This window comes from Aeromonas sp. QDB20, assembly GCF_027707805.1.
GTDB lineage: Bacteria > Pseudomonadota > Gammaproteobacteria > Enterobacterales > Aeromonadaceae > Aeromonas > Aeromonas dhakensis.
On the sequence record NZ_JAPCJC010000029.1, the window covers coordinates 1 to 45840 of the forward strand.

General features: G+C 63.0%; 49 protein-coding genes. 28 read left to right on the top strand and 21 right to left on the bottom strand.

All coding sequences use genetic code 11. The features are described from left to right. Positions 1–313: hypothetical protein (locus tag PG897_RS22590; RefSeq protein WP_442866316.1), on the top strand; the 313-nt coding region annotated here is incomplete at its 5' end. Here PG897_RS22590 and PG897_RS20800 read toward each other — a convergent pair. Both PG897_RS20800 and PG897_RS20805 read right to left on the bottom strand, forming a co-directional pair. After that, positions 300–1040, bottom strand: coding sequence for a PhzF family phenazine biosynthesis protein (locus tag PG897_RS20800; RefSeq protein WP_201882846.1), 741 nt, complete (start codon positions 1038–1040; stop codon positions 300–302). The genes PG897_RS22590 and PG897_RS20800 overlap by 14 nt on opposite strands. Before the next feature lie 96 nt (positions 1041–1136). Next, on the bottom strand, positions 1137–1364 hold the full coding sequence (locus PG897_RS20805) for a hypothetical protein (RefSeq protein ID WP_201882840.1): 228 nt from the start codon (positions 1362–1364) through the stop codon (positions 1137–1139). A gap of 488 nt (positions 1365–1852) precedes the next feature. Between PG897_RS20805 and PG897_RS20810 the strand changes: the two genes are divergently transcribed. The 6 genes from PG897_RS20810 (at position 1853) to PG897_RS20835 (ending at position 5836) form a co-directional block, all read left to right on the top strand. Further along, the gene (locus PG897_RS20810) at positions 1853–1981 is read left to right on the top strand and encodes a hypothetical protein (protein ID WP_265342976.1); all 129 of its coding nucleotides are present in this window, start codon (positions 1853–1855) and stop codon (positions 1979–1981) included. Next, a complete protein-coding gene (gene rlmB, locus PG897_RS20815; RefSeq protein WP_201882830.1) occupies positions 1971–2720 on the top strand; it encodes a 23S rRNA (guanosine(2251)-2'-O)-methyltransferase RlmB in 750 nt (249 codons plus the stop codon). The genes PG897_RS20810 and rlmB overlap by 11 nt, the downstream gene beginning before the upstream one ends. 10 nt (positions 2721–2730) lie before the next feature. Beyond that, a complete protein-coding gene (locus PG897_RS20820; RefSeq protein ID WP_201882828.1) occupies positions 2731–3297 on the top strand; it encodes a Crp/Fnr family transcriptional regulator in 567 nt (188 codons plus the stop codon). 57 nt (positions 3298–3354) lie between these two features. After that, the gene (locus tag PG897_RS20825) at positions 3355–3804 is read left to right on the top strand and encodes a GNAT family N-acetyltransferase (RefSeq protein ID WP_005308863.1); all 450 of its coding nucleotides are present in this window, start codon (positions 3355–3357) and stop codon (positions 3802–3804) included. Positions 3805–4022: 218 nt separating this feature from the next. Then, positions 4023–4883 carry a DMT family transporter gene (locus PG897_RS20830; protein ID WP_010635120.1) on the top strand — a complete coding sequence of 287 codons (861 nt, stop codon included), beginning with the start codon at positions 4023–4025 and terminating at the stop codon, positions 4881–4883. Positions 4884–4999: 116 nt separating this feature from the next. Next, positions 5000–5836 carry a DMT family transporter gene (locus PG897_RS20835; RefSeq protein ID WP_201882826.1) on the top strand — a complete coding sequence of 279 codons (837 nt, stop codon included), beginning with the start codon at positions 5000–5002 and terminating at the stop codon, positions 5834–5836. Positions 5837–5894: 58 nt separating this feature from the next. On the opposite strand, the gene PG897_RS20840 is transcribed toward PG897_RS20835, so the two are convergent. The 4 genes from PG897_RS20840 to PG897_RS20855 are packed head-to-tail and all read right to left on the bottom strand — an operon-like array spanning position 5895 to position 9128. Then, entirely contained in the window at positions 5895–6746 is an 852-nt protein-coding gene (locus tag PG897_RS20840) for a glycine betaine ABC transporter substrate-binding protein (protein ID WP_201882844.1), read from the bottom strand. A gap of 31 nt (positions 6747–6777) precedes the next feature. Beyond that, a complete protein-coding gene (locus PG897_RS20845) occupies positions 6778–7227 on the bottom strand; it encodes a VOC family protein (RefSeq protein ID WP_201882824.1) in 450 nt (149 codons plus the stop codon). A 43-nt stretch (positions 7228–7270) separates the two neighbouring features. Then, positions 7271–8446, bottom strand: a complete 1176-nt coding sequence (locus PG897_RS20850; RefSeq protein WP_201882822.1) for an MFS transporter — start codon at positions 8444–8446, stop codon at positions 7271–7273. A gap of 10 nt (positions 8447–8456) precedes the next feature. Beyond that, entirely contained in the window at positions 8457–9128 is a 672-nt protein-coding gene (locus tag PG897_RS20855) for an SDR family oxidoreductase (RefSeq protein ID WP_017764020.1), read from the bottom strand. A gap of 124 nt (positions 9129–9252) precedes the next feature. Between PG897_RS20855 and PG897_RS20860 the strand changes: the two genes are divergently transcribed. Next, entirely contained in the window at positions 9253–10143 is an 891-nt protein-coding gene (locus PG897_RS20860; protein WP_201882820.1) for a LysR family transcriptional regulator, read from the top strand. On the opposite strand, the gene PG897_RS20865 is transcribed toward PG897_RS20860, so the two are convergent. After that, positions 10134–11024 carry a hypothetical protein gene (locus PG897_RS20865; RefSeq protein WP_201882818.1) on the bottom strand — a complete coding sequence of 297 codons (891 nt, stop codon included), beginning with the start codon at positions 11022–11024 and terminating at the stop codon, positions 10134–10136. The genes PG897_RS20860 and PG897_RS20865 overlap by 10 nt on opposite strands. A 66-nt stretch (positions 11025–11090) precedes the next feature. After that, positions 11091–12314 carry an Nramp family divalent metal transporter gene (locus PG897_RS20870; protein ID WP_270829358.1) on the bottom strand — a complete coding sequence of 408 codons (1224 nt, stop codon included), beginning with the start codon at positions 12312–12314 and terminating at the stop codon, positions 11091–11093. 237 nt (positions 12315–12551) lie between these two features. Between PG897_RS20870 and rpsF the strand changes: the two genes are divergently transcribed. From rpsF to PG897_RS20890, 4 genes are all read left to right on the top strand, one after another. Next, positions 12552–12938, top strand: a complete 387-nt coding sequence (gene rpsF, locus PG897_RS20875) for a 30S ribosomal protein S6 (RefSeq protein WP_005308887.1) — start codon at positions 12552–12554, stop codon at positions 12936–12938. Positions 12939–12968: 30 nt separating this feature from the next. Beyond that, positions 12969–13199 (top strand): 30S ribosomal protein S18, encoded by a 231-nt coding sequence (gene rpsR / locus PG897_RS20880; protein WP_005308890.1) that lies wholly within the window; start codon positions 12969–12971, stop codon positions 13197–13199. A 52-nt stretch (positions 13200–13251) separates the two neighbouring features. Next, complete coding sequence (gene rplI, locus PG897_RS20885; protein WP_005308892.1) at positions 13252–13698, top strand: 50S ribosomal protein L9; 447 nt, start codon at positions 13252–13254, stop codon at positions 13696–13698. A 101-nt stretch (positions 13699–13799) separates the two neighbouring features. Next, positions 13800–14540 carry a ferredoxin--NADP reductase gene (locus tag PG897_RS20890; protein WP_201882808.1) on the top strand — a complete coding sequence of 247 codons (741 nt, stop codon included), beginning with the start codon at positions 13800–13802 and terminating at the stop codon, positions 14538–14540. 53 nt (positions 14541–14593) lie between these two features. Here PG897_RS20890 and PG897_RS20895 read toward each other — a convergent pair whose 3' ends face one another. Next, complete coding sequence (locus PG897_RS20895; RefSeq protein WP_378003515.1) at positions 14594–14926, bottom strand: hypothetical protein; 333 nt, start codon at positions 14924–14926, stop codon at positions 14594–14596. A 33-nt stretch (positions 14927–14959) separates the two neighbouring features. Beyond that, positions 14960–15238 carry a hypothetical protein gene (locus PG897_RS20900; RefSeq protein ID WP_017780241.1) on the bottom strand — a complete coding sequence of 93 codons (279 nt, stop codon included), beginning with the start codon at positions 15236–15238 and terminating at the stop codon, positions 14960–14962. A 274-nt stretch (positions 15239–15512) separates the two neighbouring features. On the opposite strand from PG897_RS20900, the gene PG897_RS20905 reads away from it, so the two are divergent. Further along, complete coding sequence (locus PG897_RS20905; RefSeq protein WP_162518947.1) at positions 15513–16517, top strand: Preprotein translocase subunit SecY; 1005 nt, start codon at positions 15513–15515, stop codon at positions 16515–16517. A gap of 49 nt (positions 16518–16566) precedes the next feature. Here PG897_RS20905 and PG897_RS20910 read toward each other — a convergent pair whose 3' ends face one another. Next, complete coding sequence (locus PG897_RS20910; RefSeq protein ID WP_005308905.1) at positions 16567–16734, bottom strand: hypothetical protein; 168 nt, start codon at positions 16732–16734, stop codon at positions 16567–16569. Between the two features lie 56 nt (positions 16735–16790). Between PG897_RS20910 and PG897_RS20915 the strand changes: the two genes are divergently transcribed. The 4 genes from PG897_RS20915 to gshA are packed head-to-tail and all read left to right on the top strand — an operon-like array spanning position 16791 to position 22690. Continuing rightward, a complete protein-coding gene (locus tag PG897_RS20915) occupies positions 16791–17765 on the top strand; it encodes an NADP-dependent oxidoreductase (RefSeq protein ID WP_201882805.1) in 975 nt (324 codons plus the stop codon). Continuing rightward, complete coding sequence (locus PG897_RS20920; protein ID WP_017785611.1) at positions 17762–18199, top strand: YqaA family protein; 438 nt, start codon at positions 17762–17764, stop codon at positions 18197–18199. Before PG897_RS20915 ends, PG897_RS20920 begins: the two co-directional genes overlap by 4 nt. 19 nt (positions 18200–18218) lie before the next feature. Then, positions 18219–21032, top strand: coding sequence for a M16 family metallopeptidase (locus PG897_RS20925; RefSeq protein ID WP_042051407.1), 2814 nt, complete (start codon positions 18219–18221; stop codon positions 21030–21032). Positions 21033–21091: 59 nt separating this feature from the next. Next, positions 21092–22690: a glutamate--cysteine ligase gene (gene gshA / locus PG897_RS20930; RefSeq protein ID WP_201882804.1), complete on the top strand. Its 1599-nt coding sequence runs from the start codon at positions 21092–21094 to the stop codon at positions 22688–22690. Positions 22691–22768: 78 nt separating this feature from the next. On the opposite strand, the gene PG897_RS20935 is transcribed toward gshA, so the two are convergent. After that, complete coding sequence (locus PG897_RS20935; protein ID WP_043169209.1) at positions 22769–24559, bottom strand: AMP-dependent synthetase/ligase; 1791 nt, start codon at positions 24557–24559, stop codon at positions 22769–22771. A gap of 185 nt (positions 24560–24744) precedes the next feature. On the opposite strand from PG897_RS20935, the gene PG897_RS20940 reads away from it, so the two are divergent. Beyond that, a complete protein-coding gene (locus tag PG897_RS20940; RefSeq protein WP_043169207.1) occupies positions 24745–25290 on the top strand; it encodes a hypothetical protein in 546 nt (181 codons plus the stop codon). A 23-nt stretch (positions 25291–25313) separates the two neighbouring features. On the opposite strand, the gene rimI is transcribed toward PG897_RS20940, so the two are convergent. Together rimI and PG897_RS20950 are read right to left on the bottom strand one after the other, a co-directional pair. Next, the gene (rimI, locus tag PG897_RS20945; protein WP_043169204.1) at positions 25314–25763 is read right to left on the bottom strand and encodes a ribosomal protein S18-alanine N-acetyltransferase; all 450 of its coding nucleotides are present in this window, start codon (positions 25761–25763) and stop codon (positions 25314–25316) included. 54 nt (positions 25764–25817) lie between these two features. Further along, positions 25818–26297 (bottom strand): DNA polymerase III subunit psi, encoded by a 480-nt coding sequence (locus PG897_RS20950; protein ID WP_043169201.1) that lies wholly within the window; start codon positions 26295–26297, stop codon positions 25818–25820. Between the two features lie 238 nt (positions 26298–26535). Between PG897_RS20950 and PG897_RS20955 the strand changes: the two genes are divergently transcribed. Beyond that, positions 26536–28143: an ATPase RavA domain-containing protein gene (locus PG897_RS20955; protein ID WP_026140972.1), complete on the top strand. Its 1608-nt coding sequence runs from the start codon at positions 26536–26538 to the stop codon at positions 28141–28143. Between the two features lie 52 nt (positions 28144–28195). Further along, positions 28196–29650, top strand: coding sequence for an ATPase RavA stimulator ViaA (viaA, locus tag PG897_RS20960; RefSeq protein ID WP_043169198.1), 1455 nt, complete (start codon positions 28196–28198; stop codon positions 29648–29650). Here viaA and PG897_RS20965 read toward each other — a convergent pair. Then, positions 29597–30520 carry a DMT family transporter gene (locus PG897_RS20965; RefSeq protein ID WP_017787534.1) on the bottom strand — a complete coding sequence of 308 codons (924 nt, stop codon included), beginning with the start codon at positions 30518–30520 and terminating at the stop codon, positions 29597–29599. The genes viaA and PG897_RS20965 overlap by 54 nt on opposite strands. Before the next feature lie 137 nt (positions 30521–30657). On the opposite strand from PG897_RS20965, the gene PG897_RS20970 reads away from it, so the two are divergent. Beyond that, positions 30658–31110, top strand: a complete 453-nt coding sequence (locus tag PG897_RS20970; RefSeq protein WP_043169196.1) for an Lrp/AsnC family transcriptional regulator — start codon at positions 30658–30660, stop codon at positions 31108–31110. Between the two features lie 6 nt (positions 31111–31116). Here PG897_RS20970 and PG897_RS20975 read toward each other — a convergent pair whose 3' ends face one another. Next, positions 31117–32121 (bottom strand): sensor domain-containing diguanylate cyclase, encoded by a 1005-nt coding sequence (locus PG897_RS20975; protein WP_043169195.1) that lies wholly within the window; start codon positions 32119–32121, stop codon positions 31117–31119. Positions 32122–32344: 223 nt separating this feature from the next. Here PG897_RS20975 and PG897_RS20980 point away from each other — a divergent pair, with 223 nt between their 5' ends. The 4 genes from PG897_RS20980 (at position 32345) to PG897_RS20995 (ending at position 37078) form a co-directional block, all read left to right on the top strand. Then, positions 32345–34207 carry a diguanylate cyclase gene (locus tag PG897_RS20980; RefSeq protein WP_043169193.1) on the top strand — a complete coding sequence of 621 codons (1863 nt, stop codon included), beginning with the start codon at positions 32345–32347 and terminating at the stop codon, positions 34205–34207. Between the two features lie 241 nt (positions 34208–34448). Further along, positions 34449–36038: a peptide chain release factor 3 gene (gene prfC / locus PG897_RS20985; protein ID WP_085947086.1), complete on the top strand. Its 1590-nt coding sequence runs from the start codon at positions 34449–34451 to the stop codon at positions 36036–36038. Positions 36039–36205: 167 nt separating this feature from the next. Further along, positions 36206–36544: a nuclear transport factor 2 family protein gene (locus PG897_RS20990; RefSeq protein ID WP_005308945.1), complete on the top strand. Its 339-nt coding sequence runs from the start codon at positions 36206–36208 to the stop codon at positions 36542–36544. 90 nt (positions 36545–36634) lie between these two features. Continuing rightward, entirely contained in the window at positions 36635–37078 is a 444-nt protein-coding gene (locus tag PG897_RS20995; protein WP_043169191.1) for a GNAT family N-acetyltransferase, read from the top strand. 94 nt (positions 37079–37172) lie between these two features. Here PG897_RS20995 and PG897_RS21000 read toward each other — a convergent pair whose 3' ends face one another. Beyond that, the gene (locus tag PG897_RS21000; RefSeq protein WP_043169190.1) at positions 37173–38096 is read right to left on the bottom strand and encodes a bifunctional helix-turn-helix transcriptional regulator/GNAT family N-acetyltransferase; all 924 of its coding nucleotides are present in this window, start codon (positions 38094–38096) and stop codon (positions 37173–37175) included. Between the two features lie 204 nt (positions 38097–38300). Then, positions 38301–39338 (bottom strand): alkene reductase, encoded by a 1038-nt coding sequence (locus PG897_RS21005; protein ID WP_043169189.1) that lies wholly within the window; start codon positions 39336–39338, stop codon positions 38301–38303. 188 nt (positions 39339–39526) lie between these two features. Here PG897_RS21005 and PG897_RS21010 point away from each other — a divergent pair, with 188 nt between their 5' ends. After that, complete coding sequence (locus tag PG897_RS21010) at positions 39527–40093, top strand: TetR/AcrR family transcriptional regulator (protein ID WP_005308958.1); 567 nt, start codon at positions 39527–39529, stop codon at positions 40091–40093. Between the two features lie 131 nt (positions 40094–40224). On the opposite strand, the gene PG897_RS21015 is transcribed toward PG897_RS21010, so the two are convergent. Next, on the bottom strand, positions 40225–40560 hold the full coding sequence (locus tag PG897_RS21015; protein WP_201882802.1) for an endonuclease domain-containing protein: 336 nt from the start codon (positions 40558–40560) through the stop codon (positions 40225–40227). Between the two features lie 432 nt (positions 40561–40992). Further along, positions 40993–41946, bottom strand: a complete 954-nt coding sequence (locus PG897_RS21020; protein WP_043172077.1) for a LysR family transcriptional regulator — start codon at positions 41944–41946, stop codon at positions 40993–40995. Positions 41947–42099: 153 nt separating this feature from the next. Here PG897_RS21020 and aguA point away from each other — a divergent pair, with 153 nt between their 5' ends. After that, on the top strand, positions 42100–43197 hold the full coding sequence (gene aguA, locus PG897_RS21025) for an agmatine deiminase (RefSeq protein ID WP_043172079.1): 1098 nt from the start codon (positions 42100–42102) through the stop codon (positions 43195–43197). 269 nt (positions 43198–43466) lie between these two features. Beyond that, positions 43467–45170 (top strand): amidase, encoded by a 1704-nt coding sequence (locus PG897_RS21030; RefSeq protein ID WP_043172081.1) that lies wholly within the window; start codon positions 43467–43469, stop codon positions 45168–45170. Between the two features lie 265 nt (positions 45171–45435). Here the strand turns inward: PG897_RS21030 and yecR are convergent, their stop codons facing one another. Beyond that, a complete protein-coding gene (gene yecR, locus PG897_RS21035; RefSeq protein ID WP_080761069.1) occupies positions 45436–45759 on the bottom strand; it encodes a YecR family lipoprotein in 324 nt (107 codons plus the stop codon). Positions 45760–45840: the final 81 nt, after the last annotated feature.

Below are 45840 nucleotides of genomic sequence, written 5' to 3' on the forward strand. Positions count from 1 at the left end.
ACACGCCGAAACAGCGCTTGGCACAGGCCGCATGACCTCTACTTTTGAGTGCTCCAAAAAATGGGGGGATTACCGCACCACGACGACGGCAGATAGAACAATTGCAACGCCTCGGGTTTTCTACTCCGTTCGGCAAGCTCAGTTCAATAACAACCCCGCCACAATGGCAAATTACTCTGTGGATCGGACTGATTTGAACGTTCCCGATAGCTTTGAAATCTGCCATTTTTCAGTAAACCCCAATGCTTGGCTTAGGGACTGGACACATAGTGCGTTGACAGCCCATCTTGAGTCGTTTGTTAAATTGCAATAGCACGTAGCTTGGCTTGAGCACACACCGTGATTAAACTCTCTGTCGTGCGCTCTACTTCAAAATAACCACCAGACACTGAAAGTTGATGCACATTCAATGAATCTGAACCAAGTTTTTTAAACCAATAAGGAGCAAGCGAGCATTGTGCTGAGCCCGTTGCCAAATCTTCAGATATGCCAATTTTAGGGGCGAAGTATCTTAGAACATAACCACTCTTTCCATTTGCGGCTGTCACGATTAGAGCATAATAGCCATTGAGTTTCTTCAATCGTTCATCGTCTGGCTGGAAATTCATTACCCTCTCTACAGAGGGTAAAACCAAGACTAAATCTCGAGTAGAAAAAACGTCAATGGCATCGGCAGCTAAGTCAGATATCTCTACTGGAGCAGGACAAGGCTGGCCCTCCCAACTTGGCAGCAAAAGTGTATATAGGCCATTTCTTTTAGCAATAACAACTTCACCGTGTCTGCTACTGAAAACCACCTCATCCAGCGAGTACTTGGAAATAATTGCAGCGCCAGCTCCCAAACTACCGTGACCGCAAAGATTAATTTCACCATCCAATGCAAACCAACGAATATGAAATTTTCCGTCAACTTTAGTAATGAAGGAAGTAACTGGCAGCCCAATGTCACGGGTGATTTGATGCAACTCGTTATCGGGAAGCCAGTTTTTTAGCTCTAACACGCCACAAGGATTGCCAAAGGCCGATTCACCGATAAACACATCATAAATATCAATTTTGATAATCCACAATCCTTGACTGAAACTTAATCAAAATTAGATGGAAGACGGTACTAACACATTGGTGCCGCCTTCCATCTAGCCCTGCTTCGCTCTGATAGCAATCATTAGCAATATCATTAAAAAACCACTTATTAATTTCTTGCCTCTGACGCTGAATGTGTTCGCATGACTTCCGTATTTTTCTCGCGCATTGCCGTTGTGAGGAAAAACCGTGGCGGTGTTTGCCATGATATGTGCCGACAAGGCTACCGCCCCTGAATTCCAGCCTCCAGTCTGCTGCGTGGTTTCGTTGGCCTGGTTCATGGGTGACTCCGACGAGACGGTTGCCAAACGGCTATGGTAGCGAGTGCCGCCGGGGAGAAAAGAGGGGAGTAATGATTTCCTGAGCAGGATCAACAAATTAATTGGCATGGGGGGGCTTTGTGCGTAGTGCGCCAATACGGCGAGTTTCAGGTATCAGCAAGTGCATCAGAGGGGCAGGGTATTGGCTCCCCCCTGTAATCCGCCGAGGGGAGGGCGCAAGGTCAAGAGCGCCATCAGGAATGATGGCGCAGCCGCAGTTGGGCATGGATGCCCCATCTGCGGCGGTCCGTCCGACCTTGTGCTTGACCCGAGGGAAACCGCGCAGCGGTCGGATTGGCGTGGGAAGGCCTTCTTGGGCCAGCAAGAAGTCACTCGCCGCAGCCCGCAGGGCGGGCGAAACCCCGCATAGTGGCAATCCCGCAGGGATTGGGATGCTTGGCACAGGCGAAGGAGTTTGGCTGAACTCCCTAGGGACCGGAGTCTCTGGTATGATGCGCCATCATTTAGCGACCGGTGACGACGCCAGCATCATGCTGGTCAGGCTGCCGGTAGGGCCATTTTTCTTTGTGGCGCACTGGGTGCGACCCGACACCACGGATCTTGAACATGAGCAGTGAACTGATTTACGGCATCCACGCCGTGGCCGCCCTTCTTGAGCGCGAGCCGGAGCGTTTCATCGAAGTGTGGGCCCTCAAGGGCCGCGACGATGAGCGGCTGCAGCCCCTGCTGGCGGAGCTGGATGCGCTCGGCCTCAAGGTGCAGAGCGTGAACCGCAAGACGCTCGACGACAAGGCGGAGGGCAACAATCACCAGGGCATCATGGCCCGGCTGAAGGAGGCGCCCAAGCTGGCCGAGCACGACCTGGCCAGCCTGCTGGACAAGCTGGCCGAGCAAGAAACCGTCCCCTTCCTGCTGGTGCTGGACGGGGTGACCGATCCGCACAACCTGGGTGCCTGCCTGCGCAGCGCCGATGCGGCCGGGGTGCATGCGGTGATCGTGCCGCGCGACAAAGCCACCGGGCTGACCCCTATCGTGCGCAAGGTCGCCTGTGGCGCCGCCGAAGTGGTGCCGCTCATTCAGGTCACCAACCTGGCTCGCAGCCTGCGCGAGCTGCAGGAGCGTGGCGTCTGGCTGGTCGGCACCGCCGGTGAGGCGGATCACGACCTCTATCAGGCCAAGCTGACCGGCCCGATGGCGCTGGTGATGGGCGCAGAGGGCAAGGGTATGCGTCGCCTCACCCGCGAGCACTGCGACGAGCTGGTGAGCATCCCGATGGCGGGGGCGGTATCCAGCCTCAACGTCTCGGTGGCGACTGGCGTCTGCCTGTTCGAAGCCGTGCGCCAGCGCCGCGCCTGAGGCGAGCTGAATGGACAGACCCCCGTTTTGCCGGGATCGGGTCACGGATGAGCAGGAGGCCGCGCGCCTCCTCTCTTTTGCCCGGCCGCTGACCCTGAGCCCCCGCGCCTGCCTCTGGCATACCGGCGATCGACCCGATCTGCTGGTGATGGTGGAGCAGGGGCTGCTGCGGGCCAAGGTGGTGCTGGCAGATGGCCGCGAGTACATCAAGGAGTTTTACTGGGAGGGTGACGAGTTCCTCGACTTCCACCACCTGCTCAGCGGCGAGCCGGCTCGCTACAGCGTGGAGGTGCTGGAGCCCTGTCGGCTCTTGCTGTTCAATCTGGCCGACCTGCGCACGCTCTCCTGCTGGCCCGCCTGGTATCAGCATCTGCTGGCGGTGCAGCTGCGCATCAAGGAGGAGAAGGAGCTGCTGCTCTTGACCGAGAGCCCGCAGGCCCGTTATCAGCACTTTCTGCGCAGTTTTCCCGCTCTGGAGGCCAGGGTGCCCGATCACCAGATCGCCGCCTATCTCGGCATCACCCCCATCAGCCTGAGCCGCATTCGCAAACGGCTGAAGGATCTTAACAAAGGTTAATGCCGGCCCGCGTGCGGCTGGCTATGCTGCCCTTCTCATCATGAGCAAGGAATCCCCATGAACTGGTCTCTCAAATCTTTCGAACAACTCGACGTCAACGAACTCTATGAACTGCTCACCCTGAGATCTCGGGTCTTCGTGGTGGAGCAGACCTGCGTCTTTCTCGATCTGGACGGTGTCGACAAGCGCCCCGACGTACTGCACCTGCTCGGCTGGCAGGATGGGGCACTGGTGGCCTATGCCAGGCTGATGGCGCCCGGTGTGGCCAAGAGTGAGCAGGTGGTGATCGGCCGGGTGGTGACCGCCCCCGAGGCGCGAGGCGATGGCCTGGGCCACCGGCTGATGCAGCAGGCGCTGCAGGAGTGTGCCCGGCTGTGGCCCGGGGTCAGCATCTATCTGGGGGCTCAGGCGCACCTGCAGGGCTTCTACGGCCGTCACGGCTTCACCGCCGTGGGTGAACCCTATCTGGAAGATGACATCCCCCACATCGGCATGAGCTCCTCTTAATGCCTTTTAGGCATAACAATGAAATTATTATGTCTTGAGGTAGTAAAGAAAACGGGTGCTCGGCGCCATGTTAGTGGGTACCCTCTGAGTGATTAATCGGCAACAGTTGATGGATAGGTTTTAAAAATGGTCTTTTACCCCATTAATACAGAACAAGATTCAGCGATTGAGCCGTTGAGCCATTTTATTTGCGTTCGTCACACGAGCGGTTGTCGCTGATGGAGTTGTTGCGCAAGCGGTTCGCACTGGACCTGCAAACCTTCGCCATCATCACCCTGGTGCTGGGCAATCTGGCCCAGGCCTTCTCCGACGTGCTGGTCAAGCTGATCGGCCCCGGCTTCAGCCCCTTCCAATACATGTTCCTGCGCCAGCTGCTGACCCTGCTGGTGCTGCTGCCCTTCATGCTGCGGGTGCCGCGCTCGGCCTGGGGGCTGGGTGCCTGGAAGTGGCACCTGCTGCGCGGCCACCTCTGCCTGCTCGGCGGCGGTGGCATGATGCTGGCTCTGACCCAGTTGCCGCTGGCCACGGCCAACGCCATCTTCTATGTCTCCCCGCTGCTGACGTTGCCGCTGGCGGCCTGGCTGCTCAAGGAGAAGATCCACCCCAGAGTCTGGCTGCTGAGCGGCATGGGGCTGCTCGGGGTAGTGTTCGTGCTGCGGCCGGGGGATTTCCATCTGGCCGGGCTGGGCGCCCTGGTGACCGCCTTCACCCTGGCGCTGTTCAACATCACGGGACGCAAGTTGCCGGCCGGGATCTCGGTGGTGGCGACCCTGTTCTGGGCCAACCTGCTGGCCATGCCGCTGACCGCGGGTCTGGCGGTGGGTCAGTGGCAGCCGGTGGACTGGCGGCTGCTGGTGCTGATCGGCGGCAGCGGCGTCATGCAGCTGCTCTATCACGCCAGCTGCTTCTATTCCTATCGTCAGGTGGAGGCCAACCGCATCGCGGCGACCGAGTACTCGGGTCTGATGTTCGTGGTGCTGCTGGGGGTCTGGCTGTTTGGCGAGATCCCGGCGTGGAACCTCTGGGTCGGGGTGAGCTTCATCCTGCTGGCCATTCACTGGCAGCGCCGGTTGCGCTGAGGCCAGGCCGGCAGCAGGCTGCCGGATGAGAAAAACAGGCATCTTATGAGGCCGCTCTCTGTCATGGCCGGGCAAACCGGGTATGCTGGGCGGCCTGTTGCTATCGGAACCCTGTCGTGACCCCAACCATCTTTGCCGCCATCCTGCTGGCAGCCCTGCTGCACGCGCTCTGGAATGCGCTGGCCAAGCGCCAGGCCGAGGGGCGGGTCAGCGTCCTGCTGGTCTCCCTCTGCTCCGGTCTGTTTGCCGCCCCCTTTCTCCCCTTGGTGGGCTGGCCGGTGGCGGCCGAATATCCCTGGCTGGCGCTCTCCATTCTGCTGCACTGCGGCTACTGCCTGTTTCTCGGCCGAGCCTACCGGCTGGGGGAGTTTGGCCAGATCTATCCGTTAGCCCGGGGCGGCGCCCCGCTGGTGACCCTGCTGTTCGGTGCCCTGCTGCTGGGTGAGGTGCCGGGGATGGTGGCGGTGACGGGAGCCGTGGTGCTGGTGAGCGGCGTGCTGCTGATGGCGTGGCGCGGCGGCCTGCGGCTGGCGCCGGCCGCGCTGCAGGCGGTGCTTGTCACGGCGCTGTTTACCGCCTCCTACACCCTGTCCGATGGGGCGGGGGCCCGCTCGGCCGGCGAGCCGGTGCGTTATACCCTCTGGCTGTTTACCCTCACCGCGCTGATGATGCCGCTGCTGATGCGCTGGCAGAGCCGCACCGCCTGGCGCGAGCTGGGGCCTGCGGCGTGGCGCAGCGGCGCCATCGGGGGCGTCCTGTCGCTGTTGGCCTACGGTATCGTCATCTGGGCCATGACCAAGGCACCCATCGGCTTGGTGGCGGCCCTGCGTGAGAGCAGCGTGTTGTTTGCGGTGCTGCTCTCCTGGGGCTGGCTGGGGGAGAAGCTGGGGCGGGTCAGGCTGCTGGCCGCCCTGATTATCCTGGGTGGGATCCTGCTGATCCGCCTCGGCTAGGGGCGTGCCCCCTCGGTGTTGACGGCCGCCCCCGACCTGGATGCCGGCGGTGGAGACATCAGGCTGGTTGCTGCAAGGCGGCAATGGCTTCCCGGGCGACCCGGTCGAGGGGCTCGCCGAGCCGGCTGACCCGATAGTCGAGGCGCTCTATCAGCTCGTTGCCAAAGCGCAGCTTGTCCAGCGCTGTGAGGGTGGCGCCGTCCAGTTTGTCCAGGCGATCCTCCCGTATCAGCAGCACGGCCCTGTCGACCCCGCCCAGCAGCCCTCCGGGTTCTTTCAACTCACGGATGGGATGGATGGCGTGCAGGAACTGGGGGCGCCACAGGGGCACGATGGCCCAGCGTTGCTCGGCCACGGCTTGCTCAAAGGCGGCCAGACACTGCTCCTGTGTCCCGTTCAGGAAGCGGTAACCCGCCTGCTCGAGCCCGTACACCTTCATGATCTCCCGCGAGAAGCGGCTGATGCCAGCCCCCGGACCGATCCCCTGGATCTGCGGCGTCATGCGCTGCCTTACCTCGGGGCGCAGCAGGTCGGCGACCTCGGCCACCTGATCGACGGGAACATACTCCGGGATGCCCCACAGGGCATAGGGCTGGTAGTGCAGCCCCAGCTCACGCACGGTCACCCGCTTCTCGACCTCGGCTTTGTAGATGCCGTGGCTGGCAGGCAGCCAGGCGGAGGCCAGCAGATCGATCTCGCCGCTGGCGAGCCGTTCAAAATTGGCCTCATGGGGGGCGTGGCTGCGGGTGACCCGGTAGCCCCGCTGCTCCAGAACGGCAGTCACCAGGGCCCCGGCCATGCGGTGGAATGAGAGATCCGTGATGCCGAGCCTGAGCTGGGGGCCAGCGCCCAGGCCCGAGGGGGAGCGGGGGCTTGCCAAGGCCCGCCCCGCCACTGCCAGGGTGCCCATGGCAATCGCGCTTTTGATGAAATGTCGTCTGTTACTCATCCCTATCTCCCCCGGCCGGCGGGTTGTTGTGCTGGTCTATGTCCGTCTGGGTGAAGAGCAACTCGACCTGCACCCCGTTGTTATCCCTCAGAAAGAGTTGCAGCTCGTTGCGCTCCGGGATGACCCGGCTGACGAAGGGCACCTCCAGTCGCAGCAGGCGAGCCTGCGTCTCTACAGGATCCGAGGCACTCAGCGAGATGTGATCGATGCAGCCGCTGCCTTGCTCCGTCTCCCGTTTCCCCAGATAGTCGGTCAGTCCCTCGCTCTGGGTGTTGGCAACGATGTGCAGCAGGGGGCGCCCTCCTGCGTAGAGCCAGCAACCCGGAAAAGGAAAGGGGGGCTTCCCCCCTTCCTGCAGGCCGATGGCATCGCGATAAAACGCTGTGGTCTGCTCCAGCTGATCCGTGCGAAGCGTGACGTGGTCGATGGCATGTATGGTCATATGGCCTCCTGTCGGCTCGGAATGCGGGTGAAGGGGTCGTCGCCTAGCAGGCCAGGGCCCTTGGCTGGCCTCTTCGCTCCTGGGTCAGGATGAACAGCAGCCCCAGGGCCGGTACCAGCGCCGCGAAGAAGGGGAGGGCTGCCGGTCCCAGCTGGCTGTCGACGACGGCGCCACCGATCACTCCGCCCAAGGCGTTGGCGATGTTGAATGCCGAGATGTTGGCGGTGGCCGCCAGCTCCGGGGCCTGCCGGCCATATTTCATCACCCGCATCTGCATGGCGGGCAGATTGGCGAAGGTGGCCACACCAAACAGGAAGGTGGCGATCAGGAAAGGCCATGTGTAGTGCTCCACCACGCCGACCAGCAGCAGGGCCAGAATGGTCAGCAGTGGCCACACCAGCAGGGAGCGCCGCAGATTGCGGTCGGCGCTGTGCCCGCCGATGTTGTTGCCCAGCACCAGGCCCAGCCCGACGACCACCAGCACGCCTGTGATGGCGGAACGTTCGAAGCCAGCCACCTCTTCTGCCAGCGGCGCTATGTAGCCATAGAGGGTCATGAAGCCGGCCCAGCCCAGTACGGTAAAGAGCAGGCTGGCCAGCAGGTTCCAACTGCGGAAGGCGGCAAGCTGCTGGCTGATGGAGGTGGCGCTCTCCCTGGGTTGGCGCTCGATGACGAGGGCGATGGCCAGCATGGAGAGCAGACCCAGCCCGGCGACCACCAGGAAGGTGGTATGCCAGTCGAAGGCGTTGCCTATCCAGGCCCCCGCCGGCACGCCCAGCACGTTGGCCAGGGTCAGGCCCGCAAACATCTGGCCGACGGCGCGGCCCGCCATCTTGTCGCTCACCATGCGGGTGGCGACCACGGCACCTATGCCATAGAAGGGGCCCTGGGTCAGGCCGGCCAGGATGCGGCTCACGATCAGGGTGACGTAGTCGGTGCTGAAGGCCGCGATCAGGTTGGCGACCACAAACAGCACCATCAGTGCCAGCAGGACGCGACGTTTCTCGAAGCGGGCCAGCCAGAGGGTGAGCAGCGGGCCGCCAAAGACGATGGCCAGGGCATAGGCGGTGATGAGGTTGCCCGCCTGGCCCGTGGTGACCCCCAGCGATTCAGCCACCTGGGGCAGGATGCCGGCGATCAGGAACTCTGCGGTGCCGATGGCAAAGGCACTCAGGGTCAGGATCCAGATCCGGGCCGGGAGCGTGTTGGGCTCTTTCATGTTCATCTCCTCAGTTGATCAGAGCGCCGCCATCGATATCTATGGTGGCGCCGGTCATGAAGGGGTTGTCGATGGCCAGCAGATAGCCGGCGGCAAGATCTTCGGCGCGGCCGTACCGACCGGCCGGCAGGCTGGCGGCCGCCCGGCCCAGCATGGCCTCTCGCGCCTCGGGCGCCATGGCGGCGTAGGCCTCGGTATCGGTCAGCCCCGGGCTGACTACATTGACCCTGATGGGGGCCAGCTCACGGGCGAGCAGCCTGGCGGCGGCCTCGAGCGCGGCATTCATGGTGGTCTTGACCAGGGTGCCGGGCACTGTCTTGCGGGCCAGGAACCCTGTGGTGAGGGTGATGGTGCCGCCGGGGGCCATATACGGGGCAAGGCTGCGGATGACCGCCAGAGTGCCCCAGAACTTGGTGTCGAAGGCCGCCTTGGCCGCCGTGAGATCCAGCTCGAGCAGCGACCCACCAGGCGCCTGGGAACCGGCGGTGATGACCAGGTGATCCAGCTGTCCCAGATCGGTCAAGAGGTTGTCGATTGAGGTCTGGTCCGTGATATCCAGGCCGCTCTTGCGACTGGCGACGATGACCTGACCGGGACGCTGGCGCAGGGCATCGGCGACGGCGCGGCCGATACCTGTGTGGCCACCGATGACAAGGGACAGGGTGTGTTGATGAAATGCCATGGCAATGTTCCTCTCTGAGACGGCGGGGGATCCGCGCCTGTGTCTGCTGGAGAAGATAGATGTGACGGTGTATTTTGATAATTGCCGCAAAATCTAAAACATAATTCGGATTATCAATACAATCATGCTCGAGAACCTCAATCTGTTCCTGGTCATAGTGGAAAAAGGGGGGCTGGCCGCCGCTGGGCGTGAGCTGGGCTTCTCCCCGGCAACCGTCTCGGAGCGGCTGGCCTCCCTGGAACGCTACTACGGTACGGCCCTGCTCAGCAGAACCACTCGCTCCATCAGCCTCACCGAAGAGGGGCGCCTGTTGCTGGAGGAGGGGCGCCATCTGCTGGCCCAGGCCGAGGGGCTCAAGCGCCGTCTGCGCGATGGCGGGGATGAAATGAACGGGTTGCTGCGCATCAGCGCCCCTCATGATCTGGGGATCAGCCGGCTGGTGCCGCTGCTCGATCGCTTCATGGCACAACACCCGAGGATCACGCTGGATCTCAACCTGACCGACGGCTATCTGGATCTGGTGGGGCAGGGGATCGATCTGGCCCTGCGCTACGGAGAGCTGGCCGACAGCACACTGCGCACCCTCTCGCTGGGGGAGAACCGCCGGATCGTCTGTGCCTCACCCGCCTACCTGACGCGCAAGGGGGAGCCCCGCCATCCGGAAGAGCTTGCCGATCATGACTGCCTGCTGATGCGTTTCGGAGAACATCCGGAGCGCTGGTGGTCTTTTCAGGTCGAGGGCGTGGTGAAGCGGGTGATGGTGCAGGGGCGGCGCATCAGTAACAACGGTTATCTGGTGCGCCAGTGGTGCCTGCAGGGGGAGGGGATCTGCCTCAAGTCCCGCTGGGATGTGGGGGAGGATCTGAGCCATGGCCGCCTGGTGGAGATCCTGCCCGAGTTCGCTGCCCCGGCGTCACGGCTGCAGATCGTCTACCCCTCCGGGCGGCATCAGCCGCGCCGGGTGCGCGCCCTGATCGACGCGCTGGTCGCCGAGTTCGGACGCCCTCAGGGGTAGACCCGGGTCATCATGACAAACCCCTCTGCATCGGCGGTGAGGACTGTCTCGATCCGTCCCAGCTCGGCCAGCGTGGCCACATGGGTGCCGCCGCAGGGGATGGTGACCTCCTGCCCTTCCAGCGGGCAGTGCCAGTAACGGGAGTCGATGATCGACTCGCCGGCCCGGCTGCGGCGGATCTCGCCTCCGGTTGCCAGCCAGTTGGCCAGCTGGCGATTGATGTGCGCTTCAATCTGAGCCAGATCCGCCAGCAGGGCCTCACTGTTGACCCCCTTCTTGCGCAGGCTCTTGCCGATCCGGTACTGCTCGCGCGAGCCATTGGGCTCGACTCGCGAGGTCTGGATGGCGAGACGATCGAAATCCGGCTGATCCAGCGCGTCCCGCTCGCTCACCTCCTTGCGCCAGTAGGGGATGAGAGCCCGGTTGAGGGCCAGTGCTGCCAGATGGCAGCCGCTGTGACCCAGGCTCAGGGCGTGACGGGCCTCGGCATCCACTTGCAGCGTCACCTGACTGCCCACCGGCAGCGCACAGTGACAGGCCAGCGGGTGCACCACCACGAAACGCCACCCTTCCGCGCCTCGCTTGACCGGGATCGCCTGGTCGACGAACAGCTCCCCATCCGGGCTGATGGCCCCCATGCGGCAGGGGCCGACGGCAGCTTCGCCACCCTCCCAGCGCACTGTGCCCACGTCACCCGGCTGATCGGGCCAGAGGTGGCTCTGGGGATGAAAGGGGGTGAGGTCGGTGACCAGCAGGCTGGTATCGCCGCTCTGGCAGCAGATGACGCTGGCCTGCTCCTGGTGGTGGCCCAGCACGAAGCTGGCTCGGGTATGTGACATGGATAGCTCCCGCAGATCGAAGAGGAAGAGAGCCGCCAGCATACGTCAAAGCGCAGACCGGCTCATTAACCTCGGTTAATGAGCCGGTCTGGAGGCGGATGATGAGCGCTAGATCATGGCGACCAGCAGGTAGGCGTTGAGCCCGATCACCAGGGCGACGATGAGGCGGCCGAGCGCCTGGGTCACCGGGTGGTTGCGATACTCCCCCATCAGGGCGCGATCGCCGGTCAATATCAGCAGTGGGATGAGCGCCAGCGCGATGCCGAAGCTCAGCACCACCTGGCTCAACACCAGAATCTCGGTGGTGTTGAGGCCCATGGCGATCACCACGAAGGCAGGGGCCATGGTGATGGCGCGACGCAGCCAGAGCGGGATGGTGAAGCGCACGAAGCCCTGCATCACCACTTGGCCGGCCAGCGTGCCCACCACGGTGGAGCTGATGCCTGAGGCGACCAGCGAGAGGCCGAACAGGGTGGCAGCCGCCTGGCCCAGCAACGGGGTCAGGGTCTGGTAGGCCGACTCCAGCTCCGTCACCTGCTGGTTGCCGGAGCTGTGGAAGGCGGCCGCGGCCATGGCCATCATGGCCAGGTTGACGAAGCCGGCGATGGTCATGGCGATGGCCACGTCGACCCGGGTGGTGTGCAGCCGCTGGGGGACCGAGCCCTGATCCTGGGTGTGCTGGGTCAGTGCCGAATGCAGGTAGATGACGTGGGGCATCACGGTGGCACCGAGCACCCCGGCCGCCAGATAGACGGCGTCGCTGTTGGGCAGGCCGGGGAAGAGGGCCCCTTCCAGCAGGCTCGGCAGGTGGGGGCGAGAGAACACCAGCTCGACGATGTAGGCCGCCGCCACGAACAGCAGCAGGCCGCCCACCACGAACTCCAGCGGTTTCTGGCCGCGGGACTGCAGCATCAGGATCCCCCAGGTGACCACGGCGGTGATGCCGGCCCCTTCCAGCAGGGTGACCCCGAGCAGCAGCTTGAAGCCGACCGCGGCCCCGATGAATTCGGCCAGATCGGTGGCCATGGCGATGATCTCCGCCTGCACCCAGTAGGCCCAGACCGCCGGCTTGGGCAGTCGGTCGCGAATGTGTTCCGCCAGGTTCTTGTCGGTGACGATGCCGAGCTTGGCCGAGAGAGTCTGCACCAGCATGGCCATCAAGTTGGCCCACACCACGACCCATAGCAGCTGGTAGCCAAAGGTGGAGCCGGCCTGAATGTTGGTGGCGAAGTTGCCCGGATCTATGTAGCCGATGGCGGCGATAAAGGCCGGCCCGAGCAGGGTCAGTTTGAATTTGCGGGCCGGGATGGCCGTGGTCAGCGCGGGTTGCATGGTATCAGCCTCCATAAGTGCATGGAGATAGAATAGATCTAAATGATAATTATTATCAATTGATGTTTTGTATTGTTTCCATAGATAAAAACATCGGCGGTGGCTGGTTGCAGTGAGGGATGGGATCTCGTACAATACGCCGCCCTAGAAAAGCAGCGTCTAAACACCATTATGTTCCTTGCCTCCGAGGTCTGGCTGCACCTGGGCGGAGGCTGAATTAATCCGTAAGGAGCTAAAATGCGTCATTACGAAATCGTCTTCATGGTTCATCCGGACCAGAGCGAGCAAGTACCTGGCATGATCGAGCGTTACACCGGCGCCATCACCACCTCCGGTGGTACCATTCATCGCCTGGAAGATTGGGGCCGTCGTCAGCTGGCTTACCCGATCGACAAACTGCACAAAGCCCACTACGTTCTGATGAACGTAGAAGCAGAGCAAGCTGTTATCGATGAGCTGGAAACCAACTTCCGCTTCAACGATGCCGTTATCCGCAACATGATCATGCGCACCAAGCACGCCGTGACTGAAGTTTCTCCGATGGCCAAGGCCAAGGAAGAGCGCTTCACCCGTCGTGACGACGAGCGCCGCGAAGAAGCTACTGAAGCTGCTTCCGAAGAGTAATTCTGGATCACTGACTAGAGGATAAAGGCCATGGCACGTTATTTCCGTCGTCGTAAGTTCTGCCGCTTCACCGCCGAGAACGTTACCGAGATCGACTACAAAGATATCGTTACTCTGAAAAACTACATCACTGAATCTGGCAAGATCGTACCGAGCCGTATCACCGGTACCCGCGCCAAGTATCAGCGTCAGCTGGCACGCGCCATCAAGCGTGCTCGTTACCTGGCTCTGCTGCCGTACACCGATCTGCACAACAAGTAAGAATCGGTCCGGCACTTAAGCCTAACTCAACGAAATTTATAGAGGAAAGGTAATGCAAGTTATCCTGCTCGACAAAATCGCCAAACTGGGCGGTCTGGGTGACCAAGTTTCCGTGAAAGCTGGTTACGCCCGTAACTTCCTGATCCCGCAAGGCAAAGCTGTTATGGCCACCAAGGCCAACATCGAAGCTTTCGGTGCTCGTCGCGCTGAGCTGGAAGCCAAACTGGCTGCCAACAAAGCTGCTGCTGAAGAGCGTGCTGCCAAGCTGGCCGAACTGGCTACCGTGGTTATCGCTTCCAAGTCTGGCGACGAAGGCAAGCTGTTCGGTTCCATCGGTACCCGTGACGTGGCTGAAGCCATCACTGCTGCCGGCGTAGCCGTTGCCAAGAGCGAAGTCCGCATGGGCAACGTTCTGCGTAACACCGGTGACTACGAAGTTGCTGTTCAGCTGCACGCTGATGTTAAAGCAACCGTACAGATCCAGGTTGTTGCCCTGTAATTGCGATTCGCTTTTGCAGAAAAAACCCGCGCACTTGCGCGGGTTTTTTATTTTCAGGCCCGGGGGTAGAGTAAAGACCTGTTCCTCTGGAGGAGATCCCTATGGCCTGGGTCGAAGGTCGCGTCCTTGAACGCATCGAGTGGACACCCACCCTGTTCTCCCTGCGTGTGGCGGCCGAGCTGGCCCCCTACAAGGCGGGGCAATTCACCAAACTGGCCCTCGAGCAGGGCGATCGCCGCGTCCAGCGGGCCTACTCCTTCGTCAATCCCCCGTCTGCCCCCTATCACGAGTTCTATTTCGTCGAGATCCCCGATGGGGAGCTGACTCCGACCCTGGGTTCCCTGCGGACGGGCGACAGCCTGCTGGTGCAATCCCTGGCGACCGGTTTTCTCACCCTGGATGAGGTGCCGGCCGGGCGCGATCTCTGGCTGCTCTCCACCGGGACCGCCATCGGCCCCTTCCTCTCCATGCTGGCCGACGGGGAAGCCTTTGCCCGTTTCGAGAATCTGGTGCTGGTGCACGGGGTGCGCAAGGGGGAGGAGCTGAGCTATCGGGATCTGATAGTGAGCTTTGCCGAGCGTCATGGCGAGCGTTTTCGCTACGTCCCCTTCGTCAGCCGTGAAAGCTGGCCCGAGGCGATGGAGGGGCGGATCCCGGCGGCCATCGCCGATGGTCGCCTGCAGGCGCGAGTGGGGCTGGAATTTGCTCCCGCGCTGAGCCAGGTGCTGATCTGCGGCAACCCGGCCATGGTGAAGGAGACCCAGCAGACCCTGTTGTCATTGGGGTTGGCCAAGAACCTGCGGCGGGCCCCCGGCAACATCAGTGCGGAGAATTACTGGTAGGAAAAGCGAACAAGGGGCCATGGGCCCCTTGTTCATGCACGCCGGCAGTCAGATCAGTGCTTCTTGTTGCCGTGCCCCTTGTCCTTCTCTTTGAACTTGTCATGTCCCTGCCCCGGGTTGTTGCCGCTATGGATGCTGCGGTTGTAGTGATCCCGGTACTTGCCGTCGATCTTGTCGCAGTTGAGCTTGATGCGGCTGTCGCCGATGCCGAGATCCAGGCAGTTGTGCTGCCACCAGTCGTACTCCTTGTCATCCCAGTCGACGTTCAGCTTGATGTTGTCGGTGGAGAGCCGGATGCCATCGCCGTCCTTGGAGTGGGGCGGGGCGGCAAAGGCAACCCCGTTGGCCAACAGCAGGGAGAGCAGCAGGACGCCTTTGTTGAACATGGTTGAATGAGTCATGACGAAAGTTCTCCTTGGTTACTGGCCGGTGCCCTGGGTGGCGGGCATCTGGTTGCTGCCGGGGGGATCATTGCGGTGCTCTTCATCGTCGAAGCTGACCCTGCTTTCCCGGCATGGCGTCTGGGTGCCATCGTTCACTCCCGGCTCGAAGCAGTTGGTCGATGACCAGCCAAATTGCTTGTCATCCCAGTCCAGGTTGAAGGTTAGTGCATCGACGGAAAATGCCGTACCACCTTCCTCCTCATACTGCGGTGCTGCCAGCGCGGCGCCGGCAACCAGAAGCAGGGGCAGTAACAAGCTAGTCGTTCGATTCATTGTGGCCTCGGTGGTTGGTTGTTGCGGGTCAGTGTATGCCAGTCTTGCTGAATCCGGGCAGAATCAGGCTCAATCTCCCATGCTACGAGAGTCGGCAGTGAGTGTATCGACTTTTTGCTGCCGATTTGTCCGTTTTGGTCGCACTCTGGGCAGCTGACCAAGGATCTGGTGCAATTATGGTGATTGTCCTTCTCTCGAGGAGCCTGCTGACTATAATCGGCAGCCAACTTTTCCTGCATATCGCGCCCGCTTTCTCATGACCACACAGGCTTCTGCCGTGCTGCGCTACCCCAAGGGGTGGTTCGCACTGACCACGGTGTACAGTTTTACCGGCTTGGCCATTCTGGCCTCCATTGTCTTCTCCCTGCTGCTGTTTCTCTCCATCGACGAGAACCCCCTGATGAAGTGGCTGTTCGGTGGCCTTGCCATCATCTTCGAACTGGGCAAGTTCTACGTCTGGTATGAATACGGGGAGTGCAAGGCGCGTCGCGATCTGAGCGGGGCCTTCTGGTCGCTGCTGTTCTACAGCGTGCTGGCCGCCATCTCCATCGGCGGCAGCATAGGCGGCATCAACAGCGCCACCAACACCATCCTCAACCAGCAGGCGCGTCATGAGCGGGAGATCGCCCGCTTCGACGAGCAGATCGCCAGCATAGAGCGGCAGATCCAGCTCAACGAGGAGGCGGCCCGCAAGTACATCGAGATGGCGCGCATCTCCAGCGGCGTGAGCGGCCTGCAGCAGGCCAACACCAAGCTCAGGCTGCGCCAGGACGAGCTGCGCCAGGAGCGCGACGCCAAGCCCGTCAACGAGCAATCCTCCATGCTGGGGCTGATGAGCAGCCTGGCGGACGGGGTGGGCATGAGCATCAGCCAGGTGCAGTTTCTGCTGGTCTGCTTCCTCTCGGTGCTGCTCGATGTGTTCGGCGCCTTCTTCGTCAGTCTGATCGGCGAGGAGAACCGCTTTCGCCGCAGCTGGCTGTGGCAGCGGGACCGCGAGCGGGAACAGATCGTGCTGCAGCAGGCGGAGGCCGCTGCCATGGCACAGCAGCTGCCCGGCCGGCCGGAGCCTGAGCCAGAGGTGGTGGAACAGGTGCGCAGCGCGCTGGAGAGCGGCGAGCTCAAGTGCAGCAAGCGCAGTGTCGCCCAGGCGCTGTCGCTGTCGCTGGAGGAAGTGGACCGGGTGTTCCAGCATCTGCTGGCCCAGGGCGTGCTGGGGCAGGGCAGCAACCGCCACTACCATCTCAGCTCGCAGGGGAGTTGATCATCAGGCCACCGCAGGGTGGCCTTTTTATTGCCGCACGGGGGCTGTGCTAGTGGGTCAGTACCATCATCAGGCTGAGGAAGGCGGCCAGCCCGCCGCCGATGCCGATGATCCAGTAAAACCCCTTGGCCCCCTGCTTGAGCGGGATGCGGAAGTAGAGCAGAAACGCCCACCACCCCAGGGCCAGCAACAGAGGAATAAGAAACATTCGAGCCATGGTGTCCTCGCTGTTATTCTGTTGACCCTTGATCAATCAACAGGATGGATTGTGCAATGACGCAGCTACAGATTACCGCATTCGGCGCCCCCTCGGTACTCAGGCCCAACCCTTCCCAGGACAAGGTGCCTGCCGAGGGCGAAGTGCGGGTGCGCATCTGCTTTGCGGGGGTCAACCCCATCGATGCCAAGACCCGGGCCGGCCTCGGCTGGGCGGCGGCGCAAAACAAGGAGAAGCTGCCCTGGACGCCGGGCTATGACGTGGCCGGCGTGGTCGAGAAGGTCGGCCCTGGTGTCGACTCGCTGGCCGAGGGGGACAGGGTATGCGGCATGGTGGGCTTTCCCCTCACCGCCGGCGGCTACTGCGAGTCCGTGGTGGCCCGCGAGGAGGAGCTGGTCAAGCTGGAGGAGCTGGCTCTGAGGCAGGGGGCGGCGCTGCCGCTGGCCGGCCTCACCGCCTGGCAGGGGCTGTTCGAACACGGCGCCCTCAAGGCGGGGCAACGGGTGCTGATCCTGGCCGGGGCCGGCGGCGTCGGCCATCTGGCTGTGCAGTTTGCCAGCGCCTATGGCGCCGAGGTGGTGGCGACGGCGAGCGGTGACAACCACAGCTTCCTGCACGCGCTGGGGGCCAGCAAGATGGTGGATTACCACGATGCAGACTGGGCCGCCCAGGTGGTGGCCGACGGTCCGGTCGATCTGGTGCTGGATCTGGTGGGTGGCGAGAGCGGCAAGGCGGCGCTGGCCTGCGTCAAGCCGGGCGGCCGGCTGGTGACGGTACCCACCATCACCGCCCAGCAGATCAAGGATGCCGCGGCCGGCAGCGCCATCGAGGTGCTCGGCATGCTGGTGCATCCTGACCGTCAGCAGTTGAGCCAGATGCTGATCCTGCTGCGTCAGGGGGAGGTGCAGATCACCGTCTCCGGCGAATTCCCGCTGGCGGAAGGGGTCCTGGCCCATCAGGCCATCGAGCAGGGCCACGTGCGCGGCAAGCTGCTGCTGCGCATGCCCGCCGCGGATGAGCTGGCCGGATGAACGGCATCACCGAGCTGGGGCTCGGCTGGCTGTTTCTGAGCGCCTTCACCTCCGCCACCCTGCTGCCCGGCAGCTCGGAAGTGCTGCTGGGGGCCATGGCGACCAAGGGGGAGTGGAGCATGGCCAGCCTGCTGCTGTGGGCGACGCTGGGCAATACCCTCGGCTCCATGACCACCTGGTGGCTCGGCTGGCTCGCCACCTTCAAGAAAAAACCGGAAGATTTTCAAGGCCGTGGGGAACAAAAAGCCCTCGGTTGGCTCAAACAACATGGCCACTGGTGTCTGCTGCTGGCCTGGACGCCTGTGGTCGGCGATGGTCTCTGTCTGCTGGCCGGCTGGCTGCGCCTCTCCTTCTGGCGCTCTCTCATTCTCATCGGGCTCGGCAAATTGTTGCGTTATGCCCTGGTCTTTCTGCTGGCCAGGCAGATCTTCTAGCTTCACTCACGAGGTAACCGTGAACAAACTCATTCCATTAAGCATGCTTCTGGGCCTCTCTCTGCCCGTGCTGGCGGCACCCACCCTGGTGTCGGAACAGGTCAAGGAAGAGGGCAAACTCGGCATTCCCTATCAGATGTACAAGCTGGACAACGGCCTGACCGTCATTCTGGCGCCCGACCGATCCGATCCTCTGGTGCACCTGGACGTCACCTATCACGTGGGCTCGGCCCGCGAGCAGGTGGGCAAGTCCGGGTTCGCCCACTTCTTCGAGCACATGATGTTCCAGGGCTCCAAGCACGTGGGGGATCAGGAGCACATGCGGATCATCAACGAGGCCGGTGGCGACATGAACGGCACCACCAACAAGGACCGCACCAACTACTACGAGACCGTGCCGGCCAACCAGCTGGAGAAGGTGCTGTGGCTGGAGGCCGATCGCATGGGCTTCTTGCTCGATGCGGTGAGCCAGAAGAAGTTCGAAATCCAGCGCGCCACCGTCAAGAACGAGCGGGCCCAGCGCATCGACAACCAGCCTTACGGTCTGGTGAGCGAGAAGGTGGGCGAGGCGCTCTATCCGCGCACCCACCCTTACTCCTGGCAGCCCATCGGCTATGTGGAGGATCTCGACCGGGTCGACGTCAACGACCTCAAGCAGTTCTTCCTGCGCTGGTACGGCCCCAACAACGCCACCCTCACCTTGGGCGGCGACTTCGACACCAAGCAGGCGCTGGCCTGGATTGAGAAGTACTTCGGCCCGATCCCGCGTGGACCCGAGGTGGCCGAGCCGACCCCCGAGCCGGTGACTCTGCCCGAGACCCGCTACGTGACGCTCGAGGACAAGGTGCACCTGCCGCTGCTCTACATCAGCTACCCGACCGTGTCCCTTGGCGATCCGCAGGAGCCGGCCCTCGACATGTTCGCCGACGTGCTGGGCGGCTCCGCCAGCTCCATGCTCTACCAGTCGCTGGTCAAGAGCGGCAAGGCGATCGATGTGGGGGCCTCCCACTACTGCGAGGAGCTGGCCTGCACCCTGACCGTCTACGCCTATCCCAACCCGGCGGTGGATGGCAGCCTGAAGACCCTCAAGAGCGAGGTGGACAAGGTGATCGGCGAGTTCGCCGGTCGCGGCCTCAAGCCGGAGGATCTGGAGAAGGCGATCAACAGCTATCGTGCCTCGGCCATCTGGGGCCTGGACAGCGTCTCCGGCAAGGTGAGCCAGCTCGCCATGGGCCAGGTGTTCGCCCAGGATCCCAACTATGTGTTCAAGAGCCTGGACGCCATCGGCAAGGTGACGCCGGAGCAGGTCAAGGCTGCCTACGACAAGTTCATCCTGAACAAGCCGGCGGTGGTGCTGAGCGTGGTGCCCAAAGGCAAGAACGACTGGCAGGCCGCCAAGCCCAACTTCACCCCGGCCAAGCGCGAGCTGCCGGATTACGCCAAGCATGACAAGGTGCTGGCCGAACGGCCGGTGAAAGATGACTTCGATCGCAGCGTGCAGCCCAAGGCGGCCGATGCTGTGAGCGTCAAGGTGCCCGCCATCTGGCACGGCAAGCTCGACAAGGGGATCGAGATCATCGGCACCCAGAGCGACGAGATCCCCGCCGTCTCCATCATGGTGGCGCTGCCGGGTGGCATGCGGGCCGAAGGCAAGGGCGAGCTGGGGCTGGCCAGCCTCACCGCCAGCATGATGGGGCAGGGCTCGGTGCGTCTGACCGAGGCCCAGCTCAGCGACGAGCTGCAAAAGCTCGGCTCCAGCGTCAGCGTCTCCAGCGCCCAGTACAACAACCTGGTCACCATCAGCAGCCTGGCCGACAAGCTGCCGCAGACCCTGGCGCTGGTGCGCGAGGTGTATGAGCGGCCAGGCATGCGCGAGGCCGACTTCGAGCGGGTCAAGGCGCAGATGCTGCAAGGGATGAAGCAGAGCGAGCAGCAGCCCGAGTGGCTGGCCGGTCAGGCCTTCCGCGAGCTGATCTACGGCAAGCAGAACCGTCTCGGTCAGCCGGGTGACGGCGTGCTGGCCGACGTGGAGAAGCTGACCCTGGCGGACGTGAAGCGCTTCTACCAGAACTACTACAACCCGACCAACGCCAAGGTGGTAGTGGTGGGTGACGTGACCCAGTCCCAGGTGGAGGATCAACTCGGCTTCCTGACCCAGTGGAAGGGGGCTGCGCCCTCCCTTGGCAGCCTCAAGCCCGAAGGCGAGCAGGCCAAGCCGGGTATCTATCTGGTGGACAAGCCGGGGGCACCCCAGTCGGTGATCCGTATCGGCCGCCGCGCCATGCCGTTCGATACCACGGGTGACTACTTCACCGCCGGGCTGATGAACTTCAACCTGGGCGGCAACTTCAACAGCCGTATCAACCTCAACCTGCGGGAAGACAAGGGCTATACCTATGGGGCCAGCTCGGGCTTCTCCGCCAACCGGGAGGTGGGTACCTTCGCCACCGGCGCCAACGTGCGGGCCGATGCGACCGTGGATGCCATCCGCCAGTTCCTCAAGGAGATGGACAACTACCGCAAGAGCGGCCCGACCCCGGTCGAGCTCGCCTACATGCGCAGCGCCGTCTCCCAGCAGGATGCGCTCTCTTACGAGACGCTTGGTCAGAAGGCGGGCTTCCTGCTGCAGATGATCATGTATGACCTGAAGCCGGACTATGTGCAGGCCCAGAACAACCTGATCAAGACGGTGTCGGCCGAGACGCTCAAGGCCAGTGCGGCACGCTGGCTTGACCCGGCCGAGATGGTGATTGTGGTGGTGGGGGACAAGCAAAAGCTTGAAAAACCCCTGCAGGAGCTTCATCTTCCCATCTATCCGCTACAGCTGCCCTGAGGGCGCTACATAAAAATAGTGCCGCCCCCCTGTGGGGCGGCCACACATGAGCCGTGAATATGACTACGACAAGCTTGTCACTCACCGAGTTGTTGACCGCCCTGGGTTCGCCGGAACGGCTGACCGCCCTCAAGGGGATCCGGCGCGGGATCGAACGTGAATGTCTGCGCATCACCCCACAGGGGACCCTGGCCCAGACCGATCACCCCAGAAGTCTGGGCTCGGCGCTGACCCATGCCAACATCACCACCGACTACTCGGAGAGCCTGCTGGAGTTCATCACGCCGGCCACCGACTCCATCGACAGCCTGCTGGAACAGCTTGGCGACATCCACCGTCACACCATTCATCACCTGGGGGATGAGCGGATCTGGCCGCTCTCCATGCCCTGCTTCGTCGGCGACGAGGAGAACATCCGGCTGGCCCAGTACGGCAGCTCCAACATCGGCCGGATGAAGACCCTCTACCGGCAGGGGCTGAAGAACCGCTACGGCAGCCTGATGCAGGTGATCGCCGGGGTGCACTTCAACTTCTCCATGCCGGACAGCTTCTGGTGCGAGTGGCAGGAGCTGGTGTGCGAGGGGTGCTGCAGCCAGCGCTTCATCTCCGACAAGTACATGGGGCTTATCCGCAACGTCTACCGCTTCGGCTGGCTGGTGCCCTACCTGTTCGGTGCCTCGCCAGCCATCTGCGAATCCTTCCTCAAGGGGCGCAAGAGCAACCTGCCGTTCCAGAAGACCGGCAAGGGGACCCTCTACCTGCCTTATGCCACCGCCCTGCGGCTGTCGGATCTGGGTTACACCAACAGCGCCCAGGCGGGGCTCAAGATCAGCCACGACAACCTGCCGGCCTATGTGAGCAGCCTGCGCCGCGCCATCAACACCCATGATCCCGACTTCGCCAGGATCGGCGTCAAGGTGAACGGTGAGTACCGCCAGCTCAACGACAACGTGCTGCAGCTGGAGAACGAGCTGTACGCGCCGATCCGGCCCAAGCGCACCCCGCGCAGCGGCGAGAAGCCGTCCGACGCGCTGGAGCAGCGTGGCATCGAATACATCGAGCTGCGCACCGTGGACGTGAACCCCTTCACCCCGTACGGCATCGAGGTGGATCAGATCCGCTTCTTCGACCTGTTCCTGGTGTGGTGCCTGCTGCGCCCGTCCCCTGTGCTGGGTGACGAGGAGATCGCCCGCAATCGCCGCAACCAGACCAAGGTGGTGCTGGAGGGGCGCCGTCCCGGCCTCGAGCTGGAGGACGAGCAGGGCAACCTCATCGGCCTCAAGGAGTTCGGCCTCAAGCTGTTCGACGAGCTGGCCGAGGTTGCCGCGCTGCTGGATCGCTGCTGCGGCCGCAACCGCTACCGCGAGACGTTGGCGATGCATCGCGAGAAGCTGCTCAATCCCGAGCTCACCTACTCCGCCCGCCTGCTCAAGCAGCTGCTGGAGAGCGGCAAGGACAACGGCGCCTTCGCCGACGAGCTGGCGAGCCGCTACCGGGAAGAGATGCTGGCTGGCGAGCTGCAGTACTGGGACGAAGCCTATTTTGCCGGCGAGGCACGGGAGTCCCTGGCCAAGCAGCGGGAGCGGGAGCGCAGCGACAGCCTGTCGTTCGACGACTTCCTGGCCGACTACTTCGGAACCAGCAAGACCCCGGCCTGATGGCAGGCAATAAAAAGCCGCTCTTGAAGCGGCTTTTTTATTTCCGAAAATCCGGGCGGTAATCAGACGTGGTTGTACTCAGACATGGTTATACATGGCCTCGATCTCGCTCTGGTACTTGGATTCGATGATCTTGCGGCGCAGTTTCATGGTGGGGGTCAGCTCACCCAGCTCCATGGAGAAGGCGCTCGGCAGCAGGGTGAACTTCTTCACCTGCTCGAACTTGGCCAGCTCTTTTTGCAGATCCTGGATGCGCGTCTCGAAGAACTCCACCACCTTGGAGTGGCGCAGCAGTTCGGTCTTGCACTGGTACTGCAGGTTGATGGAGCGGGCGTACTCCTCCAGCGACTCGAAGCAGGGCACGATCAGCGCCGAGACGAAGTGGCGGGCATCGGCGACGATGGCGATCTGTTCGATGAAGCGATCCTTACCGAGGGTCCCCTCCACCAGTTGCGGTGCCACGTACTTGCCGTTGGAGGTCTTCATCAGCTCCTTGAGGCGTTCGGTGAAGTAGATGTTGCCTTCGCCGTCGAGCTCGCCGGCATCGCCGGTGCGCAGGAAGCCATCCTCGGTCATCACCTCGGCGGTGGCCTCGGGCTTGTTGTAGTAGCCGCGCATCACGGTGGGGGAGCGCACCAGCAGCTCGTTGTTCTCACCCAGCTTCACCTCGATGCCGCTGAGCGCCGTGCCGATGGAGCCCAGCTTGAACTGGCTGTCTTCGTAGCAGCAGACGGTGGCGGTGGTCTCGGTCATGCCGTAACCGTACTTGAGGTTGAGCCCCATGGCCTGGAAGAAGAAGTTCACCTCGTCGGCGAGGCGGGCGCCGGCCACCGGCAGGAAGCGGGTGCGGCCGCCGAAACGGGCGCGCAGCTTGCGAAACACCAGCCGCTCGGCGAGCCAGAGCTGGCCGTAGAGCAGGGGGGAGGCGGCTTTGCCCGCCTGGCGGGTGGCGACCATCTGCTTGCCGACCCGGGTGGCCCAGCCGAACAGGGCCTGGCGCAGGCGCGGGGCCTGGGCGACGCGAGCCTGGATCATGGCGTAGGCCTTCTCGTAGAGGCGCGGTACGGCGCACATCACGGTCGGCTGCACCTCGCCGATGACATCCATCACCTTCTGCGGATCGCGGATGTAGACGTTCTCGGCGCCGCAATAGAGCACGTAGTAGGTCCAGGCGCGCTCGAACACGTGGCTGAGCGGCAGCATGCAGAGCGACACGTCCTGCTCGTTCAGATCGAGGCGGCTGTTGTGCATCTCGAAGCAGGCGGCGATGTTGGCGAAATCGAGCATCACCCCCTTGGGCTCGCCGGTGGTGCCCGAGGTGTAGATCAGGGTCAGCAGATCGTCCATCCGGTACTGGCCCTCGCGCTCGCGCAGTGCCTGTTCGCTGGGCTGGTGGTTGCCGGAGACCAGAAACGTCTGGAAGTGGCTCGCCTGCGGGCAACCGCGCAGGTTGACACTGCCGTCGAGGGCGATGAGCTGCTGGATCTCGCCGCTTTCAATGAGCTGCAGCGCCTGGTCGAACTGGGGCTGTTCACCGACGAACAGCACCTTGATGCCGGCATCTTTGACGATGTAGCGCAGCTGATCGAGCGTGCTGGTGGGGTAGATGGGGACGCTGACGCCGCGAGCGGCCAGGATGCCGAGATCGGCCTGGGTCCACTCCGGCATGTTGCGGGCATAGATGCCGACCATCTCGGTAGGCTGGTGGCCGGCGCGGATCAGCGCCTGGGCGCAGTAGTCCATGGCCTGCCCCAGGGTACGCCAGCCGATGGCACGCCACTGGCCATCCTGTTGTACGCGCAGGGCGGCCTTGTTGCCAAGCCGGGCGATACGTTCCCGCATCAGTCGAACCAGGTGGTGTTTCGGCATCAGTCAGACATCCTCAAGTAACAGTTGTACGCCCTAAGGGGCACTGAAAAATCGCGCTGGAGTTTAAACTCTAAGATTACAGCTTACAAGTGTTCGCCATTTGTCTTGGATCACAAAGTCGTCAATTAGGGGCGCTTGAGGCATGATGGTGGCTGACGTGTGGAGCCATTCAGGGAGGGAGCATAATGAGTGTCGGTATCAAGGGGGTGGTGACCGGGGTATTGCTGTTGCTGGCGGGGGCCGGCGGGCTCTGGTTTACGCTGGGAGGCACGGGTAGCGAGGAGGACAACCCCTGGCTGAGCGGCGCCGAAGGCTACGCCCAGGCGCAGCAGCTGGCCCTGCAGAAGGGCTATCCGCTGCTCTACGTGATCGAGCGCGCCAAATGCCGGCGTTGCAAGCTGCTGGATACCACCCTGTGGCAGACAGAGGAGATGGCGCCTGTGCTGGCCCGGCTGGTCAAGGTGCGCCTCAACCCGAATGCCGGGGATGGCAGCGAGCAGATACTGCGCCGCTTCCCGCAGGTGGCGACCCCGCCCGGCATCTATGTGCAGCAGCCGGGCGAGCCGCTCAAGCCCATCAAGATAGTGGTGGATATCCAGCAGATCTGGATGCCCGGGGTGACCTGGCAGCGCGGCTTCTTCATGCCGCTCTCCGCCGCAGGCTTCGAGGCGGTGCTGCACACCACCCAAAGCCTGCAGGATCCGGCCCTCGACAACGCGCCGCTGCTCTAGTGCTGCAGATGTAGCGTGGCGGCTTAGCCGAAGTCGAACAGGCGGGACATCAGCACGGCATCTTCCCGATCCTGACCGGTGCCGTAGTAGTCGGCGCGCCGGCAGTACTCGGCAAACCCCTCGCTCTCGTAGAGGCTGATGGCGGTGCTGTTGCCGGCCCGCACCTCGAGGAACCAGGCCTCGGCCTGGTTGGCCTTGCTGCGGGTGAGGTACTCCCTGAGCAGCGCCCGCCCCAGCCCCTTGCCCTGAAAGTCGGGGTGCACGCAGATGTTCATCAGCGAGCTGTCGCCTGCCACCAGATCCGAGATGTAGAAGCCGGCCGGCTGGCCGTCGACCAGCAGCAGGCCGTTGAGATAGCGTGGCCCGAAGCAGGAGAGCAGATTGGCCTGGCTCCAGGGCTCCTTGTGGGCAGCCTGTTCTATGGGGTAGACGAGCTCGAAGTCGGTCTCGAGCAGGGGACGAAATTGCACCATGGTGGCTCCGGGTCGGGGCGGCTGAACGAAGAGAGAGGCAGGGCGCCCGGCTGGTCAGCCGAGGCGCCCCTTGAGCTGCTGCCACAGGGCCCGTTTCTGGGCCGGGCTGGGGGTGAGCGGGCAGATCAGAGCCTCTGGCCAGGCGGGATCGGCCGCCTCCAGCCAGAGCAGGGGAGGGGTGTGGCCGGCGGGCAGGCTGCTCAGCAGGCTGACCTCGTCGCTGCCGATGCCGAGCAGCTGGCAGAGATCCGCCAGCAGACCGGGGGCCGGCAGCCGGCTCGCCAGGATCCAGAGCTTGCCGCTCGGCGGCTCGCTCGGCACGGCCGGGGCGGGGGCCGCCTCCTGCAGATTTGCCTGGGGCTCATTGGCCGGTGCGGGCGCAGCCTGATGGCCCGCCAGCAGGGCCGGCCGGCGCAGTTGCCAGCTAGGGATGCCCATCCGGGCCAGTAGGTGTTGCCGCAGGCGACCGGATGCCTGGTCTGGTTGCGCGGGGACGGGTTCCCGCGCTGTGGTCAGCTGCACTGGATCTTGCATGGGCGATGACTCAGTCTTGATCTGCATTGATGAAAAAAGCTCTGCGCAGGGTACACTCGAACGCGTTTTGCTGCATCTTTTGCGGTATGTTTTAGCCAGGAGAGGCGCTCCGGCGCCCGGCAACCGACCGGTGCGAGCCAGAGGCGACCTCCCGACAATACAACAAGCAGGACAGGGAACCTTCGATCGCGTCGCGGGTGTGCCGGTTCCAGACAACCCCAGTATCGGAAGTGCGCCTATGCCACCTTTAGCATCACAGAATCTTCGTCTCGCCCCCATTCACGAACGGCTGCCACGCCTGCTGTCGGCCCTCGGCGAGGGGCTTTACGAGCGCCAGGATGCCCTGCGGCTTGGTCTGCTGGCTGCCCTGTCCGGTGAGAGCGTGTTTCTGCTGGGCCCGCCCGGCATCGCCAAGAGCCTGATTGCGCGGCGCCTCAAGCTGGCCTTTCATGAGGCGCGTCACTTCGAGTACCTGATGACCCGTTTCAGCACGCCGGAGGAGGTGTTCGGCCCCCTCTCCATCCAGGCGCTGAAGGAGGACGGCAAGTACCTGCGGCTCACCGCCGGCTACCTGCCGGAGGCCGAGGTGGTGTTTCTCGACGAGATCTGGAAGGCGGGCCCCGCCATCCTCAACACGTTGCTCACCGCCATCAACGAGCGGCAGTTTCGCAACGGCGACAGCCAGCACCCCATCCCAATGCGGCTGCTGGTGACCGCCTCCAACGAGCTGCCGGCCCCCGACAGCGGGCTGGAGGCGCTTTACGACCGCATGCTGGTGCGGATCTGGATGGACCGGGTGCAGGAGAAGGCCAACTTCCAGGCCATGCTGGCCAGCGATGGTCAGTCCCATCAGAATCTGCCGCCCTCGGTGCAGATCCACGGCGACGAGTATCTGGAGTGGCAGGAGCAGATCGACCGGGTCCGGCTGCCGGACGACTGCTTCGAGCTCATCTATCAGTTGCGCCAGCAGCTCGACAGCCAGCTGGCCCACAGCTGTTACGTGTCGGATCGGCGCTGGAAGAAGGCCGTGCGGCTGATCAAGGCGAGCGCGTTTTTCAACGGCCGCGACGAGGTGGCCCCGCTCGATCTGCTGCTGTTCAAGGATTGCCTCTGGCATGACGAGGCCTCGCGCACCGCCCTGCTGGAGATGATGACCGAATTCTCCCGCCTCTACGGCTATCAGCAGCTGACCATGACCCGTCAGCTGATGGGGCTGCGGGACAAGTTCAAGCAGCTCAAACAGAGCGTGGCCCAGCGCCTGTGTTGCAAGGCCAGAAAGCGCCAGCAGTGGTTCGGGCGCCGCGCCCGCGGCATCCAGATCCCGCTGGCCAATGCCCGCCCGTTTGGCAAGCTGGTGCACTTCCATCTGCTCACCCCGGCGGCGCTGGATGGCGACGATCCGGAGCGGCTGGTGGAGACGCTGGTGTTCGACCGCACCCTGCTCTCCCACTGGCACCCCACCGGCGAGTCGCTGGTGGGCTGGCCGCTCGGCAACCCCAAGGAGGGCCACTACGAGCTGGTGCTGGACGACGAGCTGCGCCTGCACGTGCTGGATCTGCAACGCCAGCAGATCCCGCTGGTACTGGTGGAGCGTACCCCCATTCCCGAGGTGGTGATCACCCCCTGGCAGGCGGCCCTGACCGAGCTGCTGGCAGAAGCCGGCGTGCTGGCGCAGGAGCTCAAGCGCCAGCGCAACCTGTTCGAGCGCCATCAGCAGCACCTCTTCATCGGTCGTCACTGGTTGCAGCAGGTGGAGGACAGCTTCTTCGTGCTGAACCGGGATCTGGATCAGCTGCGCACCGACATCAGCCAGTGGCACGACCGGCTGCCGCAGCTGGACGCCTGAGTCATGGCGAGCGCGAAGGGGGCGGTCGTGAGCCAGGCCAGCGGAGGTCGCCATGCTTGAGATCGGCATGATGGATCTGGGGCTGCTTATGGGCGAGGGGGAGCTGGCGGGCGAGATGGCGCTCTTGCTGGCCTCCACCCCCAAGATCTCCGAGTTCATCAAACGCTCCCCGCTGCAGGGCAAATTGCTGCAAAAGCGCATCCGCCGCTGGAGCGATCAGCTGGGGGAGGAGATGCGCCACAAGCCGGTGCCGGTGGCGCTGGAGCAGGAGTATCGCCTCTATCAGGCCCACAAGGGGTTGCCGCTGGCCGAGCTGATGGGGCGCCTGCCGGCCCTGCTGGACGGGCTTGAGCAGTACAGCCCCTTCGCCGGCGAGGCGCGCAGCCTGGTGCGCCAGCTGATGGCTCACCCCACCGACAGCCAGCGCCAGCTGCTGATCGAGAAGTGGCGCACCAGCCTGGTGGGCAGCCTGCTGCAGCTGCAGCAGCAGATCGCCGAGGCGGAGCGGGAGAAGCAGCGCCAGGAGATCGAAGATCAGCTGCTGGCGAGCCGTACCCTGGCTGATGCGCTGGACCCCAACCAGATCTCCGCCGGCGGGCTCTGGGATCTGGCGCAGGGCAGCTGGCACAAGCGCAGCCTGGTGCTGGTCAAGCAGTACGCCCGCATGTTGCAGCGCGAGCCGCTGCTGGCTGAGATCGCCAACCTGCTGGGGCGCAGCGAGCAGGACAACCGGGCCAACGACTCGCCGGTACCGCCGGTGCAGGTGCACGAGCTGGAAGAGGTGCAGACCGACGACGTGCCGGACGATCTGGTGGGCATCCACCCGGCCAGCGACCTGATGCGGCTCTTGCCGAGCGAGGCGGTGATGCTGGCGCTGCCGGAGCTGGAGCTAGAGTTCTACCGCCGCTATCTGGAGCGGCGCCTGCTCAGCTACCAGTCGCGCGGCACCCTGCCACGCCAGCGCATCATGCTGCGCACCCCTGAGCTTGGCGGGCGGCAGCTGCAGCAGCGGGGGCCCTTCATCGTCTGCATCGACACCTCGGGCTCCATGGGGGGCTACCCGGAGGAGTGCGCCAAGGCGCTGTTTCTGGCGCTGCTCAAGGTGGCGATGGACGAGAAGCGGGGCTGCTACCTGATGCTCTTCTCCACCGAGGTGGCGACCCTGGAGATCACCGCCGACACAGGGCTCGACAAGGCGGAGCGCTTCCTCTCCATGAGTTTTCACGGCGGCACCGATCTGGTGCCCTGCCTCGAGAAGGCCCTGATCAAGCTGGATGACCCCACCTTTGCCAGAGCGGACGTACTGGTGGTCTCCGACTTTATCGCCCAGAGCCTGCCTCACAGCCTACTGGATCGGATGAACCGCCAGCGCAAGCAGCAGACCCGCTTCCACGCGGTGGCCATGTCCCGCCACGCCAAACCGGCGCTGCTGCGGGTGTTCGACAACAGCTGGCTACTCGACTGCGGCCTGCGCGGTCGCCTGTTGCGCCGCTGGCAGCGCAGCTGAAACCCGCCGTGCCGGCAGACTGGCCAGCACCACCCCGACACACAAGAGGCCAAGCGCCAGCCACACCGGCGGCGTGACGCTCTCCCCCAGCAGCCACCAGGCCAGCATGGCCGCCATCACGGGCGTGAGCGAGCCCAGCGCCGAGCTGACCTCAGCGCCCAGGGTGCGGATGGCGTGGGCGTAACAGAGTGCCGCCAGCAAGCCGGCGCCTATCCCTTGCAGCAGACCCTGCCAGAGCCAGACGCTGGCATGGCTCACGGTGGGCAAGGGGCTCCACAGGAGCGTCGGCAGCAGCAACAGGGCCGACGGCACCGCCACCAGCGCGGCCGCATCCAGAGCCGCCAGTCCGCTGCGTCTGACCGCCAGGGTAAACAGGGCCCACAGCAGGGCCGCCCCCAGAAAGCAGAGCTGTCCCTGCCATAATCCCGGTTCTCCGCCCAGCAATAGGATGGCGGTGGCCAGGGCGATGAGGGCGAGCCCCCAGCACCGCTGCAGGGGGCAGGGGGCGCGCCACAACAGCAGGCCCAGCAGGCTGACCATGAGGGGCACAGTGCCCGGGATCAGGGCGCTGCCCTGGGCCACCGGGGCCAGCTGCATGCCGGTGGCGCCGAGCCAGAAGAAGGGCAGGCCGGCTCCCGCCAGCATGGCCAGCTGCCAGCGCAGGGGCGTGCGGCGCAGACGGATGCGGTGACGCCAGTAATAGGGGAGCAGCAGCAGGGCCGGGATACCGAAGCGCAGCAGCGCCAGCGCCTGTGGCGGCAGTTTCTCCTCGGCGCCCAGGCGCAGGGAGAGAAAGAAACCGGACCAGAGCAGCACGGTGGCGAGGGCGGCGGCCCAGCCGCTGCAACGGGGTAATTGTGCGAATGACATCGGGCTCCCTCCATGGCGTGTCCCGGCTCATTATCACGCCAGGGGGGAGGGTGTTGCAGGGCAAATTGTTTGAGATATTCGGGGGTAATTGCTAGTTTCAGCCAATCCAAAAGGGATTTTTACCGGATATCACCAAGATGCTCGACAGGATTGATTTACATCTGCTGCGCTTGCTGCAACAGGATGGGCGCCTCACGACCGTGGAGCTGGCGGAGCAGGTAGGCTTGTCCGCCTCCCCCTGTGCCCGGCGCCTGAAGCGGCTGGAGGGGGAGGGCCATATACGGGGGTATCGCGCCGTGCTGGCGCGGGAGAAGCTCGGGCTTGGCATCACCATCTTCGTCAACGTGCGGCTCAGTCAGCACAGGGAGCCGCTGGTGGAGGCCTTCGAGCAGGCGGTGGCGGCCATGGCGGAGGTGATCAGCTGTCACACCGTCTCCGGCAACTACGACTACCTGCTGGAGGTGGTGGTGCCCGACCTGCCCGCCTATGAGCAATGGATCCGGCGGTTGCAGTCCCAGGACATGGTCAACGACATCAGCAGCCACTTCGCCATTCGGGCGGTCAAGGTGATGGGGCCGCTGCCCATCTGACCCTGTTCAGGGGCAGGGCTGGTGACCGAGCCCGCGCTCGTTGACCTGCTCCTGATCCAGCAGCGGCTGGCCGCTCGGCCGGGCGACATGAAAGCCCCGCTTGCCGCCGCGCTTGACCCGATACATGGCCTGATCGGCCCGGGCCAGCGCCGTGCTGAAATCATCCTGCGGCCGGATTGCCGCAATTCCCATGCTCAAGCCCACCGAGGCGTCGCCGTTGGGCAGCTCGAACGGGGTGGCGATGGCGTCGATGCACTGGCTGGCCAGCTGGCTGGTGCGGGGATCGTCGCTGGCCCAGGGCAGCAGCAGTACGAATTCGTCGCCGCCGAGCCGGCCTATCTTCACCCCCTCCTCGCAACAGGCGCGCAGCCGACGGGTGAGGGCGATCAGCAGCTCGTCGCCGGCGCGGTGGCCCAGGTTGTCGTTGACCTGCTTGAAGTCGTCCAGATCGATGAAGCAGATGGCTTTGAAACCCTGGTTGAACTTGCGTTGCAGGGCGGTGCGGTTGGCAAGGCCGGTGAGGGGATCCCGGTGGGCTAGCCGGGCAAGCTGCTGCTCGTACTCCTTCTCGTGGGTGATGTCGATGTGGGTGCCCATCACCCGAACGGGGTTGCCCTGTGCGTCCCGCTCTACCACCCGGCCCCGGTCCAGCACCCAGGTGGTCTTGCCGTCCTTGGCGATCATCCGGTGCATCACCTGATAAAACGGGCTCTTGCCGCTCAGGTGATCGAAGAAGGCCTGCAGCACCCGCTCCCTGTCTTCCGGATGCAGATGCTCGCGCCAGACGTCGAAGTGGGCCGACAGCTCCTTGGGCTGGTAGCCGAGCATGGAACCCCAGCGCCGGTTGAAGATGATGAGCTTACCGGTGGGGACGTGATTCTGCCAGATGCACAGGCCGGTGCCGTCCATGGCGGCTTCCAGCTTCTCCCGTGCATCGTCGGCGACCCGCCTGAGCCGTTCGTTCTCCTGCAGCAGCTTGTCGTAGGCCGCCTGCAGCTCCTGATGTGTCATCAACCTGCGCTTCCCTGTGTTGGATGGCGCCTATAGTCGATGCTGATTTTCCATCTGTAAAGGGGCGCGTTCGGTCAGCGTGAGAGCCTGCCGGAACTGGCCTATCTCCTCTCTTTTTCCATGGTTGCTGTGTGTTGCTGCAAGGCGAGATATGATGGGGGGAGTGAGCATATTCGTGTACTAGCACCACCTGAGGGGAAACCGAACCGGCATGAAACGCATCATGACCCTGATCCTGCTGACGGGATTGTGTACGCCCCTCGCCTGGGCGGCCCGGGCGCCGCTGACCGAGCCCCAGCTCTCCCGCGAGTTGCAGCTGCTGGAGGAGGGGTTCCAGCCCGATCGCATGTTCCGGCTGCGCATCGCCGCCCTGGTGGCGAGCAAGGAAGCCTATCCCCCCGACGTGCAGGGGCGCATCGTGCGGCTGCAGTGCTGGGCCATGCCTTCCGAGTGGGACGACGAGTACCGTGCCGTGGTGGACTTTGCCGACAGTGAGCTGGCCGGTGCCCGGGCCCGCAAGGACAGGATCACCGAGACAGGTCTGCTGGCCTGCCGCGCCTTTCATCAGCAGATGCTCGGCAATATGGAGCAGGCCAAGGAGGACTACCAGCAGGCGCTGGTGCTGGCCCGCCGGCTCGGCGATCGGGTGCAGGAGGCGGACATCCTCAGCTTGCGCGGCGACATGTACGCCTATCAGGGGGAGCTGGCGGAGGGGCTGATGGAGCTTATCGAGGCGCACAAGCGCTTCGAGTCGCTGGGGCTGGATGGCAAGGCGCGGGAGGTGCTGGCCCAGATCGCCAACGCCTATCGGCGGATGGGGCTCTATGAGCGGGCCGAGGGGTATTTCGAAGAGCTGGCTCATGACTACAGCGCCCTGCGTGCCCAGGAGCCGCTGGTGAGGATCCGCTCCCAGCAGGGGCTGCTCTACTCCGAGATGGGGGAGTATGACCGGGCGCTACCGCTGATGAAGATGGCCGAGCAGTTCTATCGTTCTCAGCAGAAAGAGGGGCTGCTGGCCTGGGTCCGGATCGAGATCGCCACCATACTGCTCAATCAGGGCAAGGTGACCGAGGCGGTGAGCAAGTTGCGCCAGGCGGATGCCATTTTGCAGGGGCGCGAGAGCTCCGACAGCGTGACCCTGGGTCACTGGCAACTGGTGATGGGGATGGCGGAGGCGGCGCAGGGCAACCCGACCAAGGCGCTCTACTATCTGGCCCACGCCGAACCCATCTTCGTCAAGGAGAAGAACCAGCGCTTCCTGGCGCGGGTTTACGAGGTGCGGGCGCGGATCCTGGAGCAGCAGGGGCAGATCAGCGCCGCCCTCAGCAACCTCAAGCTGTTTGTCGAGACCAAGCACTCGCTGGAACGGGTGCTCAGGGAGCAGCGCTCGTTGCAGATGCGCTTCGAGTTCGACCTGGCCCGCAAGGAGCTGGAGAACCAGGCCCTCAAGACCAAGCAGCTGCTGCAGGAGGCCAAGCTCAAGCAGCTGCAGGAGCGGCGCCACTGGCAGTACGTGGTGGTGGCCCTGCTGTTGCTGGTGATGGGCATGCTGGCGCTGCACCAGTTCAATCGCTCCCGCCAGATGCGCCGGCTCGCCATGACCGACGATCTGACCGGGCTGCACAACCGCCGCCAGATCCAGAACAAGGGCCAGAACTGGTTCAGACAGGCGCGGGAGCAGGGCAAGCCCTTCTCGGTGCTGCTGCTGGACATCGATCACTTCAAGCTGGTCAATGACCAGCTGGGCCACCACGTGGGGGATCTGGTGCTGGCCGCCGTGGCCAAGTGCATCGCCGCCCAGCTGCGTTCGCTGGACAGAGTGGGGCGCAACGGCGGCGAAGAGTTTCTGGTGCTGCTGCCCGATACCTGTCTGGACGAGGCGATGGAAGTGGCGGAGCGGATCCGTCATCGCGTCTCCCAGCTGCGTATCGAGGGGATGCCGGAGGGGCGTTTTGTCAACGTCAGCATCGGTTGTGCCCAGCAAGGCCCTCTCGACGAGAGCCTGGGGGGGCTGGTGCAGCGGGCCGACGAGGCCATGTACCGGGCCAAGCAGGCGGGCCGTAACCAGGTGATGCGGGCCGAATAGGGTGCACCACCCTGCAAAGCCGGGCTGGGTATTTTTCACTCGCGCGGGTATAATGTCGCGCAATTTTGCTTTGGCTCAGGTGAGAAGACCCATGTAACGCAACCCTCTTCCTCTCTCCACCGGCGGATCTGATGCCCGCTCGAGTGGCCCGTTGCGTATCCATGCCGGACCGTGAGTCAATGCGGCATCCCGGAATTATTCCCACGGTGGCCAAGGCCGCCGCCCAATAGAAGAACGTTGAATTATGTCAGCTGAATTTCTGAGTGAAGTCTCCAAGAGACGCACTTTTGCGATCATCTCGCACCCGGATGCGGGTAAAACCACCATCACCGAAAAGGTCCTGCTGTTCGGACAGGCCATTCAGCGCGCCGGTACCGTCAAGGGCCGTGGCTCGGGTCAGCACGCCAAATCCGACTGGATGGAGATGGAGAAGCAGCGTGGTATCTCCATCACCACCTCGGTGATGCAGTTCCCCTATGCCGACTGCCTGGTCAACCTGCTCGATACCCCGGGTCACGAGGACTTCTCCGAAGATACCTACCGTACCCTGACGGCGGTCGACTGCTGCCTGATGGTCATCGACGCCGCCAAGGGTGTTGAAGACCGGACCCGCAAGCTGATGGAAGTGACCCGGCTGCGGGACACCCCCATCCTCACCTTCATGAACAAGCTGGACCGCGAAGTGCGCGATCCCATGGAGGTCATGGACGAGGTGGAGCGTGAGCTCAACATCATGTGCGCCCCCATCACCTGGCCCATCGGTTGCGGCAAATCCTTCAAGGGTGTCTATCACCTCTACAAGGACGAGACCTATCTCTATCAGAGCGGTCAGGGCCACACCATCCAGGAGAAGCGGGTGGTCAAGGGGCTGAACAACCCCGAGCTGGACGCGGCTATCGGCGACGATCTGGCAGCCCAGCTGCGCGGTGAACTGGAGCTGGTGCAGGGCGCCTCCCCCGAGTTCGATCACGACGCCTTCATCGCCGGCGAGATGACCCCGGTCTTCTTCGGTACCGCACTCGGCAACTTCGGTGTCGACCACATGCTGGACGGCCTGACCGACTGGGCGCCGGCCCCCATGCCGCGCAAGGCCGAGAGCCGCGAAGTGGTGGCGACCGAGGAGAAGTTCTCCGGTTTCGTGTTCAAGATTCAGGCAAACATGGATCCGAAACACCGCGACCGTATCGCTTTTATGCGCATCGTCTCCGGCACCTACTCCAAGGGCATGAAGATGCGCCACGTGCGCATCGGCAAGGACGTGAACATCTCCGATGCCGTGACCTTCATGGCCGGTGACCGGGAGCAGGCGGAAGACGCCTTCGCCGGCGACATCATCGGTCTGCACAACCACGGCACCATCCAGATCGGCGACACCTTCACCCAGGGTGAGGATCTGAAGTTCACCGGCATCCCGAACTTCGCGCCGGAACTGTTCCGCCGCATCCGCCTGCGCGATCCGCTCAAGCAGAAGCAGCTGCTCAAGGGGCTGGTGCAGCTCTCCGAAGAGGGGGCGGTGCAGGTGTTCCGTCCGCTCATCAGTAACGATCTCATCGTTGGTGCGGTCGGTGTGCTGCAGTTCGACGTGGTAGTGTCGCGCCTCAAGAGCGAGTACAACGTCGAGGCCATCTACGAGGCGGTCAACGTCGCCACCGCCCGCTGGGTGGAAGGGACCGACGTCAAGAAGTTCGAGGAGTTCAAGCGCAAGAACGAGGTCAACCTGGCGCTGGATGGCGGTGACAACCTCACCTACATCGCGCCGACCATGGTCAACCTGCGCCTGGCCCAGGAGCGTCACGCCGACGTCCAGTTCCGCCAGACCCGCGAGCACTGACAAGGGCTTGCCGACAGGCAGACAAGATAAATCGAGACCCCGCTTCGGCGGGGTCTCTTTTTGGATGGCGAACAGGACTCGGAGGTGGGGAGCGCCGCCGTCACCCGTCGACAAGGGGAGCAATGCCACCTATAAAGGAGGCTCACACATGATTCAGGGAGGGATACATGTCGGTCGAACTGCCCGTCGAGGCACAATTTAACGCTTACAACGCCCACGATCTCGAGGCCTTCCTGGCCTGCTTCTCCGATGCGTTCAAGGGGTACCGGATGCCGACGGAGAGCCCGAGCACTGTGGGCAAGGAGGCGCTCAGCGCCTTCTATGCCGAACATCGCTTCAACAACCCGGCCCTGCGGGCCGAGCTGCTGGCGCGCACCGTCATCGGCAACAAGGTGTTTGATCACGAGTTGATTTATGGACTCTCCCCCGAGCCCATCGAAAGCATGGCGGTGTTCGAGGTGGAGGCCGGCCTTATCAAAACGGCCTGGTTCTATTTTCCTTCCTGACCCCAATAGTCAGTTGTTTACCATATGGTGCCAATATACGGCCCCTCTTCGCCACGAAGATTCCAGCATGAACAGCAATAAGGACATTGCATGTACATTTTCCAGGCTACCCCGGCCGATCTTGAAGAAACTAGCTATCTATTTGATGCCTACCGTCAATTTTATGGGCAGGAACCGGATCATGGTGCCGCAGCCGGGTTTATTGCTGAGCGCCTCACCAACGCAGATTCAGTGATCTTTCTTGCTCGCCATGAGATGGGGGAAACCATGGGATTTGTCCAGCTCTACCCTGCCTTTTCATCCGTTGCCATGAAGCGGATGTGGTATCTCAACGATCTCTTTGTCGCCGAGTCAGCTCGCCAGCAGGGGGTGGCAAGAGCTCTGTTAAAACGAGTAGCCAGCTTTGCCAAAGAGACAGACGCACTAACCGTAAAACTGGCAACATCCATCTCCAATCAACCAGCAAAATCGCTGTACGAATCAGAGGGATATCAAAAGGTCATCGCTTTTGATCACTACACCCAACGGGTTTAGGTGAGATAGAGGGCCCATCCACCATTAGTTATTGCTGACATCCTTCTCCCCTTGAGGGAGAAGGGTTGGGATGAGGGGGGATAGGAACTCACATTTACTCTGCTGGCACGAGCGCCAGCACCATGCAGATCTCGCAGGCATCGTGGCCGGTGCTGCCGAGCGGCCCCGGCAGGTGCTCGAAGCCCAGGGATTCGTAGAGCGCGGTGGCCTCACGCAGCACGGCGGTGGTCTCCAGGTAGCAGCGCTGATAGCCGAGCACGCGCGCCTCGTCCAGCGCCTGCAGTACCAGCCGTCGCCCCAGTCCCAGCCCGCGCAGGGAGGGCATGAAGTACATCTTCTGCAGCTCGCAGACTTGCCCCTCTTCCCCCGCCAGCGGCGCTATGCCGCCCCCGCCCAGAATGGAGCCATCGGGTCCCTCGATCACCCAGTAGCGGCTGCGCTCACCCAGGTAGGTTTCATGGAGAAAGTCGAGATTGGGATCCGCTACGCCGTAGCCCTTGTCGGCGGTGAGGCCGTATTCGGCGGAGACGGCGCGCACCACGGCAGCGATGGCAGGGTTATCGGCCGGGGTGATGGGGCGAATGCGATAGCCCTGCTGGCGACGGGCACGGGAGAGGGCGCTGCGATAGAGGCGCAGGCCTTCCCACAGCTGCTCGCGCTCGGCGAGGGTGAGCTGGGCCAGGGTCTCCTCCATGGCGCTGTCCATCTCCTGATGCAGATCCAGCAGCTGGGCCTGACCGGCGATGGTGAGGCGCGCCTCCTTGCTGCGACCATCGGACGGATGGGGATGCCAGCTGATGAGCTCGCGCTCGGCCAGGCGGGCCAGCGGGCGGCTGGCGTTGGACTTGTCGATGCGCAGCCGCTCCGCCAGTTGCTGATTGGTGGCGGGGCCGCTCTCCAGCTCGATCAGCAGATGGGCTTCGAGCGGGCTGAGCGCCAGTTCGCCGCACTGTTGGGAGAGCATGCCGAGTTCGCGAACCAGATCGCGCGACAGGGCGCGCAGGGGGCGGGGATCCATATCAGGGCTTCCTATTTGGTTGTCATCAACAACCAATATAGCCAACTAGTTGTTACTAGCAACTTTTTATTGGGTTCGTGAGGGATCGCGAAACCGACGGGTATCACAAGCGGGCACAAAAAAGGGCCCGAGAGGGGCCCAAACATTGGAAACCCGCGCGAGGGCGCGGATCCCATCCTTGGTCAGGCAAGGTGCCGGCGAGCGTTAGACCAGCTCGGCCAGCATGGTGTCGGCATAGGGCACCAGGGCATCGCCCTGTTTCACCTTGGCGAGGTAGTCCGGGTTGGCGATGAGCGGGCGACCGATGGCGACCAGGTCGAAGCGGTCGGCCTTGATGGCCTCGGCTGCGGTCTCGGCGCTGTAGTTGCCCACCCCTACCAGATGGCCGTCGTAGCGGGCGCGCAGGTAGTCAGAGGCGCGGCCGTCCAGGTAGTCGAAGGTGAGGTTGTCATCGAAGATGCCGAGGTGCACATAGGCCAGGTTGCGCTGGTTCAGCTCGGCCAGCAGGTGGTCGAACACGGCGCGATCCCGGGCATCCCCTTCCAGGTGCACATAGGCGCCGGGGGAGAGGCGCAGGCCCACCCGATCCCCGCCGATACGGGCATTGATGGCATCCACCACCTCCAGCGCGAAGCGGCTCATGTTCTCGGGGCTGCCGCCGTAGTTGTCGGTGCGCAGGTTGCTGGCGTGGTGCAGGAACTGATCGATGAGGTAGCCGTTGGCACCGTGGATCTCCACTCCGTCAAAGCCCGCTTCGATGGCGTTGGCGGCGGCCTGGGCATAATCCTCGACCAGCTGGGCGATTTCGCTCTCGGTCAGGGCGCGCGGCACCTGATAGACCAGCTCGCGCATGCGGGGCACCGTGCCCTCATGGGCGACGGCGGAGGGGGCCAGCACTTCGGCGTGGTGGAAGAAGGGGTGGGAGAGACGACCCACGTGCCACAGCTGGGCGAAGATCTTGCCGCCCTTGGCATGCACGGCGCCGGTCACTTTCTTCCAGCCGGCGATCTGCTCGGCGTTGTAGATCCCCGGGGTATTGGGGTAGCCCTGCCCGTCCGGCCGGATGATGGTGGCTTCGGAGATGATGAGGCCGATGTCGGCGCGGCGCGCATAATAGGCGGCCATCTGCTCGGTGGGCACCAGGCCCGGGCCTGCCATGCAGCGGGTGAGGGGAGCCATCATGAAACGGTTGGCGAGGGTGAGGGTGTCGTTGAGGCGATAGGGCTGAAACAGGGTATTCATGATCGTCTGTCCTGAGGGAGTGATTCTTGAACGTGCATTCAAGACGTTTTTTGTTTTGTGTGCAAGTCTTTTTTGAACGAGCATTCAACATGGGTTGGTGTTGCCGTCCCGCTGGGGTAAACTTGCCGCCCTCTTATTTCCCCTCGCCGGCCCCAGGCCGGTGAATCCGCTTTTTCAACGGAGAAACCATGCGCAGCGCCGAGTTCAACCGGGACGACGTCTTGCGAAATGCCATGGAGGCATTTCGGGCCAAGGGTTACGCCAAGACCACCATGCAGGAGCTGGTGGCGGCGACCGGGTTGCATCCGGGCAGCCTCTACGCGGCGTTTGGCAACAAGCGCGGCCTGCTGCTGGCGGCGGTCGACCACTATGTGCAGGAGAAGAGCGCCCTGCGGCGCAGCTTCTTCGCCGCCGCGAGCCCGCTGGCGGGGGTGCAGGCCTACCTCGAGCAGGTGGTGAACGACGCCCTCTGCGGCACCTGTCTGGTGACCCGCACCCTGATGGAGCTGGCGGAGCAGGACGAGGAGCTGCACCTGAAGCTCAAGGCCATCTATGGCGAGCTGGATGCGGATCTGGCCGCGGTGCTGAGCCTGGCCCTCGAGCGCGGCGAGCTGGCGGCCGGGCGAGACATCCCGACCCTGACCGCCTTTTTGCTCATCAACATCCAAGGCCTGGTCACCTTCGCCCAGTGCCGCCCCGACCCCGTCCTGCTGGGCGGCGTGGTCACCCAGTTGATGACGGCCCTGCGGGCGTAATGCCTCGCCCATAAACAACCATGGCTCCCGCGGGAGCCATGGTTGTTTATGGGGAGGTCACGCGTAGCCGGGTTGTTTGCCCCCTTCTCCCCTCGGGGGAGAAGGGTTGGGGATGAGGGGGAGGGCTCTGCTCAGCGCAATGAGTGCAAAAGAAGTTCCAGTACGGCCTCCATCCGACTCAACACATCGTTATTCCACACCCTGATCACCCGAAAGCCCTGCTGATTGAGGCAGGCCGTTCTTGCACCATCATATTGCCGCCCTGCCGGTTCGTTGTGCTGTGACCCGTCTACCTCGATGATCAGCCTCTGCTCAAGAGAGATGAAATCGACAATGTAGGGCCCGATGGGCATCTGGCGACGGAATTTCACCCCGGCCAGACGGCGGTCGCGTAATTGCAGCCACAGCTTCTGTTCAGCAAGGGTGGCTTCTCGCCTCATGCGCTTGGCAAATGGATGGGTTCTCATGGTGCCTATCCAGAGCTATTTGACCCTATTAGATATAGCCATTCTCCTGTCTGGTGACAGAGAGAGTTGCTTCCCCTCACCCTGGCCCTCTCCCAGAGGGAGAGGGGACAGATCGAGTGACAGTGGTCATCTTGTCGATCATCTCGGGGCCTGGGTGGAATTTTGGGATTATGAACTGGTGAACTGGTGAACTGGTGAACTGGTGAACTGGTGAACTGATGAACTGATGAACTGATGAACTGATGAACTGATGAACTGATGAACTGATGAACTGATGAACTGATGAGTCGATAGGTCGATGTGCTGGTGGGATGGATATGCTTCACCCCGGCAGGCAGGTTGTCAGCCATGTCGCGAGTGGCACGGAACCAGCCCCCTTCTCCCCTTGCGGGAGAAGGGTTGGGGATGAGGGGGAGGGTACACCCAGCCGGGTTACTCCGGATTAACCAGCTCTTTCATCAGATTCTTGAGCCACACCAGGGCCGGTTGCTGCGCATGCACCGGGTGCCAGACGCAGTTGAGGTGATAATCCGGCACATCTTCGGGCAGTGGCAGGCTTTTCAGCGGCCAGTGGCTGGCGAGCAGCTCGGCCACCATGCTGGGCAACACCAGCAGGTGATCGCTCTGGCTGACGATGGCGGCGGCGGACATATAGCTCTGGCTGTTGACCGAGATGGTGCGGCTGAACCCCAGCGTTTTCAGATAGCGATCCAGACTCGCCTCCGAGGTGCCAAGGGGCGAGTGGAACACGTGGGGCATCTCGATCAGCTGCGACAAGCTGATGCGCTCGGCCGGCAGCGCCGGGTCATCCCCACTCTCTGCGAGGCCCGGGGCGGCCATCGGCAGATCGGCGCGCACCAGCCCGGCCAGCGGCTCGGTGAGCCAGGTCTCCTTGCCCAGGTACCCCGGCACCTGCATGTATTCGTCAAAGCCCAGAACCAGGTCTATCTCGCCGCTCGCCAGCTCGGCTTCGGGCAAGGTGTCGCGCAGGATGCGGATCTCGATGGTGACCCCGGGCGCCAGCCGTTTGAGGCGCTGGATAAGCGGCGGGATCAGCACGCACTCCACGTAATCCGTGGTGCAGAGCACGAAGCGGCGCTTCGACTGGCTCGGCTCGAACACCTCCTCGTCGCTGAGCTGTTGCTCCAGCAGCCGCAGCGCCTGCTGCACTCCCAGGTGCAGCCGCTGGGCGCGCGGGGTCGGCAGCATCCCCTGCGGGGTGCGCACCAAGAGCGGATCGCCAAAGAAGGTGCGCAGGCGATTGAGCGCATGGCTCATGGCGGGCTGACTGATAAAGAGGGTTTCGGCGGCGCGGGTGACGCTGCCCTGTGCCATCAGGGCGTCAAAGGCGAGCAGCAGGTTGAGGTCGAGCTGGTGCAGTTTCATCAAGATTATTTGCCAGGCTTATGGGACAATCCATCCTATTCATTTGATGGATGTGAGCGCAACTTCTTACACTGCGACCACTGTTATTTTTCCAGGATCCCCGCGCCGCGTTTTCACGCCAGCGGGGTCTCAATCCATGCAAGGAGCCTTGCGATGAGCATCAAGACCATGAACACCACGCCGGCCGCTGACGGCTTCACCATGCCCGCCGAGTGGGCACACCAGCAGGCCGTCTGGATGATCTGGCCGTTTCGCCCGGACAACTGGCGTGAGGCCGGTCGCTTCGCGCAAGCCACCTTCGCCAAGGTGGCGGATGCCATCGGGCAAGCCACCCCGGTCTTTATGGGGGTGCCGGCCCAGTTTATGGCGCAGGCTCGCGCCATCATGCCCGCCCACGTCACCCTGGTCGAGATGAACAGCGATGACTGCTGGGCCCGCGACAGCGGCCCCACCATAGTCACCAACGCGGCCGGCGAGTGCCGTGGGGTGGATTGGGGCTTCAACGCCTGGGGCGGTCACAAGGGTGGTCTCTACTACCCCTGGGATCAAGACGAGCAAGTGGCGGCCCAGATGCTGGCACAGCACTGCATGGCCCGTTACGATGCGCCGCTCATTCTGGAAGGGGGCTCCATCCACGTCGACGGCGAAGGCACCTGCCTGACCACCGCCGAGTGCCTGCTCAACGAAAACCGCAACCCGCACCTGAGCAAAGAGCAGATCGAAGCGCACCTGCGCGACTATCTGGGTGTGCAGAGCTTTATCTGGCTGGACGAAGGCGTCTACATGGATGAGACCGACGGCCACATCGACAACATGTGCTGCTTCGTGCGTCCGGGTGAAGTGGCCCTGCACTGGACTGACGACCAGAACGATCCCCAGTACGAGCGCTCCGTGGCCGCCCTCAAGGTGCTGGAAGCCGCGGTCGACGCCAAGGGTCGCAAGCTGAAAGTGTGGAAGCTGCCCCAGCCGGGCCCGCTCTACTGCACTCAGGAAGAGTCTGCCGGTGTCGAGAGCGGCAGCGGTGTGCCGCGCGAGGCAGAAGGGCGTCTGGCCGGCTCCTACGTGAACTTCCTCATCACCAACGATCGCATCGTCTACCCGCTGCTGGATGCCGCCACCGACGGCGAAGCCCAGCGCATTCTGGAAGAGATCTTCCCGGAGCATAAGGTCGTCGGCGTACCGGCCCGCGAGATCCTGCTGGGCGGTGGCAATATTCACTGCATTACCCAGCAGATCCCGTCCGGCAAATAAGAACCGGATGACGATCCTGCTGCGAGACCGTGATCAAGGCTCATGTGCTGCTCGCTTATGTGAAACCGAGGGCTCACGTATGTTTATACGCTCCAGTTCCTGCGCTGCTCTTCACCTTGCTGACGGCCGCTCGCGACGGGTCGTAAACCGGTTCCGGTGAGTATTCAAAACCCCACGCCGTGGGGTTTTCTCTCTTGATGACGTGATGGTCGCCGGCGCAGATGCGGCGATCATCATGACAAACAGTCACTCTTTTACAGGAGATCCCCATGATCGAAGTGACCGAGGTTTCCATTGCCGAGCTGCGCGGTGCGCTCGAAGCAGGCCGCACCACTGCGGTCGAACTGGTCAAGGCCTATCTGGCCCGGATCGAGGCCTACAACGGCCCCGAGACACAAACCCGCCTCAACGCCCTCGTGGTGTCCAATCCCGATGCGCTGAAAGAGGCGCAGGCTTCCGATGCTCGTCGCGCCCGTGGCGAAACTCTGGGGCCGCTGGACGGCATCCCCTACACCGCCAAAGACAGCTATCTGGTCAAGGGGCTGACTGCTGCCTCCGGCAGCCCGGCCTTCAAGGATCTGGTGGCCCAGCGCGATGCCTTTACCGTTGAGCGCCTGCGCGCCGCCGGGGCCATCTGCCTTGGCAAAACCAATATGCCCCCCATGGCCAATGGCGGCATGCAGCGCGGCGTCTATGGCCGTGCCGAGAGCCCCTATAACGCCGACTACCTGACCGCGCCGTTTGCCTCCGGCTCCTCCAACGGTGCCGGTACCGCCACCGCCGCCAGCTTCTCTGCCTTTGGTCTGGCTGAAGAGACCTGGTCGAGCGGCCGTGGCCCCGCCTCCAACAACGGCCTGTGTGCCTACACCCCGTCCCGTGGCGTCATCTCGGTGCGCGGCAACTGGCCGCTGACCCCGACCATGGACGTGGTGGTGCCCTACGCCCGCACCATGAATGATCTGCTGGAAGTGCTCGACGTAGTGGTCGCCGACGATAGCGATACCCGTGGCGATCTCTGGCGCTTGCAGCCCTGGGTCAAGATCCCCAAGGCGTCCGAGGTGCGTCCGGCTTCCTATCTGGAGCTGGCTGCCAAAGCCGATGCCCTCAAGGGCAAGCGCCTCGGCGTGCCGCGCATGTTTATCAACAAGGATGAACTGGCCGGCACCAGCGAAAACCCTGGTATCGGCGGCCCGACCGGTCAGCGCATCCATACCCGCGAGGCCGTGATCGCCCTGTGGGAGCAGGCCCGTCAGGCGCTGGAAGCCGCTGGCGCCGAAGTCATCGAAGTGGACTTCCCGCTGGTCTCCAACTGTGAAGGGGACCGACCCGGCGCGCCGACCGTGTTCAATCGCGGTATCGTGAGCCCGGAGTTTCTCAACGACGAGCTGTGGGAGCTCTCCGGCTGGGCGTTCGACGACTTCCTGCGCGCCAACGGCGATCCCAAACTCAACAAGCTGGCTGATGTCGATGGTCCCCAGATCTTCCCCCACGATCCGGGCACCTTGCCGAACCGCGAGGGCGATCTGGCGGCGGGCATGGACGAGTACGTCAATATGGCCAAGCGCGGCCTGAAACGCTTCGACGAGATTGCCTCGGTGCCGGACGGCCTGCGTGGGCTGGAGAAGACCCGCAAGCTGGATCTGGAGGACTGGATGGACGGGCTCAAGCTCGACGCCGTGCTGTTCCCGACCGTCGCCGACGTCGCCCCGGCTGATGCGGATGTGAATCCTGCCTCCGCCGATATCGCCTGGAGCAACGGCATCTGGGTTGCCAACGGCAACCTCGCCATTCGCCACCTCGGCGTACCGACCGTCACCGTTCCCATGGGTATCATGGCCGATATCGGTATGCCGGTGGGTCTGACCTTCGCCGGTCGCGCCTATGACGACAACAAGCTGCTGCGCTTTGCCTCTGCCTTCGAGTCCACCGGCAGCAAGCGGATGGTGCCGCCACGGACGCCGCCGTTGGGGTGATTGGTGTTGTGAGTTAAATCTCTCTGGTTCATTCTGGGAGAATAAATAAACCACCCGTTATGCGGGTGGTTTTTTACTTTCAGAACAGGAGGGGAAGTTAAGTTAGTGAAGCATCTTATATTTAACAGATGTGTCATCTTTATTCTTTTGAATAGCATGGACTATCACCCAACCTTACTTTGCAATTGCAATTACTCCATCAAGAAATAGCGAGTTAACTAGATGATGAGTGGTAACAAAGTATTACCACTCAAAACTTGGGTTTTCATTGAGCTGCAGAGCCAGTACATTGATATTCTTTAGTTACAATCCAGCTTGAGCAACCACCAAAACCGTCAGACATATTACATTGTTTTGTTATCCCCCCGAAAGCTTCGGCATTGGTATAGCCCCATACAGCACATCTCTTAGCTGCTAATAAAATTGCTTGTTCTTCACTTACCTGAGGGACCTCAAACTGACCAAACTCATATGACAGTCTAATAACTCCATCGGCTTTACTTCCTCCTGTTGCAGACCAGTCCTTTGTTGCTGAACAACCAGCTAAAAGAATTGAAATAAACGCTATCGAAATAATTGTATTTTTCATGTCACACGGGAATTCAGATAATAAGTGCGACACTCATGGATGAATGGCGAGAGGTGGCCAACTGCTGATTGGTGGTACCCT

Bases quoted from the DNA above. Each gene is read 5' to 3' on its own strand.
- PG897_RS20990 (WP_005308945.1), top strand. From the start codon at position 36,206: ATGTCGGTCGAACTGCCCGTCGAGGCACAATTTAACGCTTACAACGCC.
- aguA (WP_043172079.1), top strand. From the start codon at position 42,100: ATGAGCATCAAGACCATGAACACCACGCCGGCCGCTGACGGCTTCACC.
- PG897_RS20810 (WP_265342976.1), top strand. From the start codon at position 1,853: ATGATGCGCCATCATTTAGCGACCGGTGACGACGCCAGCATCATGCTG.
- rimI (WP_043169204.1), bottom strand. From the start codon at position 25,763: ATGGTGCAATTTCGTCCCCTGCTCGAGACCGACTTCGAGCTCGTCTAC.
- PG897_RS20825 (WP_005308863.1), top strand. From the start codon at position 3,355: ATGAACTGGTCTCTCAAATCTTTCGAACAACTCGACGTCAACGAACTC.
- PG897_RS21005 (WP_043169189.1), bottom strand. From the start codon at position 39,338: ATGAATACCCTGTTTCAGCCCTATCGCCTCAACGACACCCTCACCCTC.
- PG897_RS21010 (WP_005308958.1), top strand. From the start codon at position 39,527: ATGCGCAGCGCCGAGTTCAACCGGGACGACGTCTTGCGAAATGCCATG.
- rlmB (WP_201882830.1), top strand. From the start codon at position 1,971: ATGAGCAGTGAACTGATTTACGGCATCCACGCCGTGGCCGCCCTTCTT.
- PG897_RS20895 (WP_378003515.1), bottom strand. From the start codon at position 14,926: ATGTTCAACAAAGGCGTCCTGCTGCTCTCCCTGCTGTTGGCCAACGGG.
- PG897_RS20935 (WP_043169209.1), bottom strand. From the start codon at position 24,559: ATGCCGAAACACCACCTGGTTCGACTGATGCGGGAACGTATCGCCCGG.
- PG897_RS20920 (WP_017785611.1), top strand. From the start codon at position 17,762: ATGAACGGCATCACCGAGCTGGGGCTCGGCTGGCTGTTTCTGAGCGCC.
- PG897_RS20865 (WP_201882818.1), bottom strand. From the start codon at position 11,024: ATGCTGGCGGCTCTCTTCCTCTTCGATCTGCGGGAGCTATCCATGTCA.
- PG897_RS20940 (WP_043169207.1), top strand. From the start codon at position 24,745: ATGAGTGTCGGTATCAAGGGGGTGGTGACCGGGGTATTGCTGTTGCTG.
- PG897_RS20870 (WP_270829358.1), bottom strand. From the start codon at position 12,314: ATGCAACCCGCGCTGACCACGGCCATCCCGGCCCGCAAATTCAAACTG.
- PG897_RS20995 (WP_043169191.1), top strand. From the start codon at position 36,635: ATGTACATTTTCCAGGCTACCCCGGCCGATCTTGAAGAAACTAGCTAT.
- PG897_RS20975 (WP_043169195.1), bottom strand. From the start codon at position 32,121: ATGACACATCAGGAGCTGCAGGCGGCCTACGACAAGCTGCTGCAGGAG.
- PG897_RS20820 (WP_201882828.1), top strand. From the start codon at position 2,731: ATGGACAGACCCCCGTTTTGCCGGGATCGGGTCACGGATGAGCAGGAG.
- PG897_RS20950 (WP_043169201.1), bottom strand. From the start codon at position 26,297: ATGCAAGATCCAGTGCAGCTGACCACAGCGCGGGAACCCGTCCCCGCG.
- PG897_RS21020 (WP_043172077.1), bottom strand. From the start codon at position 41,946: ATGAAACTGCACCAGCTCGACCTCAACCTGCTGCTCGCCTTTGACGCC.
- rpsF (WP_005308887.1), top strand. From the start codon at position 12,552: ATGCGTCATTACGAAATCGTCTTCATGGTTCATCCGGACCAGAGCGAG.
- PG897_RS20905 (WP_162518947.1), top strand. From the start codon at position 15,513: ATGACCACACAGGCTTCTGCCGTGCTGCGCTACCCCAAGGGGTGGTTC.
- PG897_RS20830 (WP_010635120.1), top strand. From the start codon at position 4,023: ATGGAGTTGTTGCGCAAGCGGTTCGCACTGGACCTGCAAACCTTCGCC.
- PG897_RS20805 (WP_201882840.1), bottom strand. From the start codon at position 1,364: ATGAACCAGGCCAACGAAACCACGCAGCAGACTGGAGGCTGGAATTCA.
- PG897_RS20910 (WP_005308905.1), bottom strand. From the start codon at position 16,734: ATGGCTCGAATGTTTCTTATTCCTCTGTTGCTGGCCCTGGGGTGGTGG.
- PG897_RS20890 (WP_201882808.1), top strand. From the start codon at position 13,800: ATGGCCTGGGTCGAAGGTCGCGTCCTTGAACGCATCGAGTGGACACCC.
- gshA (WP_201882804.1), top strand. From the start codon at position 21,092: ATGACTACGACAAGCTTGTCACTCACCGAGTTGTTGACCGCCCTGGGT.
- PG897_RS20915 (WP_201882805.1), top strand. From the start codon at position 16,791: ATGACGCAGCTACAGATTACCGCATTCGGCGCCCCCTCGGTACTCAGG.
- PG897_RS20845 (WP_201882824.1), bottom strand. From the start codon at position 7,227: ATGACCATACATGCCATCGACCACGTCACGCTTCGCACGGATCAGCTG.
- PG897_RS20980 (WP_043169193.1), top strand. From the start codon at position 32,345: ATGACCCTGATCCTGCTGACGGGATTGTGTACGCCCCTCGCCTGGGCG.
- PG897_RS21030 (WP_043172081.1), top strand. From the start codon at position 43,467: ATGATCGAAGTGACCGAGGTTTCCATTGCCGAGCTGCGCGGTGCGCTC.
- PG897_RS20850 (WP_201882822.1), bottom strand. From the start codon at position 8,446: ATGAAAGAGCCCAACACGCTCCCGGCCCGGATCTGGATCCTGACCCTG.
- PG897_RS20840 (WP_201882844.1), bottom strand. From the start codon at position 6,746: ATGGGCACCCTGGCAGTGGCGGGGCGGGCCTTGGCAAGCCCCCGCTCC.
- PG897_RS21015 (WP_201882802.1), bottom strand. From the start codon at position 40,560: ATGAGAACCCATCCATTTGCCAAGCGCATGAGGCGAGAAGCCACCCTT.
- PG897_RS20860 (WP_201882820.1), top strand. From the start codon at position 9,253: ATGCTCGAGAACCTCAATCTGTTCCTGGTCATAGTGGAAAAAGGGGGG.
- PG897_RS21000 (WP_043169190.1), bottom strand. From the start codon at position 38,096: ATGGATCCCCGCCCCCTGCGCGCCCTGTCGCGCGATCTGGTTCGCGAA.
- PG897_RS20955 (WP_026140972.1), top strand. From the start codon at position 26,536: ATGCCACCTTTAGCATCACAGAATCTTCGTCTCGCCCCCATTCACGAA.
- PG897_RS20965 (WP_017787534.1), bottom strand. From the start codon at position 30,520: ATGTCATTCGCACAATTACCCCGTTGCAGCGGCTGGGCCGCCGCCCTC.
- PG897_RS20970 (WP_043169196.1), top strand. From the start codon at position 30,658: ATGCTCGACAGGATTGATTTACATCTGCTGCGCTTGCTGCAACAGGAT.
- viaA (WP_043169198.1), top strand. From the start codon at position 28,196: ATGCTTGAGATCGGCATGATGGATCTGGGGCTGCTTATGGGCGAGGGG.
- PG897_RS20855 (WP_017764020.1), bottom strand. From the start codon at position 9,128: ATGGCATTTCATCAACACACCCTGTCCCTTGTCATCGGTGGCCACACA.
- rpsR (WP_005308890.1), top strand. From the start codon at position 12,969: ATGGCACGTTATTTCCGTCGTCGTAAGTTCTGCCGCTTCACCGCCGAG.
- rplI (WP_005308892.1), top strand. From the start codon at position 13,252: ATGCAAGTTATCCTGCTCGACAAAATCGCCAAACTGGGCGGTCTGGGT.
- yecR (WP_080761069.1), bottom strand. From the start codon at position 45,759: ATGAAAAATACAATTATTTCGATAGCGTTTATTTCAATTCTTTTAGCT.